This window comes from Amycolatopsis sp. NPDC049252, assembly GCF_043197175.1.
In the GTDB taxonomy this organism is placed as follows: domain Bacteria; phylum Actinomycetota; class Actinomycetes; order Mycobacteriales; family Pseudonocardiaceae; genus Amycolatopsis.
On the sequence record NZ_JBICSQ010000019.1, the window covers coordinates 1 to 56237 of the forward strand.

Below are 56237 nucleotides of genomic sequence, written 5' to 3' on the forward strand. Positions count from 1 at the left end.
AGGTGACCGCTCCGCCCAGCAGGGTGCCGCACGCCGACGCCGTCGCGCTCGCGGCGGCGATGATCCCCAGCGCGCGGGTCCGTTCCCGCCCGGGAACGGCGGTGACCGCGGCGAAGACGGCGATCACGGTCGCCCCCGCCCCGGCGCCGCCGATCAGCCGGCCGACGATCACGACGGGCAGCGTCGGGCCGAAACCGGCGAGGGCCGAGCCAGCGGCAAGGGCCACGACCCCGGCGACGAGGACCCGGAAGGGGCTCCACCGGGCCAGCAGCCGGCCCGCGACCGGCATCGCGAGCGCGGAGGTCAGCGACCACGCGGCGAGGATCCACGCCGTGGCCCCGAACGGCACCGCGAGCCCGCGGCCGATGGCCGGCAGCGCGACCGACGGTGCGCCCAGTGCCACGTACTGGGGCAGCACGAGCAACCCCAGGACCAGCCCCAGCCGGCGCCCGCCCGGGGCCTGGTCCGATCCGCCGCCGAGAGCTCCTCCGGCTGGGATCGTCTGCGGCACCGTCGTCTCCTTCCTCCACAGCGTGACACGTGACAGCTACTATGGATGTCACCCTACGAACGGTCAGGAGACACGTCAAATGCTCGATGCGTGTTACACCGCCTCGGCGGTCCAGACGGCCGTCGATCTCGCCAACACCTTGCGGCCGATCAAGGGAGAGGACGCGCTCGAGACCGTGGAGCAGCTCCAGGCCTTCCTCGACGACCATTCCGTGGCCGAAGGGACCGGTCCACGGCGGCGTCTGACCAGCGCCGACCTGGCGGAGGCCCGCGAAGTGCGCGAGACGGTGCGCGCTGTGCTCGAACGAGCGAGCACCGACGCGGCCGGAGCCGCGGCCCTGATCAACGACGGCCTGCTGCACAACCGTGCCACCCCGGTGCTGCGCCACGATCACGACCGCTGGTCGACTGAGGTGACTTCCGACACCGACCGCTGCTCGGCGCACCTGGCCGCGACGACGCTCAGCGCGCTGGCCTCGGTGATCACCACACTCGGCCCCGCGCGTCTCGGCGTCTGTGCCGGGCCGACCTGCCGGGCCACTTTCGCGGACCTCTCGCGCAACGGCTCGAAGCAGTACTGCACCCGAACCTGCGCCCACCGGGCCAGCGTCGCGGCGTACCGGAGCCGGAACAGCCCGCGCTGAGTGCCGGCAGGGCAACGCGGCGAGCGATCCGGTGCGTCGTCAGTCGGATTCGAGGATCTCGGCCAGCCGGAGGGTGTCTTCGAGGTAGCGCTCGTAGGGGAACCCGGCGGCGACGAGCCCGGCGCGAAACTCGTCGTAGAGCGGCTTCCCGTTGACATGGAAGGCTTTCCGGCCGGTTTCGGTGAGCGTGACCAGGCGCCGCCGCGCGTGGGCGGGGTCGACGACGACCTGCACCAGGCCGTCCGCCTCGAGGGACCGCAGAGCGCGGCTGATCGCCGGGTCCGACACCGACATCGCCTGCGCCAGCCGATGCTGCGTCGCCGGCTCGATGTCCTCCAGGGTGCCGAGCAGCCGTATCTGACTGTAGGTCAGGCCGTCCTGGCCATCGGTGCGCCGCCGGGCCGCATCGCCCAGGAGCATGACCACGCGGTGCAGCAAGTCTGCGAGTCCTTCGTCCACGTCGTCAGACTAACAGAGTGTTGACCAGTTAATGTTAACCATGCAAGACTCAGGGCATGGACAACTTCGGTTACTTCGCCCAGTCAGCCTTTCCCCTGGTCTGGATCCTGGTCCCGGCCATCGGCGCCTACGTACGAGCCCGCCACGCCACCTCGGCCCGGGAGCGGCTGGAGATCTGGCAGCGCTGGTGGGCCATCGGCGCCTTCGGCATCGGCAGCCTGTGGATGACGGTGGCGTTCTTCGCCTTCCCGGACGTGATGGCCACCGCGATCGGCTTTCCCCGCACGCCTTTCCTGTTCGAGATCGCCTTCGCCAACCTCGGGCTGGCCATCATGGGCTTCCGCGCCGCTTCGGCGTCGGCACGTGAGCGCATCACCATCGGACTCGGCGGCGGCATGTTCCTGTGGGGTGCCCTGGCCGGCCACGTCTACCAGTGGTTCGCAAACGGTGACCACGCGCCCGGCAACACCGGCGGCGTTCTCGTCAACGACCTGCTGATCCCGGCGGTCATGATCGTCCTCGCCGTGCGGTCCCGGCGCCTGGCCGCCGCCACACCTCCGCCGGCCGTCGCCGTCTGAACCCGCGGGAACCGACCACCATGGGACCCCAGCACAGCCGCCACCGCGACAACGAGACCGGCGAAGCGCGCACGGCCGCCGCCGACCGGCTCACCATGTTCGCCGACGCGGTGATCGCGATCGCCCTCACCCTGCTCGCCCTCGAACTTCCCGTCCCCACCGGCGACACCACCGACGCCATGCTGAGCTCGGCTTTGGCCCACGGCAAGGAGTACCTGGCCTTCGCGCTCAGCTTCACGGTGATCGCCGCCCACTGGCGCGCCCACCACGAGATCTTCCGTTACGTCGGCTCGCTGAGCAGCCGCCTGACCAGCCTCACCCTGGCCTGGCTGTTCATGCAGGTCCTGATGCCGTTCGCCACCCGGGTCCTCACCGCCGACGGCGCCTTCCCACCCCGGTTCAGCTTCTACGCGCTCGTCCAGGTGCTGGCGTCCGCGACGTTCGCGCTCATCATCCGGGAGATCCGGCGTGAGCAGCTGTACCGCACGGACGTGACACCCCCGGAATTCGCCCAGAGCCTGGTGCGCAGCATCTGCCTGGCCGCCGTGTTCGGGGTGTCCGTTCCCCTCTCGTTCGTGATCACCGGCACCGGCGCGTACCTGTGCTGGCTCGCAGCGCCGATCGTGCTCGCCGCCGCCCGTCGCATCCAGCGCCGCGCGGTCCGATGACCGGGCACTATCCCGCTGTTTCGCCGAGGCAATTCGGAACCTGGCCCGAACCCATGGCAGGCTGGCCGGCCTGTTGGGATGGACCGGAATTCGCCGACGGCATCCGCATGATCTCCCCGGTACAGGACACCGAAACCTTCGACCTCTTCCGGACGAACGCCGAGAACTGGTACACCTACCTCACCTCCGCCCGGGACGTCGCCCCCGAAACGTTCCCGCACAGGTTCCACCCCGAGTTCGACGGCCTCATCCTCTGGGCCGTCGACGACGACCACTGCTACTTCTGGGATCCCTCCGGCGACGGCGACCCGGACACCTGGCCCGTCGTCTTCCTGGAGAACACCGGGCCAGGCTGGGGAACCCACAAGGGTTCGGTGGCGGACTTCCTCTTCGACGTCATCACGGGGAACCTCCGGCACGACGCCTTGTACTCGGACTGGGAAGAGGCCCCGAAAACGTTCCGTCCGGCCAGGTTCACGAGTAACTAGCCGGCTTGTGGGCGGCGATAAAGTGGAGTCGTGATGCTGTCCGGGGAACAGTGGCTGGCGCAGGTCTTTCGACCGGCCGTCGCCGGGGTGAGCCGTGCTCGGTCTGCCGGTGAGGTTTCCGTGGATTCGTTGCGGCTGCTGGGAAGCCGGCTCGCGGCGCAGGTCGAGGCCCTCGGCGATACCGGCGTGCTCACCGACGAGCAGGAAAGCGCCGCGCTCGACGCCCTCGAGGAAGCCGGGATCAGGCCGGAAATCCGGTCGGTGTCGTCCTCGGTGTCGTCCTCGACGGCCGCGGGGACCTTTGCTCCCGTTGCTGTGCCGGTGGGTTCGGCGCCCGTCGTGGCCCGCGAGCCGCTCGATCCGCCGGCGTTGCGCGGTGTGCTGGCAGGGCCGCGGCAACTCGGGGACCTCGGCGGCCGGCCGGTGACGCTGATCTCGGCGGAGCTGTGGAGCGACCGCTTTCTGGCCGACCTCTACACCCACCCCGGCCCGGAGCACCGCGGCAGGCGGGCGCGGGCCTCGCGTGAGCACCTGGAGTGGATGAAACGCCTACGCCGCGGGGAGGCCACCGAGCGACCGGGCCGGGCGGTCGCCGGCTCGCCACTGGCCGACCTCACCTGGGAACTCCGCGACGAGCAGGGCACCGCTTACCGCCGGACCGGCGGCTCGGCCGAATCGGGAGACCACCTCGACCGGCAGCGAATGCAGTGGACTCCGGCACCCCCGGCGCAGTCCGGACGCGTGACGCTGGTCGCCACCGACACCGCCGGCGCGGTCGTGCTCGACGCCGAAATTCCCATCCCCCGACCAGCCACGTAACGCCGGCCTGCGGGAGCTACGTCGCCTCGATCGAGACTCGGGGTAGCAGGATGACCGGATGTGCTGGTCGAACATCGCCAGGACTGTGGATGGCGCGCCGGCTCGTGGTGGTCGCCCCCTGGTCCGCACCGATCTCGTCGGCGAACATTCCGTAGCCGGCGAACGGACTGTGAGCCGGCTGAGGTCCCGATCCCACGTGGGGTCCTGGCCCGGTGCCGGGAAGCCCCTCACCCGTCGCCCTCCGCCCACCTTCGAACCGAAGACGCCAGCGTACGGGTGAGACGGTCACACCGACGTCACAGTGGCAAGCCCGCCACGAACCGCGGATCGTGTTCGGCGCCTTCGCGTTTAGAGTCGAGCTATGGACGAGGCTTCGGTGCGAACGGCGCTCTCGGTGGCGAGGTCGGCCGAACTCCGCGGTTGCCTCGCGCCGGGTGACTGGCCGGACGTCGCGGTCGGCATGCTGCTGGAAGGCAACGACGACCCGGAGATCGCCGAACTGGCCGGCTTGAGCCGCCAGGCGACCGGGTGGGACACCGAACCGCTGGTCGCGGCGGTGTACGAGCGGCACGAGATCCCCGCGGCCGGCACGGACGAGTCGACGGAACTCGTGGCCCGGTTGCCGGCGGACGACCTGCGCGCCCGGCCGGCCGCGGTCACCGCGCCGATGATCCGTCTGCTGGCCCGGCTCGCGCCCCCGGATTTCGCCTCGGACCTGGCCTACCGGTGCTTCAGAGTCGAAGAGTACCTGGACTGCGGGTGTGCCCAGGTCGATCCTGCCTTCGAGGCGGAACTGCGGCAGCTGCCGACGCTGCGGCTGGCCCCTTCCGTCGTCGAGGCGCTCGCGAGGCCGTTGCGCTCGACTCTCCCCGCTGCTCAGCCCCCTCCCGGGCACCACGACCACTGACCTTCCTCAGGCCCCCTCCGGCCAGTCGGCGGCGGTCATGCCGTCGGGGTGGCCCGCGGGCCACTGGACGAGTTCGATCCGGCGACCGTCCGGGTCGGCGATGAACGCCGTTTTCAGGCCGTCAGCGCGTTCCTGCCCTGGATCACCCGGTTCGATCCCGTGGCCGGCCAGCGCGTCGAGCGTGTCGGCCATCGACTCGACCTGCACGACGAGGTGACTCACACCGGTGCCGCTGTCCACGGGGTTGCCGTCGTGCACCAGCTCGACGGCGACGAACTCGTCGCCGGGGAGCTTGAGCATGGTCAGCTGCCCGATCGGCGTCTCGGGCACCGTGCCGACGATCTCGTAGCCGACGGCGGTGTAGAACGCCAGCGACCGATCGAGATCGGTCACCCGCAGTCCGATGTGCAGGGTCCTCACGCGTACCTCTTCCTGTTCGGACGGCCTGTGCGCAAGCCGCTCTCCGGTCAGCCCAGGTGTGCCAGGCCGGGCCAGAGCTGCGCCCAGCTGCCGTGCGGCTGACGGCACGAATAGATCGCCGCGTGCTTCTCGGTCTCCTCGTTCGACAGGCCGTCGGGCAGGGTGAGCGGGGCGATCTCGGTGACCTGCGACCAGAACTGCCGCAGGTAGCCGGAGGTGAACTCGCCGACGCACAACACCGTGGCGTCGCCGCCCGGTGGCGGGCCCCAGAACCCGTAGGCGTTGTGGCCGCTGCTCACCGGGTTGTGCAGGCCCTCGGCCGGGCCGAGGGTGGTCAGCGCGCCGGCTTCGCCGTAGTTGCTGGTGAAGATCACCGTGCCGGCCGGGTACCGGTCGGCGACCGAGACGATCTGGCGCACGTACTCGGGCCAGCCGTAGGTCTCCATCACGGTGCTGCTCAAGCCGATGCTGTTCGTGATCTTCGGCGGGAACACGGGAAGCCCGATCACGATCGCGAACACGGCGGTGGCGGCGATGGCGATCGGCCACGACCGCCGGCCGTCGCGGGTGTTCGCGGCCTCCACCCGCACCGCGCCGGCGGCGAACAGGCCGGGCAGCATCGGGGCGGCGTAGTAGGACTTGCCCGAGGTGACGGCGATGAACACCACCGCGGTGAGCGCGACCACCAGCAGCCACCGGTGCGGCCGGCCCGCGCCGGAGCACAGCCGTCGCACGCCGATCACCGCCAGGACGAGCAGCGGCGGGCCGGTCAGCAGCAGCAGGAGTTCGGGCACCTGGGTGAGCGCGCTGCCCGAGCGGCCGGACAGCACCCCGGCCATCCGCACGTCCGGCCACGGCCAGCTGTAGGAGGCGTTCCACAGCACGTTCGGCAGGGCGATCAGCAACGCCAGCGCCGCGGCCAGCCACGGCCCCGGTGTCCGGAGCATCGAGCGCCGGGTGATAAGCAGGCCGAGACCGATGCCGACGAGCAGCGCGGCGATGGTGTCCTTGTTCTCCAGGCCCACGCCCGCGAGCAGGCCCGCGAGCAGCCACGCCGGGATCGTGCCCAGCCGCAGCGCCCGTGCCGTCGCGACCGTCACCGCGAGCCAGCACAGCTGGTCGACGACCGTGGTGCCGAACAGCGCCGAAGCCGCGACGAACGCCGGGCAGGCCGCGACCGCGGCGGCCGTGACGAGCTGGGCCCGGCGCCGCCCGCCGAGTTCGGCGGCGAGTTTCGCGCCCAGCAGCACACAGCCGGCCTCGGCCGCGACGGCCAGCACCCGCAGCGGCAGCACGCCGCCGGGCAGCGCGGCGGCCAGTCGCGCCAGCACCGGCGTCAGCGGCGGCTGGTCGACGTAACCCCAGGCCGGGTGGCGGCCGGTGATCACGTAGTAGAACTCGTCGCGGTGCCAGCCGTAGCGGGCGGCCACGGCCAGGTGGAGCACCGCGACCACGCCGGTGACCAGCAGGACCGGCCGCCACGCCACGCGGGTGTCGGCTTCCCGGCTGTCCTCAACCGTCTCTGTCATCGTCATTTCCCCCGGGAGATGGTGGTAGGAACGCGGCCAGCAGCAGGTGGCGCACGGTGCGCCGGCAGTCGTCGTCGTGGAGCATCAGCGAGTCCGGGTCGCCGTGCCGGTGCCAGGCGAACCAGGCGATGCTCTCGACGAGGAACCGGGCCGAGGTCGGCACGTCCGGAACCGGGCGCAGGTGCCCGGACCGGATGCGCCGCCGCAGGTAGTCGCCCAGCTGGTCCAGCAGGACCCGCCGTCCGCGCACGAAGTGCAGCTCGGCGAGTTCCGGGATGTCGCGCGCGCAGCTCTCGACCAGCGCGAGCAGGCCCTGGTGCCCCTCGACGTAGCGGTAGAGCTCGTCGACGATCCCGCCGAGCTCCTCGGCCACCGGCCGGGTGCGCCGCCGCTCGAGCGCGGTGGCCAGCGCGGGGAACCCGGCCGACGCCACCGACCGCGCGTCGATCTCGACGATCCCCGCCAGGCCGGGCGAGACGACCGGAATGGCCATCCCGTCCAGGGACGCCGGCTCGGTCAGGTGCAGGAAAGCCAGGTACAGCAACGCCTCCTTGCTGTCCACATAGGTGTAGAGGGCACCGTGGCTCAGGCCGAGCACGGCGGCCACGTCGGAGATCCCGGCCGCCTTGAAGCCCTTGCCGGTGAAGACCCGGGCCGCGGCGGACGCGATCTCGCCCAGCGGCCGTGGCTGCACCCGTCCACGCATGGGGCGAGTATTGACTGATCCGGTCAGTCAGTCAAGCGACCTACACGGAGAAAAAGATGGTTCACGTGGCCCGGGCCGCCCCCTTTGCGCCGGGAACGGCCCTTCGCCTTCAGCTCAGCCAGTGGTCTGTCAGGCCGGTCAGCTTCTCGACGACGGTGAGCGCCAGCAGGAAAGCTCGATCCGGCCAGCCGAGACTTGTACCCTTCTGGCCCACCTCGACCACTCTTTCAGCGGCACCAGACGTCCGAGGCGGTTCGGCGCCGATGCGGCGTCCCCCTTTCGACGGCCGAAAGAGTGAAGACCAGGACCATCCCGAACGCCAAACGCCCGCGATCCGGCTAAACCGCTCACCGAGTGACGCGTGTGGAAGGTGAGGGTTCGTCCTGCCCCGGCAGGCGGATCCGGTGGACACCGAAACTCCAGAGAGGCGTACGAGATGAAACCATGGAGAACCATTGCCGGCGCGGCGGTAGCGGTGGCTGCCGTCCTCGTCCCGCCGACCGCGGCCGAGGCGAGTGCGGCCACCGGCGCGTACTGCGTACAAGACCTCGCCGGTGGCCCGAAGGCGTGCTTCACGACCGAGGCGGCGCTTGCGACCTACCAGTCGAAACTGGCGTTGAGCCCGTTGCTCACCGTGTTCGACCAGACCGGCCGGCTGGGCGCGGGTGGGTACCTGAACTTCGTCAGCGCTTACGGCCGTGACTACTGCGGCGCCCCCACTGGCAAGCACGAGGCGTCGGAGGGGAATCTCGGCGTGCGGCGGTTCTCCACCGGGATGGTCGTGGCCGGCAGCATCAGTTCTTTCGTCGTCAAAGGCGGGTGTCTCGTCACGTTCTGGGACCAGACCGGCTTCACCGGCATCAGTGTCACCTCGGGTCAGAGCTGCGACGACATGGCCCGGTGCCTCGGCCGCTACTTCGACAACAGGGCACGCTCGCTCGCCGTCACCACGCGTCTCACCGTTACGCGGTGAGGGTGGCCGGGCCGTAGGGTGCGTGCGCCGTCTCCGTCACCAGCGCCCAGTACCGGTCGCCGTAGGACCAGTGCCACCACTCGCTCGGGTAGTTCACGAAGCCGCTCGCCGACATCGCCTCGATCAGGGTCTTCCGGTTCGCCCGGGCCTCCTCGCTGATGGCCGGGGACGCCGTGAAGCACTCCGGGCCGTACTCCGGCGGGGTTTCGTTGACCTCCGTGCCCATCGGGAGCTCCTGACCGTCCACAGTGCACAGAGTGAGGTCCACCGCGCCGCCGGAGACGTGGGGGGCCACCTCCGGGGGCGAGACGAAGGTCGCCGCCTCCGTCCAGACCCGGGAGGACGGCCAGTCCGGGTGAGCGCGCGCTGTCCGGGCGCGGCTGCTCGCGAAGTCGCGCTCCTGGATCGCCTGGAGGCGGAATCCCTCGATCACGAGCAGGCGCAGCTCGCGCGGGAGACGGCACTGCGCCGCCACCAAGCGGTCGGCGACGCTGACCCGGACGTGCGCGTACGCCCTCCGCTCGTCGGCCATCCGGTCGTCCAGCCGGATGGCGCCGGTGTCCTTCAGGTCCACCAGGCGTTCACCGGTCTCCCGGATCGGCACGGCGGCGACGCGGGGGTCCGACAGCAACACGAACGGCGGCATGGGTGTTCGTTCCTCCGGAACTAGGTGAAGCGATCCCCGCCCACCCTTCCCCGCCGCGCTGCAGGAACGCTGTAGCCCGGGTTACAGCGGAGTTCCGGCCAGCTCGGCGTAGTCGCGGGCACCGCAGGCGCGGAACGTCGCCAGCGCCTCGGTGGTCATCCGGCCCGCGGCGTCCGCGTTCCCCAGCGCCGAATTCACCTCCGCCAGCGTGCACAGGGTCCGGGCCCGGAGCAGCTCGACGCGCAGGTCGCTCCACCGGCCCAGCGCGTCCTCGAGACACTGCTCGGCCTGGTAGAGCCGGCCGTCGGCGAGGTGGATCTCCCCCAGCACGCGCAGGGTGCACGCCTGGCCGAAGCGGTCGGCGAGCGCCTGGCTGACGGCCAGCGCGCCCTCCGCGAGCTGCCGCGCCGTGGCGGAGTCCCCGCGCCGCAGCAGCGTCTTCGCCAGCGCGCGCTCGCAGTAGGCCACCAGCATCCGGTCCTCGGTCCGCTCGAAGATCGCCAGCGCCTCCCGCGCGGACGCCTCCGCCTCGGCCCAGTCGCCGCGCGCCCGGTGGTACAGCGAGAGGCTGCGCAACGTCAGTCCTTCGCCGCGCAGGGAGCTGGCCTCGCTGAACAGCTCCCGCGCCTCGGTCAGCGCGGCGTACGCCTCCGGGTACTCGCCCATCTCGACGTACACCGAGCCCGCCAGGCGGCGGACGTTGCCCATCCCACCGGCCTCCGGCAGCCCTTCCCAGATCTTGCGGGCCTGGTCGACGAAGTGCAGCGCCTCAGGCAGGTACCCCTGGTCCCGGCAGGCCGCGCCGAGCGCGGCGAGGGTGGTGGCCTCGCCGCGGACGTCGCCGGCCGCCCGGAACATCGGCAGCGCCTGGCTCAGGTGGGCCCGGGACCGCGGGAAGTCGTCGAGCTCGTAGTGCAGCTGCCCGAGCCCGGCCAGCAGGGTCGCCTCGCCCAGGACGTTGTCGTTGCGGCGGGCCGCGGCGAGCGCGACGTCGTGGGTGCGCTGCCAGGCCCCGAACGGGTCGTCGAAAACGCGGTGGTGCCCGCCGAACGCGGTGCCGGACAGGGCGGTGGCCAGCTCGATCGCGATGGCGTCGAGGTCCATCGCGGCGGCCAGCTCGACCGCGGCCGTCAGCGTCGGCTCTTCGGCGCGGAAGAAGTCGTACGGCCGGGCGACCACCCGCCCGGTGATCTCCGGGTCGACGGGGCGCCCCTTGCGGAACCCGGCCGGGACCGAGGGCAGGAACGGCGGCGCGGTCTCGTCGATCCGCTCGACCAGCCAGATCCAGCTGCCCAGCACGCGTTCGACGACGGCCGCGCGCGCCTCGGCGGTTTCCTCCGCCGACGCGCGTTCCAGCGCGAACAGGCGCACCAGGTCGTGCAGCCGGTACCGCATCAGCCCGAGCGGGTCCGCACCGTCGGGTTCCACCAGGGACACGTCGACCAGCGCTTCGAGGATGACTTCGGCGTCGTCGGGCTCGGTTTCCAGGGCCGCGGCGGCGATCCAGGCCGGGAAGTGCGGGAGGCCGAGCAGCCCGAGTCTGCGCAGGGCCTTCTTGGCGAGCTCCGGGAGGAGTTCATAGCTGAGGTTGATGCTGGCCCGCACCTGCTGGTCGCCGACCGCCAGCTCGTCGAGCCGGTGCTGCTCGCGCGCCAGCCGGTCGGCCAGCCGCGACAGCGTCCACTGCCGTCGCGAGACGAGCCGGGCCCCGGCGACGCGGATGGCCAGCGGCAGCTGCCCGCACAGCCGGGCGATCTCGGTGACGGCCGCCGGTTCGGACCCGCCCCGCTCGGCCCCGACGATCCGGGTGAGCAGCAGCTCCGCGGCGGCCGGGGGCAGCACGCCGAGCTCGACGAACGCCGCGCCGGCGAGCGCGGGCAGCCGGTTGCGCGAGGTCACGAGCACCGCGCACCCGGAGCTGCCGGGCAGCAGCGGGCGGACCTGGGCCTCGTTCGCCGCGTCGTCCAGCACGATGAGCGTGCGGGTGCCGGCGAGCGCCGTCCGGTACCGCGCGACCCGCTCCTCCAGCGAGCCCGGGACGGCCGCGGTGGCGTCGAAGTCGCGCAGGACGCGGCCCAGCACCTCCTCGGGCGTCGCCGGGTTCGCCGTCGAGCCGTGCAGTTCCAGGTGGTACTGCCCGCCGGGGAAGTGCGCCGCGACGTCGTGCGCGACCCGTTGGGCCAGGGTGGACTTGCCGGTGCCGCCCGCGCCGGAGACCACGCCGACCGGCATCGCCTCGGGCCACGTCAGCACGGTGGCCAGCGCGGCCAGCTCGGTCTCGCGGCCGGTGAAGTCCGACGGCGGTGACGGGAGCTGCCGCGGGGTCCGGGACGTGCTCGCCGGGAGCAGTTTCGGGTCGCAGCGCAGGATCGCTGCCTGCACCCGGCGCAGTTCCGGGCCCGGGTCGATGCCCAGTTCGTCGAGCAGCACCAGCCGCCCGCGCTCGTACGCCTCCAGCGCATCGGCCTGCCGTCCCGCGCGATACAACGCCACCATCAGGCCCGCGCGCAGCCGCTCCCGGGTGGGGTGCTCGGTGACCAGCCCGGTGAGCTCGGCGAGCAGCTGCGCGCCCTGGCCCGCCGCGAGGTCGGCGTCGATCCGTTCTTCCAGGACGGTCAGCCGCAGCTCGTCGAGCCGGACGGCTTCGGCCCGCAGGAACGACTCCCCGATCCCACCGAAGGCCGGACCGCGCCAGAGGGCCAGCGCGGCCCGGAGGATCCGGCCCGCCCCGGGGTGGTCCCCGGCGCGCGCGGCCTGCCGGCCCTGGTCCACCAGGTCTTCGAATGCGCGCACGTCCAGCGCGTCCGCCGGGACGTCGGCGCGGTAGCCGTGGCGATCGGACGTGATGACCGCCGGCAGGCCCGCGGCGTCGAACGCGCGGCGCAGCGTCGCGACGTAGGTCTGGACCACCGCGCGAGCGGTGTGCGGCGGATCCTCCCCCCAGACCACGGCGATCAGCCGTTCGGCGGGCACCGTCCGGCCGTGCTCCAGCAGCAGCGCGGCCAGCAACGCCCGTGGCTTCACGCCCGGAAGCACCACCGCGCCGGACGGACCGGTGGTTTCCATCGGCCCGAGCAGGAAAAACCTCATCCGTCCTCCACCCAGACACGGAAAGTTCCGTGGACCGCGCCGATGCGCTGTAACCGGCGCTGAACCGTGGCTACAGCCGTCCCCAGGAGTCTCGGTGTGGTCAACGGACATCATCCTCAGGAAAGGCCATCATGAACAGATCCGGTTCCGCGCTCCCGAAGTCGCGGACGCATCGGCTGGTCTCCGCGTTCGCGGCCCTCGTCGCCCTCACCACCGGCATGGTCGCGCTGCAGACCACGGTGGCGCGGCAGCCGGAGGCCGCCGCGGCGTCCGCGGTGGGCGGGTCGATCTCCCGCGCCGAGGTCATCGCCCGCGCCAAGTACTGGTACAACCGCGGCGACACCTGGTACAGCCAGGACCAGAGCGACGCCATCTCCGACGGCGACGGCCACACGTACCGCCCGGACTGCTCGGGCCTGGTCGCGATGGCCTGGCACCTGCCGAAGAAGTCGGACGGCTGGGACCTCAACACCGACGACTTCTCGAGCTACTCCGGCAAGTCCTCGGTGAGCCTGGACGACCTGCAGCCGGGCGACGCGCTGCTGCGCAGCGGCCACATCGAGCTCTTCGAAAAGTGGGTCGACGCCAGCGACCACCACGCGGGCGCCTGGGTCTACTCGGAGAACACCTACGGCCAGAAGACCAACCACAACATAGACTACTGGTCCGAGCTGAGCAGCTACCGCGGAATCCGCTACAACAAGATCACCGGCGGCGCCTCGAACGCCGGGGACGGCGCGGACTTCAACGGTGACGGCGACGGCGACATCTTCTCCACCGCCACCGGCGTCATCACCATCTGGAACGGCAAGGGCAGCAACAACTTCGACAGCGCCCTGACCTACGGCCGCGGCTGGGACGCCTACAGCCGCCCCATCGCCGGCGACTTCAACGACGACGGCATCAGCGACCTGGCCGCCACCAGCAACGGCGAGCTGCACATCTGGAACGGCCGCGGCCACAACGACTTCACCGCCGACACGGTCACCGGACCCGGCTGGTCCCCCTACGCCGCAACGCTGTTCACGGTCGGCGACATCAACGGTGACGGGCACACCGACATCGGCGCCATCAGCGGCGGCACGCTGTACACCTGGAACGGCCTGGGCAACAACAAGTTCGGCGCGGCCGTCGTCCACGGTGCGGGCTGGAGCCCCTACAGCCGGCCGATCGGCGGCGACTTCAACGCCGACGGCATCGGCGACATCGCCGCCGTCAGCAGCGGTCAGCTCCACATCTGGAACGGCAAGGGCGGCAACAACTTCAACGCCGACATCGTCACCGGTCCCGGCTGGAGCCCGTACGCCACCACCCTGATGGACCTGGGCGACATCAACGGTGACGGCCACAGCGACATCGGTGCCACCAGCAGCGGTGTCCTCTACACCTGGAACGGCCAAGGCGCCAACAAGTTCTCCGCGGCCGTCGTGCACGGCGCCGGCTGGTCCCCCTACTTCTGAGCCGCCCCCGCCGGGGCGCCGTCCGGCGCCCCGGCCCCTTCTCCCCGGGAGTGTTTCCCTCGTGTCCACCACCTTCGTCCGTCGCACCGCGACGGCAGCCGTGACGTTCGCGGCGATCCTCACCGTGGCTTCGCCCGCCTACGCGTCGATCCCGGACGTCTACTCCGGACCGCGGTTCGTCGCGGCCACCAGCACCGCCGCGTGCGACAGCGCGGGCACCACCGGCCGGGACGCCACCCTGGCCACCCAGCTCAACAGCAGCCTGTCCGCGAAGATGAAGGGCTCGATGTCGGCGTACCGCGTCTCGTGCGCCCGTGAGGTCGTCGACGCCGTCCGCGATCGGGGCCTGGCTTCCCGGGCCGCGGTCATCGCGATCACCACCGTGATCGTGGAGACGGGCCTGCAGAACATCGACGAGGAGGTCGACCACGACAGCCTCGGCCTGTTCCAGCAGCGGGCCGGCTGGGGCACGGTCGCGGAGCGCCTCAACCCCAGAACGGCGACGAACGCGTTCCTCGACAAGATGCTCCAGAAGTACCCGAACGACGGCTGGAAGACCGCGGTGATCGGCGACGTCTGCCAGGCCGTCCAGGTTTCGGCGTTCCCCGACCGCTACCAGCCGCAGGCCGGGGACGCGCAGAAGATCGTCAACGCCCTGTGGACCGCGAGAGCCGCCGACGGCGCGGACTTCAACGACGACGGCATCGGCGACATCTTCTCCACCGCCACCGGGGTCATCACCATCTGGAACGGCAAGGGCGGCAACAACTTCAACGCCGCGGTGACCTACGGCCGCGGCTGGGACGCCTACAGCCGGCCGATCGCCGGCGACTTCAACGACGACGGCGTCAGCGACCTCGCCGCCACCAGCAACGGCCAGCTCCACATCTGGAACGGGCGTGGGGACAACGACTTCACGGCCGACGTCGTGACCGGCCCCGGCTGGAGCCCGTACGCCGCCACGCTGTTCACCGTCGGCGACATCAACGGGGACGGCCACACCGACATCGGCGCGATCAGCGACGGCACCCTGTACACGTGGAACGGCCTCGGCAACAACAAGTTCGGCGCGGCGGTCGTCCACGGCGCCGGCTGGAGCCCGTACACCCGGCCGATCGGCGGCGACTTCAACGGCGACGGCATCGGCGACATCGCGGCCGTCGCGAGCGGCCAGCTCCACATCTGGAACGGCAAAGGCAGCAACAACTTCAACGCCGACATCGTCACCGGGCCGGGCTGGAGCCCGTACGCCACCAGCCTGATGGACCTCGGCGACATCAACGGTGACGGCCACACCGACATCGGCGGCATCGGCGAGAGCACCCTCTACACCTGGAACGGCCTCGGCGCGAACAAGTTCGGCGCGGCGGTCGTCCACGGGGCCGGCTGGAGCCCGTACTTCTGAGCGTGAAAGCCGTGAAGGCCTCCTTACCGGTGCTTATGGCCGGGAAGGAGGCCTTCACGGCTTCGGGGGTCAGCTCAGCAGGAGGAGGGCGTAGTAGGCCAGCCAGTGTTCGACGGCGTAGGAGCCGCCGGTGACTTCGGGCAGCGAGGCGTGGGTGTGCGCGCGGGTGGCGTCGAGCATGACGGGGATCCGGTCGTCGCCGGCCGGGAGGGCGCGGGCGAGGCGCTGCCAGCACCAGGCGCGGTGCAGGTTGAGCCCGTGCAGGTGGGCGATCAGCCCGTCGGAGGTGTCGGTGACGGTCGCCGGGGTGAACAAGGCCGCCGGTGTCCGGTCGGCGATGCCGGGCAGGAACCGGTCCAGCCAGCCGGCGAACCCGGCCGCGGGCAGCAGGCGGGACATGAGTTCGGCCTCGGCCAGTGCCGGGGACAGGAAATCGGCCCCGGACGGCTCCCAGGAACCGGGATAGTCGCGGTCGGTCCCGAACCACCGCCAGGCGGTCTCGGTGACGACCTGCCGCAGCCGCGGATCGGCGTACGGCAGCGCGCGCGAAAGCCCGAACGCGCCGTTGTCGTGCACCCCGCTGCGGATCGGGTACGTGGCCCGCGGCAGCCAGTCGAGATAGCGGGCCACGAAGACCGCGCTCAGCTCGCCCAGGGCCGCCGACCAGCGCGCGGCGTCCGGATCGTCCCAGGTGGCGAGCTCGACGGTGAGTTCCAGGAGAGCCGACCAGCCGTAGGGACGTTGCGTGGTGCGGTGGTCGTCGCGGGCGAAGTGGGCGGCTTCGGCGGCCAGTGCCTCGGTGGTCAGGCGCTCGTCGAGGGTGCGGCGGATCTCCGCTCGGCGTGGCGATGGGCACACCCTCGACGTGCCAATGGCCTTCGTAGTGCGGGTACTCGCGCACGACGTTCGCCAGCGCGATCCCGGCCAGCTCACCGGCGCCCGCCGTCAGCAGCCGGATTCGTTCGCCGTCCCATTCGGTCATCCGCGCTCCCCCGTCATTCCAGCGGCACGTAGTCGCCGCCGCGCCGGGCCGCGGCGAGATCGGCGTGCGTGGACGCCCTGGTCAGGAAGCGGCCCTGGACTACGCGGACGTGGGAACCGTTCAGGGGAAAGACGAGCACGAACTTCGCCCCGTCGTTCCCCCGCAGCACGACACCCCTCCTCAGGTTGTCGAGGAATTCGACGATGTCGTGCTCGATCTCTTCCGCGAATTCGCGCTGGTCGTCCCGGGCGATGTCGTACAGGTCGGTGTCGATGTCGTAGCCGGCCCGTTTGCCGGTCACCGGATCCCGCGCTTCGAACTCCAGTCCGAGCCAGCGCCGCGGCTCCACGGTCACGACGGCCTCCCATGTCGATCCGCTCAGCCGCCACCGCGACAGGGCGCCGATCTCGTCGGTGACCGCCACCGTCCACCGGGTGGTCGCCCGCAGCTCGCCGAGGAACTCGAGGAGCCGGTGGCCCGCTCCGGATGTCATGCACTCACCACTTCTTGTGCCGGTCCCGCGTCCACCACGATAAGGCCCCACGCGGCGGAGCGGGCCGATCTGTAGTGCCATGGGAGCGTGACGATATTCGGTACCTTCCTGGACAAGGCGGACGAGCGGCTGGGTGACGGGCTCGAGCACCTCCTGTGCGCCCACCACCGGCGGCGGCTGCGCGGGCTCGGCTGGGGTGAGGTCCTCGGCCGCGGTGGCACGGCCGATCGGTTCGGCGGGCGGGCCGCGGTGCGGGAGGGCAACCGCGTCGAGGTGCTGATCGACGGCGAGGAGTCGCTGCCGGCCATCGCGGAGGCCATCCGGGGGGCGAAATCACACGTCCACATCGCGAACTGGCACGCGAGCGCCGACTTCCGGCTGACCCGCGAGCCCGGCGCGCCCACGCTGCGGGAGCTGCTCGCCGAGACCGCCGGACGCGGGGTCGGCGTGCGGGTCCTGATGTGGGCGGGGCCGCCCGTGCCGGCGTTCCAGCCGACGCGGGGCCTGGCGAAGGAGCAGCAGCGCAAGCTCACCGAGGGCACCGGCGTGCGCTGCGTCCTGGACTCCCGCGAGCGGACCATGCACTGCCACCACGAGAAGATCGTCGTGGTCGACGACGAGATCGCGTTCGTCGGCGGGGTGGACTTCACCGCGCTGCAGGGCGACCGGCACGACAGCCCCGACCACCCGCCGCGCGACATCGGCTGGCACGACCTGGCGACGCGGCTCGAAGGGCCGGTGGTCGCCGACGTCGCCGAGCACTTCCGGCACCGGTGGACCGAGGTCGCCGGCGAGGAACTGCCGGAGCCGAAGCGGCCCGGCCCGGCCGGCGAGACCCGGGTGCAGCTGCTGCGGACCGTGCCGAACAGCACGTACGACTTCGCGCCGAAGGGCGAGTTCACCATCCTCGACGGCTACCTGCGGGCCCTGCGGTCGGCCCGGCGGCTGATCTACCTGGAGAACCAGTTCCTGTGGTCCCCCGAGATCGCCGAGGTGCTGATCGACAAGCTGAAGAACCCACCGGACGACCGCTTCCGGATCGTCCTGCTGCTGCCCCGCAAGCCCAGCAACGGCGCCGACACCACCCGCGGCCAGCTCGGCCGGCTGGTGGACGCCGACGGTGGGGCCGGCCGGCTGCTCGCGGCGACCGTCAGCGCGCACGAAGGGGAGACCGCCTCCCCCGTCTACGTGCACGCGAAAGTCGGCATCGTGGACGACGAGTGGCTGACCATCGGGTCCGCGAACCTCAACGAACACTCGCTGTTCAACGACACCGAGGTCAACATCGCGACCGACGACCGCGAGCTGGTCCGTTCCACCCGCCTGCGCCTGTGGGCCGAGCACCTGGGCCGCCCGATGACCGAAGTGGACGCCGATCCCGCGGACGTCGTCGACGGGCTCTGGCGGCCCCTCGCGCAGGAACAGCGCGACCGGGAAACCCGCGGTGAGCGCCGGACCCACCGGCTGGTGCTGCTCCCGGGCGTCTCCCGCCGGGCCGGGCGGCTCCAGGGGCCGCTGCGGGGTCTCCTGGTCGATGGCTAACCCCGCGCGAACCGGGTAACCCACGATCATGAGCGAAACCGACGAAGGCCCCCTGACCCCCGACGTGCCCCGCACTCCCGGCACCCCCGACGTCGACCTGGACATCGAGGTACCGGCGGCCGAGCGCGAGGAACCCGACACGCAGGACGTCGAACAGGACGCCGGGACCACGGAGCCACCCAGCTGAGCCTCACCGCGTGAGGTCGGCGGCCGCAGCGTGGGCAGCGCGTAGGTGGCCGGCAGGTCCCCATCGCGGGTGTCGGTGGCGTAGACCCCGGTCGGGCACCGGACGCCGAGATCAGCGCCGACCCGCTCGGCGCGACTTCGCTGAGCACGGCCGTGGTGAGCAGCAGCTCGTCGAGACCGTCGACCAGCAGCGTCGGCGACCGCAGCGCGGCAGTGGAAGGTGGTCACCGCATGCCAGGCGGGCGTCTCGACGCCGAGCCGAAGCTCGCGGTGCCGGGGTTCCCGGCCCGCGCTCAGGCGCCGCCTTCGTGGATCGTCGTCAGGTCGCCGAGGCCGGACACCCTCAGGACCGGGATCAGCAACGGTGTGGCCACCAGTTCGAGGTGGTCGGCGTGGTCGAACAGCACCGCGATGCCCGCGCTGTCCAGGTATTCGACCGCCGTCAGGTCGAGCGTGATCCCGTCGGTGTCCCCTGCGAGGGCCCCCTCGAGCGCCTTCGCGAGGTCGGCCGCGTTGCTGATGTCGATCTCGCCGCTCGCCGCCAGCAGCCTCGTGCCGTCGGGACGTTCCTGGAGGACAAGGGAAAGCGCAGTGGTCATCACACGATCCTGGTCTGCATGTCGACGGTGGTCCCGGCGGCGCCGGTGTTGATGGTGACCTCCTGCATCATCGCCCGCATGAACGTGATGCCGTGGCCGCGGTGGGATCCCGGGACCGCGTCGGCGTTCTTCCACCGGCCGGTGTCCGCGACCGTGAGGCGCAGGCTGTCGGCGAAGGCTTCGGCGCGGAGGCGGACGAGGTCGCCCGGGGTGTCGCGGTGGCCGTGTTCGACGGCGTTGGCGCAGGCCTCGCCCGCCGCGACCAGGATGTTCTGAGCCTGCTGGGCGTCCAGCTGGCACTGGCCGAGCCAGGTGCGCAGGGTCCGCCGGACGTGGCCGAGCTCGCCCGCCTCGGCCGGGAAGCTCACCTCCAGCGGCCCGGGGTGGCGGTAGAGCAGCAGGGCGACGTCGTCGTCGTACCCCGCGGCCGGGCTCAGGCTGCTCATCAGCTGGCCCGCCAGGACTTCGACCGGGTTGACCCGGCCGTCGTGCAGCACGCGGCCGGCGTGTTCGATGCCCTCGTCCAGCGGGCGTCTCCGGCGTTCGACCAGGCCGTCGGTGTACAGCAGCAGGGTCGCGCGGGCGGGGATGGTGTGCTCCGCTTCGGGGCGCGGGCGCCCGGGGCGGACGCCGAGTGGCACCGACCGGCCGCCTTCGAGCAGGAGCGTCGTTCCGTCCGAGAGGGCCAGGATCCCCGGCGGGTGCCCGGCGGTGCTGTAGGTCAGCTGCCCGGTCCCCGGGTCGAGCACCCCGCAGAAGACGGTGGTGCAGAGCGCGCCGTCGAGCTTGGCCGCGAACCGGTCCAGGGCCATCAGGGTCTGGGCCGGGCGCGGTTCCTGCAGCAGGAGCGCGCGGCACGCGCTGCGCAGCTGCCCCATCACGGCGGCGGCGTTCAGGCCACGGCCCACGCAGTCGCCGACCACGATGCCGATGCGGCCGTCGGCCAGGGTGACGGTGTCGTACCAGTCGCCGCCGACCTCGAGGGGCCGGGTGGCCGGCTCGTAGCGGACGGCGAACCCGGTGGGCAGGTCGGCGGGGCCGAGGATGGCCCGCTGCAGGGCGACGGCGGTCTCGCGCTGCTGGTCGATCTGGTGGGCGCGGCTCAGGCTCGGCCCGATGTGGCCGGCGAGCAGCGACAGCAGCAGCCCGTCCTCGTCGGTGAACGGGCGCCGGTCGCCGAGGGTGAGCAGCAGCGCCAGCCGCCCGTGGGGGTGTTCGAGCACGGTCCCGGACCACGTGTGCCCGGAGGTGTGGCCGGAAACCGGGGCCAGCAGCGGTCCCTGCCGCAGCTCGCCGAGGACCCGGCGCTGCTCGTCGGAGACGGGCGGGTCGCCGAAGGTCTGCGTGGGCTCGTCGCCGGTGCCGAACACGGCGGCGGTGACGGCTTCGGCCCGCCAGAGGTCCTTCAGCTCGCTCAGCGCGCTGGTCATCGCGTCCGTCAGCGTGGTCGCCTGGGCCAGCCGGGTGCTCATCGACGCCAGGGCGGCGTCCCGCTGGATCGCGTAGTGCTCGGCGGTGACGTCGCGGAAGGTGCCGACGATCACGGCCTTGCCGGTGTCCGGGTCCTGGGCCTGGCTGAAGGCGGCCCGGACCCACAGCCGGTGACCGTCGAGGTGGGTGACGGGGATCGTGTAGGTGCCGTTGCTGCGCCCGAGCAGGGTGGCGAACGCCTCGTCGACCGCCCGGTAGCCCTCGGGATCGGCGGCGGGGTCCGGCCACCAGGGGTGGACCGGGCGGTACGGCAGCCCGTCGGTGCGGTAACCCAGGATGTCGGTGAAGGCGGCGTTGATCTCGATGACCGCGCCGTCGGCGTCGCAGACGAAGAACGCCTCCTGCAGCGAGTCGACCAGCGCGCTGCGCCAGCGGGCCTGGTGCGTGCGCAGCCGCGCCAGCTCGACGTTCGCCCGGACCCGCGCGAGGAGCTCGGCCGCGGCGAACGGCTTGATCAGGTAGTCGTCGGCGCCGGCCCGCAGGCCCTCGATCGAGGCCTCCTCCCCGGCGCGCGCGGACAGCAGCAGGGCGGGCACCGACGCCGTGCGCGGGTCGTCGCGCAGCGCCGCGACCAGCTCGAGCCCGCCCAGCCGGGGCATCATGACGTCGCTGACGACGAGGTCGAACGCCGTCGTCCGCGCGGCTTCCAGTGCCTCCTGGCCGTCGGTCACCGCGTCGACCTGGTAACCGGCGTCGCTCAGCAGCCGGGTGAGGTACTCGCGCATGTCGGCGTTGTCGTCGGCGACGAGCACCCGCGTCGGCGCCGAAGGGGCCGGCTCGGGACCGGCTCCGGGGTTTCCGGGGGTGCTGGGCAGCCAGCGCAGGGCTTCCTGCACGTAGGCGGCGGCGTCCGGGGCGGTGGCGTGGCCGCCGGCCGGGACCAGTGACTCCGCGGGCAGGTGGGCGGAGCCGAAGGGCAACCGGATGGTGAAGGTGGTGCCCGCGCCCTCGACGCTGCGCGCGCTGATCGTGCCGCCGTGCAGGTCGACGATCTCCTGGGCCAGCGCCAGCCCGATGCCGCTGCCTTCGGTGGAGCGGGCGCGGGCGTTCTCGATGCGGTGGAACCGCTGGAACAGCCGGGGCAATTCCCCTTCGGGCACGCCGATCCCGGTGTCGGCGACGGTGACGGCCGCCTGGTCGCCGTCCGCCCGCGTCGTGACGGTGATGGCGCCCTCGAAGGTGAACTTCAGCGCGTTGGACAGCAGGTTGAAGATCACCTTCTCCCACAGGCCGCGGTCGAGGTGCACGGGCCCGCCCAGCGGCGGGCAGTCGACCTCCAGCCGCAGCCCGGCCTTGTCGATGGCGGAGCGGAACACGCCGGCGAGCTCGGCGGTGACCTCGGCCAGGTCCACCGGCTCGAACCGGGCCTGCATGCGGCCGGCCTCGAGACGGGAGACGTCGAGCAGCGTGTTGACGAGCTTGCCCAGCCGCAACCCGTTGCGGTGGATGACGTCCAGCTCCCGGCCGGTGCGCTCGTCGGTGGTCCCGACGCGGGAGCGCAGCTCGTCCAGCGGCCCCATGATCAGGGTGAGCGGGGTGCGGAACTCGTGGCTGATGTTGGAGAAGAACGCCGTCTTGGCGCGGTCGAGCTCGGCCAGCTCCTCCGCGCGCCGCTGCTGGGCGTGGAAGCTGCGGGCCCCGCCGATCCCGGCCGCGAGGTGCCCGGCGACCAGGTCCACGAACCCGCGGTAGGCCTCGTCCAGGGTGCGGTAGCGGTTCAGCCCGGCCACCAGGAACCCGTAGGGCGCGCCGCCCTGCTGCACCAGCGGCACCAGCAGCGCCTGGGTAGGCGGCTCCGGCCAGTCCCCGGCCGGCAGGTCGGCGAACGCCGCGCCCCCGAGGTCGACGAGCACGGACTCGCCGGCGGCCGGTCCCGCCGCCGGCCACACCGCGTTCTCGTCGCCGGCGGCGAGCGTGGCCGGGGCGGCCGGGTGACCGGCGGCGATCCCGGTGGACCCCGCCCGCCGCGCGAGCCCGTCTTCGCCGAAGAGGTAGGTGACCGTGAAGGGCAGGTCCCGCAGGTTGCGGGCGAGCTGGCGGCCGGCGAAGGCCAGCATTTGCCCCTCGGTGCGCACGACCGTCGGGTCCGATCCCAGGTCGCGCAGGGTGGTCATCCGGCGGTCCGCGATGACCCGGTCGGTGTCCTCGCGGACCACGCACAGCATCCCGACCACGACGCCGTCGTCGTCGCGCAGCGGGCTGTAGGAGAACGTGTGGTACGACTCCTCCGGGTAGCCGGAGCGCTCCAGGTAGAGCAGCAGGCCCTCGTCCCAGGTCGCCCGCGCGGTGGAGAGCACGGTGGCGATCCGCGGGCCGATGTCGTCCCAGATCTCGGCCCACACCTCGCTCGCCGGCCGCCCGAGGGCCCACGGGTACTTGCGGCCCAGGGTGTCGCGGCGGTAGGCGGCGTTGCAGAAGAACGTCAGCTCCGGGCCCCAGGCCATCCACATCGAGAACCGGGACGACACGAGGATGTCCACCGCGGTCTGGAGGCTCTGCGGCCACCCGGACGGCGGCCCGAGCGGCGTCGCCGCCCAGTCGACCGCGGCCAGGTCCTCGCCGATGTCGCCGTCGGCGAAGAACGCGTCGTCGTCGGAACCGGCCACGAACCCTCCGTCACCCTGCACCGTGGGCCGGTTCCCGGCCGTCTCCCGGAACTCTACGTCGCGGCCGCGCCGGGCACGAACCGGTCCCGCGCACCGCACTCTGGCCATTTCCGGCAATGACCGGCAATACTGTTTTCCTCCCCACCGAAGAAGGTGATTCCCGTGACACCAAAAAAGACGTTGCTGGCCGCCGCGACAATCATTCTGCTGATTTCGGGCAGCACGAACACCGCGGTCGCCGAACCGGATTCCTCGTCGGTTCAGCGGGTTTCCGTGTGGTCGCCGAGCATGACGACCGGCGGCCCGAACTTCACCGACCAGACGCTGCGGATGGTCGCCCACCCCAGCGTCGGCGGTGACGGGTTACGCGTGCACCTGTCCAACCTGCGTGGCACCACTCCCCTCGCCGTCGGCGCGGTGAGCGTCGCGCTGCAGGCCGACCGGGCGACCGCCGTCGACGACTCTCAGCGGACGGTGACGTTCTCGCACCAGAAAGCGCTTACGATCCCGGCGGGCCAGGAGGTCGTCAGCGATCCGGTGCCGCTGTCGTTGCGCGCCGAGCAGAACCTGCTCGTGAGCCTGTACCTGCCCCGGGCGACCAGCTCGGCGACCTGGCACTCCGACGCGTTCGACGTCTCCTACCTCTCGAAGCCGGGCGACCACACCGCCGACGCCGAAGACGGGAACTACGTCGCCGCCACGACTTCCTGGTACTATCTGTCCGGTTTGGACGTCGTCTCCCCCGCCGCCCGCGGCACCGTCGTCGCGTTCGGCGACTCCATCACCGACGGCTACAACACCCCGGCGAGCGTGTACCGCCGCTGGCCGGACGACCTCGCCCGCCGGCTCGCCGGGCCGCACCCGGGCGCCGTGGTCGACGCCGGGATCGGCGGCAACCGGGTGCTGACCGACGTGCCGAACGTCTGGCAGGGGGTCAGCGCCCTCAAGCGGTTCGCCCACGACGCGCTCGCGCAGCCCGGCGTGCGGACGGTGATCCTCATGGAGGGCATCAACGACATCGGCAACAACGCCGGCCCCGGCGGCGGCCCGCTCACCGCGCAGCAGCTGATCGACGGCTACCGCGAGCTGATCCGCCAGGCGCACGCCGCCGGAGTGCGGATCCTCGGCGGAACCCTGTTGCCGGACAAGGGCGCCGGCTACTACAGCGAACCCGCCGAAGCGATCCGCCAGGCGGCGAACGCCTGGATCCGCACCGGCGGGCAGTTCGACGGCGTCGTCGACTTCGACCAGGCGCTGCACGACCCCTCCGATCCGGCGGCCCTGCGCGCCGGCTTCGACTCGGGGGATCACCTCCACCCGAACGAAGCCGGCATGCAGGCCATGGCCGACGCGGTCGACCTGCGGCTGCTGAACCGCTGAGCCGCTATTCGACGCGGAAGCCGTCCACCAGGAAATAGGTTCCGCTCTTCTTGGAAACGGTCAGCGTGTGCCGCCCGGCGGCAAGCCCGGTCACCGAATAAACGGGAAACCGGGCCTGCCGCTGGGCGGTGTTCGCGCTGACGATTCCCTTGTCGGCGCCGTCGAGCGTGACGCCGATGTCCCCCTCGTCGGAATTCGTCTCGGTGAGGAGGCCGATCCCGGTCCCGGTGAAGGTGATCGACGCGGAAGCGCCGTCCTGCTGGGTGTAGTGCACCCCGTTTTCGAGGTCGCCGTAGGGGCGCGAGCCGCTCGAGGACCAGCTCCCGGTGTAGGCGATCCGCAGGTCGTCGTCGTCGAGCACCGTGGTGGGCGGGAGGTGCGGCCCGGCCGCGTCGATGATCGCCCGGGCCGCGGGCGGCCAGCGGCCGTCGGTGACCACAGTGGACGGCGTGAGGTCGATGTCCGTGCCGCTGTTGTGGTACCGGTCGGTGTCGGTGAAGTTGCCGTGGATGGTGTCGTCGTGGATGGTCGGCGTCCACAGGTTCAGCCACAGCGAGCCGTTGCTGAACTCCACCACGTTGTCGTGGGTGTTCCACAGCGAGCTGCCCTCGTCGTGGTAGATCATGTTGCAGCCGTTGACGCACTCCCCGAGCACGTTGCCAGCGAATTCGGACGGCGACGCCTGCCCGCCGAGGGTGTAGACCGGGCCGCCGTCGAAGAGCACGCCCATCACGCTGTGCACGTGGTTGCCGACGACGTGGTTGTCACCGGCGTAGGTCGTGCCGTGCAGGCAGGGGTCGGCCAGGCCCTGCTTGGCCTGCAGCGCGCAGCTCGACGCCCAGCCCCAGCCCCACCCGATCGACACACCCGAGTACGGCGTGTAGCCGATGTCGTTGTGGGACAACGTGGTCCCACGGCTGTGACCCACCCAGACGCCGACCGCGTCCTGGTACTCCTGCCCCGGCCGCTGCACGACGTTGCCGGAGACGGTGTTGCCGCTGGTCATCAGCGCGGGCTGGGTCTGGTAGTAGTCGTCGACCTCGCCCACGGCGACCCCGCTGCCGCCGAGGTCGGTGATCGAGCTGCCGGAGACGGTGGCGTCGTGGGTCTGGTCGGCCAGGTCGATGCCGCTGGTCCCGGTGTGCTGCACGGTGACGCCGGTGAAGGCGATCCGCGCGCCGCGGTGCACCTGCACGGCGGCCGGGATCCGGGTCGGGGTGCGGGTGGCCGGGTCCCAGAGGATCCCGGCCTGGTTGTCGACGTAGCCGGCGGTGCTCGGCGCGGTCCACGTCGTGTAGGCGAAGGTGATGCCTTCGAAGGCGATGTCGTGCACCGGCGCGACGACGTCGGGAATGACGGTGAAAGCGTCGATCAGCAGGTAGTCGCCGCCGGCCTTGACCACCCGGACCGTGTGCTTCCCCTGGGCCAGCCCGGTGACCGAGACGACGGCCTGCTGCGCGAGCCGTTCGGTGCTTTTCGCCGAAACCGTCTGCTTTTTGACGCCGTCGACGTAGACGTCCATGTCGCCTTCGTCCGCGTTCGTTTCGGTCAGCACCTGGATTCCGGTGCCGGTGAAGGTGTAGCCGAACGCGTCCCCGTCGTTCTGGGTGTAGTGCACGTCGGCGCCGAGGTCACCGAGGTGCCGTCCGCTCGAGTAGTTCCAGCTGCCGGTGTAGGTCGCGCGCCAGTCGGTGTCGTTGAGCGGCGCGAGGTGCCCGGGGGTGCCGGCGAGGTCGAGCAGCTCCGGGGCGACGGGCAGTTCGACGTCGGCCTTGGCCAGGTCCTCACCGGGCCGGGGCACGTAGTAGAGGTAGCCGGCGTCGCCGTCGAGGTAGAACTGGCCGGGGGTGCCGAGCAGCTGGTAGGCGTTCTCGAGCCAGGTCACGCGGTCGAGCGACGGCAGGCCGGCGCCGTTGAACGGAAAGCTCGGGTCGGGGACCGAGGTGTGGTTGTTGGTCCAGCACCCGGGGTCGACGGTCAGCGCCGACCCGCCCGCGGCGCCGGGCGTGATCGAGGCCAGCGGGCAGCGCAGCTGCTTCCAGCCGTTGTCGGCGACGACCTCGACGCCGGGCGCGTTCGTCCAGGACGTGTAGGACGCGTCGGCGGTGGTGAACCCCGTGGCGGACACCGAGAACCCGCCCGGGTCCTGGACGGTGCGGGCCCGCTGCGCGCGGACGCCGTCGACGAACAGCTCGCGGCTCGCCGTCCCCTTCGGCACCGGGGCGCGGTAGACGTTCTTGGCGTCGTCCGCCTTCCGGAAACCGGTGATCTTCCGTGCGCCGCTGAAGACCGGGGTCTGCCCGGAGGCCGCGCGGTAGACGACGCGGTGGCCCGGCGAGCCGGAGTCCGGCACGCCCAGCCGCAACGGCGTGGTCAGCGCGTAGGTGCCGCCGCGCAGCTCGACCACGACGTCGCCGCGGGCGTGCGCGACGAGCCCGCGGACCCGGTCACGGGCCGTGGACAGGTCGCAGGGGGCGTGGGAGCTGCAGGCGGAGCCGTGCCCGGAAGGGTCGGCGTACAGGACGTCCGGAGGTCTTCCGGGAGTGGCGCCGACCGCCGCGACGACGGCGGTGGCGGTGACCAGGTGCGCGACGACGGTGGCGATTCGCATCGGGGTTCTCCGGCAGGGTCAGCGGGCAGACATCTGATGAATATAGCCCGGCCCACCTTGCAGCGGGCAACCCGAAGACCAGCCAGTTCAGGCTCTTGAACGGGGTGGACACCCCAAACAGGACCATCGTGAGACAGGATCCGCCGTCACTCTTGACAGCGTAGAGTTCCTACCTTTAGGTCACTGGCTCGCGACGGGGATCTCGGCCCACACCGTCCGGCCGCCGTCCCCGCGGTGGAAGTGGCCGCGACGGCGGGAGCACGCCGCGACCAGGGTCAGCCCGGTGCCCAGCGGAGCGGAGACGGGAGCGGCCGGGTCGAACCAGGCGGCCCCGCCCGCGTCTTCGACGCCGACCCAGATCGTGGCGTCGGACCGCACCAGGCGGGCCCGCACCGGCCCCGCGGCGTGCCGGACGGCGTTGGTGGCCAGTTCGTTCACGATCAGCACGATGTCCGTGATGGCTTCGTCCGGCAAATCGCCCGCAGCCGCCAGTTGCTCGCGCGCCCACGACCGCACCTCTCTGATCCGGAGCGGGCTCGCGTCGAATTCGAAGCTCTCGAGTATCACGTTCTCAACCCCCAGGTTCGAGCGGACCTCATCGGTTTCCCGGCCCCGTCGCCCTTCACACCCGCCCCGGTCTGATATCGCACGAACAGAGCAAGAGCGCAAGGAGGCAAATCACGCGTAACCGCGGGAAAACCGGGTAACCGAGAAGCCATCGTCGAAACCAGGCAGGTGAACCGTGGACACCGACCCGTCGAACGAAAAGAACCTCATCCCGTATCTGCGCGCCGTCGCAACCGAACTCGGGCTGCTCGTCGAAGACGCCGCCGTCGAGCCGGCCGACCCGGTGTACGGCCAGATCCGCTTCGCCGGCCGCCCGGCCGACGGGCCCGCGCGACACCTGCTCCTGACCTGGAACCGCCGTGACGGCTGGCAGCTGAACGCCGCCGGCGGCAGATCCGGGTCGATGCACGTGGTGGCGACCTACCCCGGCGAGATCCGGCCCGCCCCGCGCGCGGTGGCGGACTTCACCCTCGACGCCCTGGCGGCCCGCGGTGAACGGCTCATCCGGCGCCAGAGCGACGGCGACCGGCTCAGTGTCCTGCTGGACCGCTACGCCGAGCCGGCGGCGAAGCGGCGGCCGCGCCGGAGTGCGGCCGCGCCGTCACGGTGGTCCCGTCCCCCGAACACCGCGTGGTCGCGTCCCTGAGCCCGGCCCGCTTCGGCGTCCGGGCGACGAGCCAGGTGGCGGCGAGGGCCAGCGCGAGCCCGGTGATCGTCCAGGGACCGAACGGTTCCCCGAACATCAGCGCACCCCAGACCGTGGTGGCCGACGGGACCAGGAACATCAGCGTGTTCACGCGGGTGACGCCGGCGCGGTCCAGGAGGAGCCAGTACAGCCCGTACCCGCCGAGGGTGGCGAAGACGATCAGCCACGCCATCGCGAGCCAGAACCGGCCGGACACCGGCGGGAGCGCGGTGCCGGTCGCCACCGCCAGGACCGTGAAGACGACGGCCGAGGTGGCGCAGTGGATCGCGACGGCCTGCCACGGCGACCCCCGGTCACGGGTGCGCCGGTCGAGGAAGGTCGCCGCGACCAGGCAGCACATCCCGGCGAACGGCACCAGGTAGGCCCACAGCGGGGTGTCGCGGCCGGACGTCGCGTCCGACCAGGTCACCAGCACGACGCCGGACAGGCCGAGGCCCAGCCCGAGCCACTGGCGTCCGCTGACGGCGACCCCCAGCAGCGGCCCGGCGAGCGCCGCGACGACCAGCGGCTGGATGCCGTCGACCAGCGCCGTCGTCCCGGTGCTGACCCCCAGGCCGATGGCCCGGTAGACGGTCAGCAGGTACCCCGACTGCGACAGCAGCCCGACGACGACCTGCCGTCCGAGCCCGGTGGGGCCCGCCCGGCGCAGGGCCGGCAGGAGCAGCAGCGCCAGCGGCACGAACCGCCACATCAGGACGGTCGCGACCGGCGCGTCCGCGGCTCCGAGCTTCGCCCCGATGAAGCCGGACGACCAGCACACGACGAACAAGGCACTCAGCACGAACGTCGCCGAAGGTATACCGATCTGTTTAGTCATTGGCCCGAGAGTACACCGATCGGTATAGTCGGCCGCATGGACGAGGTGATCGAGTGGACCCCGAAGGCACGCGCGGTACTGGCGGCGGCGGAGGAGCTCTTCTACGCGCGCGGCATCCACGCGGTCGGCGTCGACCTGATCGCCGAGCGCGCCGGGGTCACGAAGAAGACGCTCTACGACCGGTTCGGCTCGAAGGAACGGCTCGTCGTCGAGTACCTCCGCGGGCGGGACGCCCGGTGGCGCGCGTTCCTCGCCCCGCTGCTGGACGCGGCGGGTGACGACCCGGCCGCCCGGCTCCGCGCGGTGTTCGACGCCTCCGCCCGGTGGTCCGCCGCGAACAGCGGGAAGGGCTGCAGCATGATCAACGCCCACGCCGAGATCAGCGACCCGGCGCACCCCGCCTACCGGGTGATCGTGGCGCAGAAGGCGTGGATGCTCGACCTGTTCACGACGATCGCCGCCGGGGACGCTCCGACCGCCCGTGCCCTCATGCTGCTGCACGAAGGCGCGCTCGTCAGCGACGGGATGCACGTCTTCGAGAACCCCTACGCCCGGGCACGGGACGTCGCGGTGGAGCTGCTCGAGACCGGCTGAGCCCCGGTTCACCTACCCGAACGGGCGGTTTGCCTTGCTCGCGGCGCGGGGTAGCCGACCTGCGAGCCGAGGAGGCCGGTCATGCCCAGCGAAGTCGTGGTCGTCGGACAGGTCGCACGCGACCTGGTGGTCGAAGTCCCGGACGCGCCCGCCGCAGGGGCGTCGGCCGAAGTGCAGCAGCGGCAGGAGGTGCTCGGCGGGAAGGGCGCCAACCAGGCGGTGGCCCTGAGCCAGCTGGGCACGTCGGTGTCGCTGGTCGGCGTGGTCGGCGAGGATCTCGTCGGCGACGCCCTGCGAGCGCGGGCGCGGGCCGACCGCATCGGCACCACGCACGTGGTCCGCCGCCGCGGCGCCGAGACGGCGCTGCTCGTCGACCTCGTCGACGAGCAAGGCCGCCGCCGCTCCTTCGAACACATCCCGGCGGCCACCCTGGTGACCGAGACCGACGTCTTCGCCGCCGCAGCGCCGATCTCGGCCGCCTGCTCGCTGATCGTCCAGCTGCAGCAGCCCGCGCCGGCGGCGTTGCTGGCCGCGCGGCTGGCGCACACCGCGGGCACCCGCGTCGTGCTGGACGGCGCCCCGGAGGACCCGGAACTGCTGGCGCTCGCCGACGTCGTCCGCGCCGACCTGCTGGCCGGGCAGCCGGTGGCGGACGTCGAAACGGCCGCCGACGCGGCGGCCGACCTGCGGCGGCGCGGGCCGTCCCTGGTCGTGCTCGAGGTCTCCGGCCGCGGCAACCTGTTCGCCGGGCCGGACGGCACCTGGTTCGTCCCGAACGTGGCGACCGAAGTGGTCGACACCACCGGCGCGGGGGATGCCCTGGTCGCCACCCTCACCGCGGCCCTGACCCGCAGGCGCCCCTTCGAGACGGCGGCGCGCCTGGCGGTGGCGGCAGCGGCGGCGACCACCGAGCACGCGGGCGCCCGCCCGCACCTGACCCGCCCGGACCTCGACCGGCTGCAGCCGGAGCACCTCGAAGAGGTGCACGCCTGAGGGTCACGGCACCGGATCGACCCGGCGGCGCAGCAGGCAGAACTCGTTGCCCTCCGGGTCCTGCAGCACGTACCAGCTCTCCTCGCCGGTCTGCCCGATGTCGGCGTGCCGCGCGCCCAGTTCCAGCAGGCGCCGCAGCTCCGCCTCCTGGTCGCGGTCGGTGGCGCTGACGTCCAGGTGCAGCGGCAGCTTCACGCGCGTCTCGGGCGCCGCCCGCTCGCCGATGTCGAAGACGAGGGTCGGCTGCGGCCCGCCGAAGCCGGTGCCGGGCGGGCCGATCTCGATACCGTCCGGTTCGCGGCCGATCTCGACGTAGCCCAGGACGTCCGCCCAGAACTTCGCGAGCCGCTCGGGGTCGCGGGCGTCGATGACGATTTCGCTGATGCGGCAGGCCATCGCGTCACCGTAGCGCCGCCTCAGCCGTGGTACCAGGGCTGGGCCCGGCGCCAGGTCAGGTACTCGTCGAAGATCGCCGCCGTGCCGCCGGGCGCCGAGCGCTTCTCGAGGAATTCGTCCAGCAGCGCGAAGAGCAGGTCGACGGCCGCCTGGCGGCCCTCGCCCGCCGCTTCGCCACGCCAGCCCGCGGTGCGGCCCGGGAAGGCCAGGTACAGCACCAGTGACGTCCAGGTCAGGTTGGCCCCGGTGCCCACCCGCGGTACGAGCGACTCGGTGAAACCCGTGAGCAGCCCGCCCTCGTTGCCCGCGTCCACACCGAGCAGGAACACGCAGTAGTCGTGGTAGCTGCCGTCCAGCCCGTACAGCTGCGGACGCCGACGCAGCTCGGTGCACAGCTTCCGGTAGTCCACAGTGCTCAGCTTAGTCCTTGACGAACCGCGCACCCGCTCCCTAGGTTGTCGGACATAGGACGTCGGACATCCCATGTCCTACCATCCCATCCCCTCAGCGAGGAGGCGGAACCGGTGTCACGGAAACGCAGGTTCGGCACGATTCTGCTGGCCGCGGCCATGGTCTGGCTGCCCTTCACCCCGGCGGCTTCGGCCGCCTCGGGGTGCTCGTCCTCGGTGCCGTTCACCTCCGGCACCGAGGGTTACGACACCTTCCGCATCCCCGCGGTCGTGCGCGCCGCGAACGGCTCACTGGTGGCGTTCGCCGAAGGCCGGCGCGATTCGGCCGGCGACTCCGGCGCGATCCAGACGGTGTCGCGCAGCTCCCGGGACGGCGGGTGCACCTGGGGCGCGCTCTCCGTGGTGACGACCAACGGCGACGCCACCGCGGGCAACCCGACGCCGGTGCTCGCGCGCAACGGCGACCTCGTGCTCCTGACCGTCCACAACGGACTTGTTTCGGAGAAGCAGATCATGTCCGGCCAGGCGTCCGACCAGGACACCCGCCGCGTGTTCGTCCAGCGCAGCACCGACGACGGCCGCACCTGGAGCGCCGCGCGCGACATCACCGCGGACACGAAACGGCCCGGCTGGCGGTGGTACGCCACCGGTCCCGGGCACGCCACGCTGCTGCGGCACGGCCCCCACGCGGGCCGGATCGTGGTGCCCGCCAACCACTCCGGCTCGCCGCCGGCCGGTTCCACCGACGTCGGCACCGAGGCGAAGTACTACGGCGGCCACGACCTCTACAGCGACGACAACGGCCGCACCTGGCACATCGGCTTCACCGACGACCGCACCGACGGCGTCATCGCCGCGAACGAGACCTCGATGACCGAGCTGCCCGACGGCACGCTCTACTTCTCCAGCCGCAACCAGGGTTCCGCGGCCGAACACCGCGTCGACGGCTACAGCGTGGACGGCGGGAAGACGCTCGTGCGGCCGTACCGGGTGCAGCCGTCGGTGTCGGGGACGAAGGTCGAGGGCAGCGTGCTGCAGACGACGATCCCGTGGCTGATGCTGTACTCCGGCCCGTCCGACCCCGCCACGCGCGCGGTGATGCAGCTGAGGCTGAGCACCGACCGCGGGCACACCTGGACCCCGGGCCGGACGCTGACCACCGGGCCGGCGGCGTACTCCGACCTCGTGCAGGCCGACCCGCGCACCGTGGGGCTGCTGTACGAGACGGGCACCGCCGGGCCGTACGAAACCGTGGTGTTCCAGCGCATCCCGCTGACGCAGGTGCGCTGAGCGGCAGCTGCCGTTGGCCGCGTGTCGACAGGCCCTTCTTCCAGCCGTTGCCGGACTCGCCGTCGGCCAGGCGCGCGGGCGCTGGGGCGGTCAGGGTGCCGGACGGCTCCCCGCGCCCGCCGCCGTGACGCGGCCGCCACCCGGGAAGCACTGCTGACCGCGGCCCGGACACTGCTGGCGAACACGACATCGAGGGCACGAGCACCCGCGACGTCGCGGCCCTGGCCGGGGTGAACCAGGCGCCGGTCTACCGCCACTTCGGCTCGAAGGAGAAGCTGTTCGCCGAGGCGGCGGACCAGGGCTGGGACTCCGCCGACACCATGACGGCGGACCTCCCGCTGAAGGACCTCCCCCGCGCACTGCGGGCGGAATTGCTGGCCGCGCTGATCACCGGGGTCGCGGTGCTGCGCGGCGAGGTGGGCGCGAAAGCCCTGACCGCCGCGGACCGCGAGGCGATCGGCGAGTACGTCGACCGCATGGCCGCACCCCACTCGACCTCACCTGAACCACTCTCCCGCAGGCCCCGAAGCAGCCAACACCGCCGAGTGGCACGGGACAAACTTCGTCGTAGATATTGTCAACAATTTCATCGACGATTAGGGTGCAGGCATGCTCATCGACTGCCACGGGCACTACACCACCGCACCCCCCGCACTGGCCGCGTGGCGTGACCGGCAGGTCGCGGCGCTGGCCGGCGGCCCCGCCCCGGCGCGCGCCGACCTGCGGATCAGCGACGACGAGCTGCGCGAGACGATCGAGCCGAACCAGCTGCGGCTGATGGACGAACGCGGCATCGACCTGACGATCTTCTCGCCCCGCGCGTCGTTCATGGCCCACCACGTCGGGGACTTCACGACGTCGTCGGCGTGGGCCGCGATCTGCAACGAGCTCTGCTACCGCGTCAGCGCGCTCTACCCCGAACGGTTCGCGCCGGCCGCGATGCTCCCGCAGTCCCCCGGCGTCGACCCGGCGACCTGCGTCCCGGAGCTCACGCGGTGCGTCGAGGAGTACGGCGCCGTCGCGCTCAACCTCAACCCCGACCCCTCCGGCGGGCACTGGACGGCGCCGCCGCTCACCGACCGGTCGTGGTACCCCGTCTACGAAAAGATGGTGGAGTACGACATCCCGGCGATGGTCCACGTCAGCACGAGCGTGAACCCGGCGTTCCACACCACCGGCGCGCACTACCTCAACGCCGACACCACGGCGTTCATGCAGCTGCTGCAGGGTGACCTGTTCGCGGACTTCCCGACGCTGCGCCTGGTCATCCCGCACGGCGGCGGCGCGGTGCCCTACCACTGGGGCCGGTTCCGCGGCCTGGCGATGGCCCTGGGCCGGCCGGAGCTCGAAGAACACCTGCTGGGCAACGTCTTCTTCGACACCTGCGTCTACCACCAGCCCGGTTCGGACCTGCTGTTCGACGTCATCCCGGCGAAGAACATCCTGTTCGCCTCGGAGATGATCGGCGCGGTCCGCGACGTCGACCCGCGCACCGGCCACCACTTCGACGACACCCGCCGCTACGTCGAGGCCGCGAAACTGTCCGAAGTGGACCTGGCCGCGATCCAGGAGCACAACGCCCGCGCCGTCTACCCCCGCCTCGACGCCCTGCTGAAGCGCCAGGGGCGGTGAGGAACCCCGTGACCGAACCGAAAACCCCCGGCTGGCTCGACTGGTACGCCCACCCGTCGACGCCGAAGTTCCGGCTCCCGCCCGGAACCGTCGACGCGCACTGCCACGTCTTCGGCCCGCAGGCCGAGTTCCCCTTCGCCCCCGAGCGCAAGTACACCCCGTGCGACGGCGGCAAGGACGACCTGTTCGCCCTGCGCGACCACCTGGGCGTCACGCGCAACGTCATCGTCCAGGCCACCTGCCACGGCACGGACAACTCCGCGATGCTCGACGCCGTCCGCGCGGCGGACGGCCGGGCCCGGGGCATCGCCACCGTGCGGCCCGACGTCAGCCGGCGCGAGCTGCGCGAACTCGACGAGGCCGGCGTGCGCGGGGTGCGGTTCAACTTCGTGCGCCGCCTGGTCGACGCCGCCCCGCACGAAGACCTGAGCACCATCGCGAAGAAGATCGCCCCGCTCGGCTGGCACGTCGTGCTGTACTTCGAAAGCGCCGACCTGCCCGAGCTGGAAGGGTTCTTCGGCTCGCTGCCGACACCGCTGGTGATCGACCACCTGGGCCGGCCGGACGTCACGCAGCCGGTGACCGGGCCGCAGTTCAGCCGCTTCCTGCGGTTCGCCGACCGCAACGACGTCTGGGTGAAGGTCAGCTGCCCCGAGCGCCTGACCGTGACCGGGCCACCCGCCCTCGGCGGCGAACAGCACGCCTACCGCGACGTCGTCCCGTTCGGCCGCCTGGCCGTCGCGGAGTTCCCCGACCGCGTGCTGTGGGGCAGCGACTGGCCGCACCCCAACCTCCTCGGCCACATGCCGGACGACGGCCTGCTGGTCGACTACGTGCCGCAGGTGGCGGTCACCGACGAACAGCGGCAGAAGCTCCTCGTGACGAACCCGACGCGCCTGTACTGGCCCGGCAATGACGCCTGAGCGACAGGAAATCCCATGCAGCAAGCCAACTCCCTGAACCGGCTGAACCGCCTGCCGATCTCCCGGTTCCACAAGATCACCCTGCTCGCCGTCTCGTTCGCCTACTTCTTCGAGTTCGCGGACATCAACAGCTTCGCCACCACCGCGCCCAAGCTGATCAAGCTCTGGGGCGTCACGGTCGACCAGGTCGCCTACGTCACTTCGCTGTCGTTCGTCGGGATGTTCTTCGGGGCGATCGTCGCCAGTGGCCTCGCCGACCGGTGGGGCCGCAAACGGGCGCTGCTGTGGACGACCCTGTGGTTCGGCGTGTTCTCGTTCGCGGCGGTGTTCTCGTGGGACGTCGGTTCGCTCGGGGTGTTCCGCGTCCTGACCTCGGCGGGGCTGTCGGCGATGACCGTCGTCGCGGTGATCTACGTCAACGAGCTGTACCCGGCCACCAGCCGCGGCAAGTACCAGGCCTACGCGATCGTGATCGGCATCTGCGGCACGCCGGTGACCAACCTGATCGCCAGCGCCGTGGTGCCGATCAACGACTGGTCGTGGCGGCTGGTCTACCTCTGGGGTGCGCTCGGCGTGCTGCTCGTGTTCTTCACCCGGCACCTGAAGGAGTCACCCCGCTGGCACGAAAGCCGCGGCGACCACGCCAAGGCGGACGAGATCCTGCGGGAGATCGAGGAGCGCGTCGCGGCGGAGAAGGGCCCGCTGCCCGAGCCCGAGCCGCCCGTCGAAGAGGCGCCGGTGACCAAGGCGCCGCTGCGGTTGCTGTTGCAGAAGAAATACCTGATGCCCACGTTGCTGCTGACGGTCGTGTGGGTGACGCAGACGATCGGCTTCTTCGGCTACTCGAGCTGGGCGCCCACGCTGCTCTCCAAGGAGGGCTTCAGCGTCGAAAAGTCGGTCTTCTACGTGGCGCTGACCACCGTCGGCGCGCCGCTCGGGTCGTACCTGGCCGCCGTCGTCACCGACCGCTTCGAGCGCAAGTGGTGCCTGGTCGCGTTCGGCTCGGTGATCGCGCTGTGCGGCCTGCTCTACGGGCTGACGTTCAACCCGGTCCTGATCGTGGTCTTCGGGTTCCTGGTGAACCTGTTCGAGCGCGGCTACACCGCACTCGGCTACGCCTATTCGCCCGAGCTCTTCGACACCCGCGCCCGTTCACTGGGCACCGGCGTCTCCTACGGGCTCGGACGGCTGTCGAACGCGGCCGGCCCGCTGATCGTCGCCGCCCTGTACAACGGCAGCGGGTACCAGAGCGTCTTCCTCTTCATCGCCGGCACCTGGCTGGTCGGTGCGGTCGTGCTGGCCCTGTTCGGTCCGCGCACCCGTCCGGGGCGGGTGCGGGCCGGAACGGCCGAACCGAAAACCGGCACGCCGATTCGCGGGTAACGGCCGCCGTCACGGGTAACCGAACCTCGTAAGAGGACGTCGCCCCCTGGGTGCGCGCCCTCGGGAGGAGTCGTATCGTGCCGGTGAACTGGACCTTGGCGGACCAGCCAGGCTGGCAGACCCTGGACGTGGCCGGCGCCGACCCGTCCGGCCTGGCCGAAGCCCGGATGTGGGCCGAGTCGCAGCTGACCGCACTCGGCGAACTGCATCGCCTGGACGCGCTGCTGATCGCCGGAGAGCTGCTGGACAACGCCTACCTGCACGCCGGCGGCCCGGTGGAGCTGCGGCTGCGCCGGACGTCGTGGCCGTGCGAGGTGACCGTCGCCGTCGCGGACGTCGGCACCGGCGAGCCGCGGCTGCGGGTCCCGACGCGGGACGGCGGCCGCGGCCTGCGGGTGGTCGACCGGCTGTGCCTGGTGTGGGGCGTGAGCCACCACGACGACGGCAAGCTCGTCTGGGGCCGCCTGCAGTGCGCGGCCTCGGACGAGCCGTGCCCGCGGGCCTGGGCGAGCCGGAACTAGCGGGACGTCAGTCCCGGCAGGAGCGCCAGCCAATCGAGCGCCGCGGCGAGGTCGCCGTGCACCGGCAGGACCCGCTCGAGACCGAGGACCGTCAGCGGGCGCAGCACCGCGCGGCTGCGGGTGACCACCGCGAACGGCACCCCGGCCGCGTGCGCGTCGGAGGCGGCGTTGATCAGCACGGTCAGCGCGCGGGCGGCGCAGAACGTCACGGCCGAGGCGTCGACCACGAGGACGCGCGGCCGGAGGCCGAGCTCCCGCTCGATGATTTCGGCGAGGTGACCGATGACACTGACGTCGAGCTCACCGGTGGCCGACACCACAGCCGATTCGGCGGTCGTGGTCACGGCGAAGGTCGCGATGGGTGCCTGAACTGCGGGATCTCTGAGCCGGGGCAGCGGAACAGCGGACATGGCAAAAGCCTCCTGGGTAAACCGTGAGGCCAAACCGCTCGTGCACCAGTCCAGTCCCACACCGGCCCCGAATTCGGGGCCGTGGGTCTCGGGGTGCGACGGCTGCCAGGTTGAACCGCTGCCTACCGACCGTACCGCACACCTGTGCGAACCACCGTGTGACCTGTTCGTCGCAACAGCTCACGACGGCGTGTCGGCGGCTTCAGCGTGACGTCGCCGCGCTGAGGCCGGCTCCTTCGTGGTGCGGCCAGCGCGGCTGCTCGCCCGTCGGCTTGTCACCCAGGATCGTCACGCGGCGGCCCACCCGGCGGCCGGTGTAGTCGTTGACCGCGTAGTGCTGGGTGGCCCGGTTGTCCCAGACCGCGATCGCCCCGGGCCGCCAGTGGTACCGGCAGACGCGCTGCGGGCTTTCGGACACCTCGTACAGCTGGGCCAGCAGGGCCGCGCTCTCCCCCGGCGTCAGCTGCGGGATCCGGCGGGTGAACATGCGGTTCACGTACAGGGACCTGCGGCCCGTCTCGGGGTGCGTGCGCACCACCGGGTGTTCGGCCTCACTGCGGAACGATCCGTTGGGGTGCTCGAAGACGTGGATCGCCGTCAGGCCGTCCACCAGGTCCCGCACCGGCGCGGAAAGCGCTTCGTACGCGAGGTACTGGTTGCTCCACATCGTGTCCCCGCCCGCCGGCGGGCATTCGACGAGCTGCAGCACGGACGCGATCGGCGGTGACGGGCTGAACGTGACGTCGGTGTGCCAGACGTCGGCGCGGGCGCCCTGGTCGGAGTCGAGCACCACGAGTTCGTCGTGGCCCGGCAGCTTCGGCAGGAACGGGTGCACCTCCAGCTCCCCGAACCGGCGGCCGAACGCCTTGTGCGCCTCGGGATCGAGCCCGGCGGCGTCGGGGAAGAACAGCACGAGGTGGGTCAGCAGGAGGTCCCGCACCGCGGCGAAGGCGGCGTCGGAAAGCTGCGCCAACGGGACCCCGCGCACCTCCGCGCCGAGCGCTCCCGAAATCGGCCGGACGTCGAACTCCATGATTGTTCCTTTCGTTTTCCGGGCAGGACTGAATAGCGTTTCGCCGCACAAAAGAATGGTTGACCGCAGTGGATTCCGGTGCCATCGTGGTGGGGCCCGGTCACCCCCGCCGAAAGGACGCCGATGCCGAACGACGCCGCCGCCGAGCTCGCCCGCCTGGTCGACCTGGCGACCCCGTTCGCGATCCGCGCCGCCGTCGCGCTGCGGCTGCCCGAACTGGTCGCCGGCGGCACCACGACGACCGCGGACCTGGCCGCGACCAGCGGATCCGACGCCGATTCGCTGGACCGCCTGTTGCGGCACCTGGTGAACGTCGGCCTCTTCGCGGTCGAGGATGGCGAGTACGCCCTCACCGATCTTTCGCGGGAGCTGCTGAGTGAGCAGCAGCGCTGGCAGCGCGGCTGGCTCGCCCTCGACGGCCCGGGCGCGAAAATGGACCTCGCCTACAGCGGAATGCTGCATTCGGTCCGCACCGGCGAATCCGCGTACGGTCACGCGCACGGCGTCGATTTCTGGACCGACTACCAGCGCGACGAAAAACTGCGGTTGTTCTTCGGCGCGATCATGGCCGCACACGCCTGGCAGACCGGCCCGGCGGTGGCCGCCGACTACGACTGGACCGCGGTGAACCGGGTCCTCGACGTCGGCGGCGGCATCGGTGCGCTGCTGAGCGAGGTCCTGCTGAAGCACCCGCACCTGCACGGCGCGGTGCTGGACCTGCCGCCGGTGCGCCCGGAAGCCGAGCAAGCCCTGGCCGACGCGGGCCTGGCCGGCCGCGCGGAGTTCGTCGGCGGCAGCTTCTTCGACCCGCTGCCCACGGGGTACGACGTCCTGCTGGTCTCGCGGGTGCTGACGGATTGGAACGACGAGGACGCCGCGAAGATCCTCCGTCGCTGCGCCGAAACCGGCGCGCGCGTGGTCGTCGTCGAGGTACTGGCCGGAACCGAGCACGCGAAGAACAACTCGTCGTTCGACCTGCAGTCCCTGACCTTGCTGGGCGGCCGGGAGCGCACCATCGACGACTTTCACGCGCTGGCCGCGTCGGCCGGGCTCGCGGTCCGCGGCACGCACGAGGGTCAGGGCGGGTTGGTCGTCGTGGAGTGCGTCGCCGTTTGAGGGAAATGCGGCCCGGCCGGGAAGTCCTCGGCCGGGCCCACGGCCCACGCCACACACCACGGCCACCAGACCGCTGCAGCCTGGCTGAACCGCGCCCCCATGCACGAACGCCACGGCAGCTTGATTGCCGTGGAAAGCGCTGCCGCCTGAGGAAAGCGCAGCCCGGCCGGGAAGTCCTCGGCCGGGCCCACGGCCCACGCCACACACCACGGCCACCAGACCGCTGCAGCCTGGCTGAACCGCGCCCTCATACACGAACGCCACGGCGGCTTGGATGTCGTGGAGTGCGCTGCCGCCTAAGGAAAGCGCGACCCGGCCGGGAAGTCCTCGGCCGGGCCCGCGGTCCGCGGCACACACCAACTCCGCCCGACCGCCGCAGCCTGGCTGAACCGCGCCCCCATGCACGAACGCCACGGCGGCTTGGATGTCGTGGAGTGCGCTGCCGCCTAAGGAAAGCGCAGCCCGGCCGGGAAGTCCTCGGCCGGGCCCGCGGTCCACGGCACACACCACGGCCACCAGGCCGCTGCATGGCTGAAGCGCGAGCCGGCCGACCAATCCACACACGAAGGCCAAAGAGGCCAGGTTGTCGTGGAGTGCGACCCGGCCGAGAAAACCCCACCCCGGCCCGCGGTCCGCGGCACACACCCCGGCCACCAGGCCGCTGCGGAAGACATCGCCGCCCGCCTGAAACGCGAGCCAGCCGGGCTCACGGCCCGCGGCACACGTCAACTCCGCCCGACCCCCGCCGCGGAAAACACCACCGACCGGCCGAACCGCGAGCCAGCTGCCTGTGGAGGTCACGCCCAGGCCGGGAGGCGGCGGGCCCGCGGGTCCGGCAGCACGCCCAGCTGGTGCAGCCGGTCCACCGGAGTCAGCGGGTGCACACCCAGGCCGGACATCGTGTGCATCACCGTGTAGCGGATTCTGTGGTTGCCGCCCGTGCCGCGTAGCGCCCGGCGGCCCGCCACCCGCCCGACCCACGACAGGTCCGTGATCATCCGGGCCGCGTTGTGGCTCGTGCGGCCGATCTGCGTCAGGTTCTCGCGGCGGGCCACGTCGTAGCGGGCCAGCGCGTGGTCGACGACCGCCGGGGCCAGCGAACCGCCCTGGCGCAGCATCGACGCCAGCGCGTGCGCGTCCGCGACGGCGCTGTTCATGCCCTGCGCGGCCATCGGGTGCACGGCGTGGCCGCTCTCCCCGACCAGCGCCAGCCCGGGCACGGCCAGCGCGCCGGCCAGGAACCGTGACACCGGCAGCAGCTGGCGGCCGCCGAGGTTCGCGTGGATCGCGTCCGCCAGCGGCGCGAGGGCGGGCGTCCCGCTCACCAAGCCGTCCGCCCACGACGCCAACCCGGCAGCGTCCAGACCGCGCAGCTCGTCCGCGCCCACCTGGGCGTAGAGCCGCACCCGGCCGCCAGGCAGCGGGTAGCGCAGCCGCAGGCCGCGTTCGGTCACGTACGCCGAGAAGTCCGCCTCCACCGAGGGCGCGCCGTGCAGCTCGAACGCCGCCAGCCGGTGCGGGTAGTCCTGCCGGCTCGCCTCGATCCCCGCCTCACGCCGGAGCCGCGACGAGATCCCGTCGGCCGCCACCACCAACGCCGCGTCGACGACCTCGTCGGCCAGCCGCACGCCGGTCACCCGTCCGCCCGACCGCACCAGGCCGCCGACGAGCACCCCGCGCCGGAAGTCCACTGTGGACGGGAGTGCCGCGGTCAGCGCGGCGAGGATCGCCGGGTAGTCGTGGGCCAGCAGCCAGGGCCGCTCGACCGGCAGCCGCCCGTACTCCAGGGCCATCTGCGGCGCGCCCCCGGCGTCCCGCGCGACCAAGGTGCCCAGCTTCAACGCCCCGTCCGGTGCCGCACCCCACTCGTCGAGGATCGCCAGCGACCCGGGTTGCAGCACCTCGCCCTTCGCGACCGGCTTCACGGCGTCCTGCTTCTCGGCCAGCAGCACGCGGTGCCCGAGCCGGCCCAGCGCGCACGCGGCGGCCAGCCCGGCGACCCCGGCGCCGCAGACGACGACGTCGTACCTCATCAGCCGGCCACCTTCCGGTAGCGGGCCAGGGCTTTCAGCGCGAGGCCGTGGGCGAGTGCCGGGTTCGGGTAGCGGCAGACGTGCCGCACGTACTCGTTGACGCTCGCCGCGGCCCACCCACCGCCGGGTTCCCGCTGTGCCAGCAGCCATTCGACGCCGGGCCGGACGACCTCGGGACCGGCCCCCGCGGCCAGCAGCGCCGAGACCGCCCAGCCGGTCTCCTCGACCGTGCCGGGGTCACCCGCGCCGGTGCCCCACGAGCCGTCGGCGAGCCGCGTCCGTTCGAGCCACTCACGCGCGCGCCGCGCGGGGAGCGCGTCCGCCTGCCCCGCCTTCGCGAACGTCTGCAGCACGGCGGACGTCCCGGCGGTGTGCATCCGGTACCAGACGGACTCGAAACTGCCGTCGGGCCGCTGCGCCTTGGCGAACCAGCTCAGCGCCCGGCGCACCCGGCGGTCGTCGGCCGGGACGCCGGAGTCGAGCAGCCCGTCGACGGCCTGCGCGGTCATGTGCGGGCACGGGCCGCTGTTGGCCACCTTGGTGTTGCGCACGCACAGCCCCCACGAGCCGCGGGTGTCCTGCTGCAGCGTCAGCCAGGTGACGCCGCGGCGGATCGCGCCGGCCTGGTCGTCGCCGGGCAGGTGGCACAGCGCCGAGACGATCTCGCCGGTCTCCAGCGTCGCCGGCCAGCCGCGGGTGCCCGACCAGCCCCAGAACCCGGGCGGGCAGCCGAACGCCGTGAACGGGCGATCCTGTTGCAGGCGAAGGAAAAGCTCCTTGACGGACGTCAGTCGGGGATCACCCGCGTAACCGGCTTCGAGCAGGCCCGCCGTGGCGTACATCGACCACGTCAGGTCCAGCGGCCCGCTCGCCCACGAGCCGTCGGGCGCCATCATCCGCCGGAACCAGCCGACGGCGGCGGTGACCATGTCGTCGCCGAGCCCGGCCCGGGCCAGCCCGGCGCAGACCAGGCCGGTCACCCAGGCGTCCTCGCACCACGCGCCGGTGCTGCCTTCGTGCTCGTAGACCTGGCGGATCGCGGCCAGCGCGTTCGGCTCGGCCTTCCGGGACAGCGTTTTCTGCAGGCGGGTCAACGGCTTGTGCCGCGTCTGGGCGAGGCCGAGCGCGTACACCATCGGCACGCGCAGGTCGAACAGCTTGCGGGACAGGCCGGGCAGCAGCGCGAGTTCCAGCGGGAACCGGCGCATGTCCTCGGGCGCGAGCCAGCCCGCGAAACCGTAGAACTGGCGGCACCACGCGACGACCTCCGCGTGCGGGATCGCCTCCAGGCCGCCGGACTCGCGCATCCAGCGCTGCCCCGCGTCGACCTCCGCGGCGTTGCTTTCGGGACCGGTCAGGTGCAGCACCGCCGAGGCCACCGCGGTCGGCCCGGCTTCGGACGCCTCGCCGGGCACCATCGCCCAGCCGCCGTCTTCGGCCTGGGTGCGCTTGAGCCAGCCGACCCCCGCCTCGATCAGGTCGGCCGCGCCGCCGGGGTCGGCGAAGTGCAGCGCGCACACCGCGCCGACCGTGCCGAGCGTCGAGGTGAGGCTGCTGCCGCCGTAGTCGAACACACCGTCCGCGCGCTGGGCCGCGAACAGCGCTTCGGCGCCTTCGGCGATCGCCTCGGTGAGCTGGTCGGCGCGCACGGACGTCATGCGGTGTCCTCTCTCCCGGCCGGGGCCGGGAATTCGTGGCGGGAGCGCATCAAAGCCTGGGTGACGAGCGAGAAGGCCAGCACCGGCGCGGCCAGCGCGAGCGCGAAGCGCGCACCGGCCGCTCCGGCGACGACGGCGGCGGCGAGCACCAGCCGTTCGGCGACGAGCAGTTCGTGGGCCCGCAACGCGGTCCGCGCGGGAACGGAATCCCGGCGCGGCAACGGAAGGAACGCGGCCGCGCCGATGGCCGCCGCCACCGCGGTCAGCACGACCTGGGCGAGCCAATCGTCCGCGATGACCGAACCCAGCGCGATCAGGACAACCCCGGCGGCGTACAGCCCGAGCGCGAGCCGGACCGCGTGCCGGAACCCGCGCTCGACCGGCACCGAGCGATAGCCACCCGCGCGGTCGCCGTCGACGTCGCGCAGCGTGCCGACGAGGTTGGACGCCGTGTCGTGCAGCAGGAACCCGGCCGCGACCGGCAGCAACGCCCACGGCGGCCAGGGCGCGGCGACCATCGCGCCGATCGTCAGGGCCAGGGCGGTCAGGAAGCCGCGGGAGGCGTTGCCGGCCAGGCCGCGTTTCTTGAACACCTTGCTGTAGCCGACGATCCCGGCCATGGCCACGGCGAACAGCGGGACGATCCGCCAGTTCGCCGTCACGAGCAGGACGGCCGACGCCGCCGCGCACGCGAGCCCGCCGCCGAGCGCCGCTTCGGCCGACAGCCGGCCCGACGGGATCGGCCGGTGCGGCTTGCCGATCGCGTCGAGCCCGCGGTCGAAGTAGTCGCCGAGGTAGTGCCCCGACAGCCAGCCGAGCGCGGGTGCGACGGCGGCGACGAGCAGCACCGCGGCGCCGGTGCCGCCCGCGACCACGGCCCCGGCGAGGCCGAGGAGTGCCGGGTAGCACGTGGTGTAGGGCCGCCACGTCTGCACGTGGGCGACGGTGGCGCGCCCGGCCCGGCGCAGGAGGACGGCCGTCGCCGGCGCACCCGAGGCGGTGGTCACGTCAGTGGTCCCGGTTCACGGCGAGGTCGGCGATCGCGGCCAGCAGCCCGGCGGCGCCGGTGACCGGCAGGACACCGAGATCCGCCGTGGCCCGCGCGGCTTCCTCGCGAGCACCCGCCACGGCCAGCTCGAGGGCACCGCCGGAAACGAGCACCTCCCGCAGCGTCTCGTACGCCGCCTCGGCACGCAGCTCGCCGGACAACGCGCGCTCGACGCCGCGGCGCTCGGCCGCCGTGCCTTCGCGGTGCGCGAGCAGCACGGGGTAGGTCGGGCGGAGGTTGGCGGCGTCACTCGTCCCGGGTTTGCCGGTGACGGCCGGATCGGCGAGGAACGGCAGCAGGTCGTCGTACATCTGGAAGGCCAGGCCCGCGTGCTCGGCGAACGCCGTGACGACGTCGGCCTGCGCGGCCGAGCCGCCGCCCAGCAGGGCCCCGGCCCGGCAGGCGCCGCGGAAGAGCGCGCCGGTCTTGAGCGAGGCCATCTCGAGGTAGGCGTCGAGGCCGCTGCCCGGCACCCCCGGGCCCGGCGGCACGAGCAGCGCCTCCTGGACCTGGCCGCGGCACAGGTCTTCGCCCGCCTGGGCCAGCACGCGCACCGCGGCGACGACGGCGGCGTCCGGCGCCGCGCAGTCGGCGACCGCGCCGAACAGGCCGAGGATCAGCGCGTCCCCGGTGACGATGGCGTCGGCCACGCCGTAGCGCGCGTGCACCGACGCACGGCCGCGGCGCAGGTCGTCACCGTCGATGATGTCGTCGTGCACCAGGGAGGCGACGTGCAGGTATTCGACGGCGAGCGCGGCGGGCAGCACGTCCTCCCGCGCCCCGCCGACGGCCTCGGCCGAGGCCACGAGCAGCAGGGGCCGCAGCAGCTTGCCCGGCGAGAGCAGGGCGTAGCGGGCGATCTCGTCGAGGCGGTCGCCGGTGGCGGGCCGCTGTTCGAGGGCCCGGCGCACGTCGGCGGCGACCGAGGCGGATTTCGGGTCGCTGATCAGCGCGGTCATCCGGCGAACTCCTTGGCCAGCATCAGGACGGCGTCGTTGGCTTCGGGCGTGCCGGTGCTCACCCGCACCCCGGCCCCGCCGATCTCCCGGACCGCGACGCCGTGCGCGGCCAGGTGGTCCACAAAGGACTTGTTGCGCTCGCCGAGCCGCAGCCACAGGAAGTTCCCGCCGCTGGCCGGCACGTCCCAGCCCAGCTCCAGCAGGCCCGCGCGCACGCGGTCGCGTTCGGCGGCGACTTCGGCACAGCGCTCCCGCATGACGTCGTCCGCCTGCAGCGCCGCGAGCGCGGCCGCCTGTCCGATGGTCGGGACGCGGTAGAACGGCAACGTCGGCCGCAGCGCGGCGGCCACCGGTTCGGCCGCGACGAGGTACCCGACCCGCAGGCCGAGCAGGCCGTGGGACTTCGAGAACGTCCGGACGACGGCGACCCGCTCGTCGGCCAGCTCGAGACCGTCGGCGACCTCGGCCGGGTCGGCGAACTCGCGGTAGGCCTCGTCGACCAGCACGAGCACGTGCGGCGGCAGCGCGTCGAGGAACGCCCGGAGTGCGTTCGCCCCCAGCACTTCCCCGGTCGGGTTGTTCGGGTTGCACAGCAGCACGACCCGCGTCTCCGGGGTGACGGCCGCGGCGAGCGCGGCCAGGTCCTGGCGGTCGCCTGGCGAGGGCACCGCGACCGGCTCGGCGAACGCGTTGCGGATCAGCAGCGGGTACAGCTCGAACGACGGCCAGGCGTGCACCACCCGCCCGGTCCCGGCGTGCGCCGTCAGGAACTGCTGGAGCAACGCCCCGGATCCGGCGCCGGCCACCACCCGGGCCGGGTCGAGCCCATGCCGCCGGGCGATTTCCGTGGTCAGCCCGGTGGCCAGCGCGTCGAGCGTGCGGTGGATGTCGCCGAGGCTTTCTTCGATCGCGCGACGCACTCCCGGCAGGGGTGCGGAATGGTTTTCGTTCAACGAGAGCTGATGTTCGATCTCGGGCACGTGGTCAGCCTTTCCCGCACCGTGCGCGGGCCATTTCCGCCCGGCGCCGAATTTCGGATTGCCGCCACTTCGAGTGTGCTGCTCACCGGAACACGGTGTCAAGACGTCGTCCGCCTTCTGTCCACCAGCAGGGGAAACCGGTCAGAAGCGGCTCATTCCCTAGGGAAACGACCAGACTTTCCGTGCTCCGCGAAGAATCGATCAGCACAATTGCGTAGAATCGCGCGCGACACGGAAACAATCGTGCAACACCCGGGAAACGCCGCATTTCCCGATGCACTCGGCGCAACGCGGCGAGGACGTCAAAGCCGGACAGCCCCCCGCGAACCCTCCGCTGCGCTCAGCGCAACGCGGCCAGATCCCCGGCGAGAACGTCGAACCCGGGCAGCTCCCGCACCACACCCGCGAACTCCGCCGCCCGGCCACGAAACTCCGGCGCAAGCACCCGCAGACACGCCGAACCCAGCACCTCGGGCGACGCCTCGGCCGGGTCCACGGCCACCCCGAGCCCCAGCTCGGCGATCCGGCGGGCGTTGGCCGGCTGGTCGGCGAACAGCGGCAGCACCACCATCGGCGTCCCCGCGCGCAGCGCCTCCTGGACGCCGCCGAACCCGCCGTGGGACAGGAAGAGCGACGCGCGGCCGAGCAGCCTCGACTGCGGTGCGAACGGCACGATCCGGACGTTCGACGGCCGTGGCCCGGTCCACTCGCCGGGGCCGGTGGACAGCACCGCCGGCCCCGGCAGCTCGCCGAGGGCCAGCGCCATCGCCGCCAGCAACCGGGACGCTTCGGGCACCACGGTGTGTGCGACCGTGCCCAACCCGGCGACGGCCAGCGGGGCGAAGTCGTCGTGGCCGGGATCGTCGGGGCGGTAACACCGCAGCGACGGCACGGGCTCCGGGTACCACCGGGCCGGGACGACCGAGGCGAGCAGACCGTCGTTCGGCCGTGCGGGGTCATCGGCCACGGGAGCGCCCAGGGCGGCCAGCTCGGCGTTGAGCGTGTCGTGCAGGAACGGCAGGTGCGCGGCGGTGCCCGGCGCGATGTCGAGCACCGCGCGTGGCAGCCCGAGCTTGACCGCGGCCAGGTAACCGCCGAACTCGTTGCACTCCCGCACGAGCACGTCCGGCCGCCACCGCCGCGCCGCCGTGATCAGGTCACGCGCGAAGATCCCCGCCAGCGGCCCGGCGAACGCCTTGGTCAGCGCGCCCGGTTCCTCGCGGGCGCGGGCGGTGTCGGCCGCTTCCTCGTCCTCGGCGCCCGGCATGCCGGGGCTCGACAGCACGGCGGGGTCGGCCAGGAGCTGCTCCAGCGTGCGCACGTGCGGCAGCGGCAGGTGCTCGATGCCGTGGCGCGCCAGGTCGTCCGCCATCGCCGGGGCGGTGGCGACGGCGACGGCGTGCCCGGCCCTTTGCAGCGCCTTCGCCACCGGCACGAGCACCGGCACCAGGTGCGAGTAATAGGGCAAGCAGGTCAGCAGGATCCGCGCGCTCACCGCCACGCCCGCACGGTTTCGGTGTCCAGCCCGGCGAGCACGCCCTCGGGGCGCGCGGCGGTGACGGTGAAGCCGCGCTCGCCCAGCAGCGCGCGAAGGCGCGGCCCGTCGTGCTGCGTCTCCAGCACGACCTGCCGGATCCGTGGCCAGTCGGTTTCCGCGATTCCGGCGAGCACGTCCGCCTCCGCGCCTTCGACGTCGATCTTCAGCAGGTCGACAGGTCCGGTGAAGCCCGTCCGCGAGAGCACGTCCGAAAGGGGTTCGACCGGCATCCGCACTTCACGGACCGTCGCGAAAAGGCGCTCGCGGTATTCCCGTTCGGCCGCCGTTCCCGGCAGCCGGCCGACCTCGGCCTTGAGGTCCGGGTAGCGCGTCGAATTGCCCGGCAGGTCTTCGAAATAGGTGAAGACGACCTCGGGCTCGGCCCGCGCGCCGAGCGCCGCCCGCAGCGGGGTGACGCCGAGGCAGCCGTGCCGGCCGAGATTCGCTTCCAGGGCGGCGTAGGTCGCGGGCATCGGCTCGATCGCGAGGACACGGGCGTTCGGGTACCGCGTTTTGACGTAGAGGCTGAACAGCCCGACGTTGGCCCCGGCGTCGACCACCACGGCGTCCTCGCCGAGGGTGATCCCGCCTTGCAGGTAGCAGTTGCCGTGGAAGATCTCGTCGTGGATGAAGCCGATCTCCGCCGTGTCCCCTGACGTGCTCTGCGGCACGTAGCAGCCGAAACCGGTTTCGAGTTCGACGTACCGAAGCGGTGTCATCGGGTCATCCTCGCCGTTCGCCCGGCTCCGGACCACCCGCTACCCGCCGAAGTGTGGGTGGATCCGGAGACAAACGGCGAATTCCACCGGCACTTGATCGGCTCGAGCCGGTCGAATACATACGCGCCGGTATGTCGGCTGCTACGATCCACAGTGGATCGGGCATTTATCGTGCGTTCGGTCACAGTCGCACTACGGACATCAACGTCAAGGAGTAGCCCCATGGCCCAGAAGGTCCTCGTCGAAATGCTGGACGACATCGACGGCAGCCCGGCCAGCCACACCGTTCCGTTCGGCCTCGACGGCGTCAGCTACGAGATCGACCTTTCGGACGACAACGCCGCCGCGCTGCGCGAGGAGCTCTCCCGGTTCATCGCGGCGGGCCGCAAGACCGGTGGCCGCAAGGTGCGCGTGGCGACCGGCCAGTCGACGGCCGCGAGCTCGGCCGACCGCGAGCGTTCCCGCGCGATCCGCGCCTGGGCCAACGAGAACGGCTACGACGTCTCCGAGCGGGGCCGCCTGTCCTCGGAGATCGTCAACGCCTACGACGAGGCTCAGCTGCAGGCCGCCGCCCCGGCTCCGGCCCGCAAGCGGGCGCCGCGCAAGAAGGTCGCCGCCGCGAAGAAGTAATGGCGTGCGCGCCGATCAGTGGGGAGAGATCGGGAAGGCCGGCCCACCGGCGGCGGGGACACCCCACTCGCCGCCGGTGGATTCCCCGGGCCGTTTTCCTTAAAGCGTGAACCGGACAGCCGTTGTCATTTCGCTGGTCACCGCGGCGGAAATACCCGCCGGGGATTCAGCGGCGGGGTCCGTCGCCGGGCGCGGCCATTCCCCGCCACAGCAGATCCGCCAGGTCCGCCGCGTGCCGCCGCCACTCCCCGTTCGGGTCGAGGTAGAGCAGGCCGCCGAGGCCGCGCAGCACCGTCACCGGGTCCAGGTCCGCGCGGACCGCGCCCGCCTCGACGTTCGCCTTCAGCAACGTCGTGACCGCGCCGACCATCGACTCGTACGCGCTCGCCGGCAGCTCGCCGCGGGACGCCGTCGCCGTGCGCAGGGCGTCCGCCAAGCCGCGCTTGGTCATCATGTAGTGCGCCAGGTGGTCGGTCGCCCAGACGCGGAACGCCTCGTGCGGCGCGTACTTGCCCAGCAGCACCGGCACGACGTCGACGAGGTGCCGCACCTCGCGTTCGTAGACCGCCAGGATCAGCGCCTCCGGGGTCGGGAAGTGCCGGTACACCGTGCCGACCCCGACTTCGGCGCGCTTCGCGATCGCGTTGAACGAGACGTCACCCGTGGCGGCGAGGGACTCGGCGGCCGCGACGAGGATGCGTTCGTGGTTGCGCCGGGTGTCCGCGCGCCGGGGGCTGACCGATCCCGTCATCGTCCCTCCCGGTGGTAGTCCGTCCAGGCTGAATGTAGTGCAGCAGAGCGCTGACCTGGAGCAACTCCAGCTTTCCGGCTCGTTGCGAAGCGGATTGTAATCCGCTAACCTCGCGAAGAGGTGAAGCGGATGAGTATCCGGTACACCTGGCTCCCACCACGACGCCGTTCAGGCTCCCACCCGGACGATCTGCGGAAAGAGACCAGTGGACATCTCCCTCCAAGTCAATGGCAGTACCGAGCACCTGGACGTCGATCCCGGCGTCACCCTGCTCGACGCGCTGCGCGAACGCCTCGAGGTCACCGGCCCGAAGAAGGGCTGCGACCGGGGCCAGTGCGGCGCCTGCACGGTGCACGTCGGCGGTAAGCCCGTGCTGTCGTGCCTCACCCTCGCGGCCGCCGTCAAGGAACCCGTGACCACCGTCGAAGGACTGTCCACAGGGGACGACCTGCACCCGGTGCAGCGGGCGTTCGTGGACCAGGACGCGCTGCAGTGCGGCTTCTGCACCTCGGGCCAGATCATGTCGGCGGTCGCGGCCGTCGAGCAGGACGTCACCGACGTGCGCGAGTTCATGTCCGGCAACATCTGCCGGTGCGCGGCCTACCCGAACATCGTCGCGGCCGTCGAACAGGCCAGGAGGGCCGATGCGTCCCTTTGAGCTGACCGCGCCCACCACCCTCGACGACGCGCTCGCCACGCCCGGCACGTTCCTGGCCGGCGGCACGACCCTCGTCGACCTGATGAAGCTGAACGTCCTCACCCCGCGGCACGTGCTGGACATCAACAACGTCCCGCTGCGCGGCATCGACACGGCCGACGGCCTACGGTTCGGCGCGCTGGAGCGGATGAGCGACATCGCCGCCCACCCCGGTGTGTACCCGGCGATCTCGCGCGCGCTGCTGCTGAGCGCGTCCCAGCAGATCCGGAACATGGCCAGCATCGGCGGGAACCTGCTGCAGCGCACCCGCTGCTCGTACTTCCGCGACGTCGCCACGCCGTGCAACAAGCGCGTGCCCGGCAGCGGCTGCCCGGCGCTCGAAGGCGCCAACCGGATGCACGCCATCCTCGGCACCAGTGACTCCTGCGCGGCGACGCACGCGAGTGACGTCGCCGTCGCCCTGGTCGCGCTCGACGCGGAACTGCGCCTGGCCGGCCCGGACGGCACCCGCACGGTGAAGCTCGGCGACTTCTACCGGCTGCCGGGTGACACGCCCGACGTCGAGAACGACCTGCGCACCGGTGAGCTGATCACCGAGGTCGTCGTCCCGAAGCTCGACTGGGCCGCGAACTCGACCTACGTCAAGGTGCGCGACCGGCAGTCCTACGAGTTCGCGCTGTGCTCGGCCGCGGTCGCGCTGGACGTCCGGGACGGCGTGGTCGCCGACGCCCGGATCGCCGTGGGCGGGGTCGGGACGGTGCCATGGCGGCTGCCCGCCGTCGAGGACGCCCTGCGCGGCAAGCCCGCGACGCAGGAGTCCTTCGAGGAGGCCGTGTCCGCGGCCGCCGAGGGCGCCCGGCCGCTGTCCGAAAACGCTTTCAAGGTGCCGCTGCTGAAGCGGACCCTCGTCCGCGCGTTGCTCGAACTGACCGAGGAGAGCACCCGATGACCGCCGCCCGTCTTGAAGCGCCGGTGAAGGTCACCGGCCGGGCCAAGTACGGCGCCGACCACCACTTCCCCGGCATGGTCTACGGCTACGTCGTGCTCAGCACGGTCGCCAACGCCGAGCTCGAAGCCATGGACGTCACCGCGGCGAAGAGCGCGCCGGGCGTGCTCGGCGTGTACTCGCCGTTCGACCCGCTGGAGCTGCGCACCCCGGTCTCGCCGCTGTTCGGCGAGACGTGGGTGCCCATGCAGACCAAGGAGGTCGCCTACTACGGCCAGGCGATCGGCTTCGTCGTGGCGGAGACGTTCGAGCAGGCCCGCGACGCGGCGATGCTCGTCGAGGTCACCTACCGCACCCGGCCGGCGCTGACCTCGCTCGAGGACGGCCTCGCCACCGCGGAGGACGCCCCGCCGGGGCGGGACGGCACGCCGTCCACGTTCGAGATCCTCGAAGACGGCGTCGAATCCTTCGACGACGCGCTGGCTTCGAGCCAGGTCGTGGTCGAGGCGACCTACCACACGGCGACGCAGAACCACGCCGCGATGGAGCCGCACTCGGCCGTCGCGGTCTGGGACGACGGCGAGCTGACCGTCTACAGCGGGAACCAGGGCGCGCACCTGCAGGCCCAGGAACTGGCGAGCGCGCTGCAGCTGGACGCCGAAGCCGTGCACACGCTGAACCCGTACGTCGGCGGCGCGTTCGGCGGCAAGGGCCGGACGTCCGCGCCGGCGTTCCTGGCCGCCGCCGCGGCCCGCGCCCTCGACCGGCCGGTGAAGGCCGCGCTCACCCGCGAGCAGGTGTTCACCGCCACCGCGGGCCGCGCGGCGACGGTCCAGAAGATGACGCTGGGCGCCGAACGCGACGGCACGCTCGTCGCCCTGCGCCACGACTCCTGGTGCAGCACCGACGTCCACCGCGCGTTCGTCGAGCCGACGTCGCACGGCACGTCCCGTGAGTGGTACGCCACCCGCAACCTGCACATCAGCCAGAAGGTGGTGCCGCTCAACATCCCGCCGACGACGTTCATGCGGGCCCCCGGCGAGGCACCCGGGTCGTTCGCGCTGGAGAGCGCGATCGACGAGCTGGCCGTCGCGCTCGACATGGACCCGATCGAGCTGCGCCAGAAGAACAACTCGACCGCCCCGCCGGGACACGACCTGCAGTGGTCGAGCAAGCACCTCGACGAGTGCTTCCAGATCGGCGCGCAGCGGTTCGGCTGGCAGCACCGGAAGCCGCACGGGCACACCGACGGCGACTGGCAGGTCGGCCTCGGCACGGCCACGGCGATGTTCCCCGCCCTGCGGTTCCCGGCGACCGTCGGCATCACGCTGCAGGACGACGACACGGCCGTCGTCGGCACGAGCGGCGCGGACCCGGGCACCGGCCTGCTGACCGTGCTTTCGCTGGTGGGCGGGGAATCGCTGGACATCGCGCCGGAGAAGATCGTGCCCAAGCTCGGCGACTCGGCGCTCCCGCCGGGCGGGCTGTCCGGCGGCTCGACCGCGACGGCGAGCGTCGGCACGGCCATCATGATCGCCGCGACGAAGGCCATCGACGAGCTGGTCGCGCTGGCGGCCGACCCGGGCGCGCCGTTCGAGGGCGCCGAGGTCACCTACGCCGACGGCCGGGTACTGGCCGACGGCAGGTCGATGACGTTCGGCGAGCTGCTGCGGGCCGTCGGCCGGAAGTCGCTGGAGGTCACCGGCTCGTCGGCCCCCGGCGAGGAGCTGACCAAGCACTCCTTCAGCTCGTTCGGCGCGCAGTTCTGCGAGGTCCGCGTGCACAAGTGGACGCGCGAGGTGCGGGTGTCCCGGATGCTCGGCGTCTTCGACACCGGCCGGATCATCAACGCGCGGGCGGCCCGCAGCCAGCTGATGGGCGGGATGATCTGGGGCGTGTCGGCCGCGCTGCACGAGGGCCTGGAGATCGAGGCCAGCGGCCGGCTCGCCAACGGCGACTTCGCGAGCTACCTGCTCCCGGTGAACGCGGACATCCCGGAGGTCGACGTCCACTTCGTCGAGTACCCGGACACGCTGCACAACGCCGTGGGCGCCAAGGGGCTCGGCGAGATCGGCACGGTCGGCATGGCCGCGGCCGTGGCCAACGCCGTCTACAACGCCACCGGCGTCCGGGTCCGCCACATCCCGATCACCATCGAGGACCTGCTGGCGGATCAGCCGGTGTAGAGCTCCTTGCGCCCGGCGACGAACCGTTCCACCGTCTGCGGCCGCTCCCCGGTGACACGCTCGACGTCATCGGTGGAGCGGTCGTAGCGGTTTTCGCGGTGCAGCTTCGCCATCGTCGCGATGTGCTGCTCGGTGTGCGGCGGCAAGCCCGCCTTCGCGAGCACCTCGGCGCGCCAGACGTCCAGCGGGACGTCCACATAGGACACCTCACGGCCGAGCGCCGCCGAGAACTCCGCCGCGACGCCGGTCAGGTCGAGCGTCCGCGGGCCGGTCAGCTCGTACACCCTCCCGACGTGCTCGCCCGGGTCACGCAGGATCGTCGCGACCACGCGGGCGACGTCGACCGCCGCGACCGGCGACGTCCGGCCCGTCCCGAACGGCAGTTCCAGCGTCCCGCGCTCACGGATCGACCGCGCGGCCAGCGTCGTGAACAGCGGGTTGTCCAGGAACGACGTCGGGCGCACATGCACCACGGGCAGCCCCGACCAGTCCAGCACCCGCTCCGAGAGCCAGTGCAGCCGCTGCTGGCGCGACTCCGCGGTACTGGTCGTGGTCATCTGGGACACCGTCATCTGCGACATGTCCACCAGCACGTCGAGGGAGCCGAGATCCTTCGCGACGGTGGCCAGCACGGTCGCGGCCAGCAGCTGGTCCGGTGAGACGCTGAGCCCGAAGTAGGCGCGGCCGGCGCCGTCGAGCGCGGCCGCCACGGTCTCGGGCCGGGTCAGGTCGCCGGTGACGACTTCCGCGCCCAGCGCCCGGACCTCGGCCGCCCGCTCGTCGTCGCGGCGGACCAGGACGCGCACCGGCCGGTCGTGCGCGCGCAGCCGCTCGGTGACGAGCCGGCCCACGCCGCCGGCGCCGGTGACGAGAACGAGATCGGCCATGGGTGCCTCCTAGCTCGCATGTTGTCACCTCATAGTGCCAGAAAGTCACGTCCATCTGCTGAGTTGCGTAATGAAACTAACTCCTCGCGGACACGCCGCCCGGCCGTTACCCATCCGCGACGATCACGGGCCGATTCGCCCATGACGCAGCCGGTCCGCAGTCCTAGGCTTGCGGGCGACAACGAGGAGTCCCCCGAGAATGCTGATCGACGACCTGGCCGCCGCCCTGCCGGCCGACCGGCTGGTCCGCGACCCGGACGTGCTGCGGAGCTTCGCCCACGACGAGGCCGAATGGGCACCGCACGCGCTGCCCGCCGTCGTGGTCCGGCCGCACACCGCCGAAGAGGTCCAGACCGTGGTGCGGCAGTGCCTGCGCCATGGCACGCCGCTCGTCACCCGCGGCGCCGGCACCGGCCTGTCCGGCGGCGCGAACGCCGTCGAGGACTGCGTGGTGCTGGTGACCGACCGGCTGCGGGCCATCAAGGAGATCAACGAGCAGGAACGGCTCGCGGTCGTCGAACCCGGTGTGGTCAACGACGATCTGCGCGCGGCCTGCGCCGCACGCGGGCTCTGGTACCCGCCGGACCCGGCGAGCTCGCCGTGGTCGACGATCGGCGGCAACGTGGCGACCAACGCCGGCGGCGTCTGCTGCGTGAAGTACGGCGTCACCCGCGACTACGTCCTGGGCATGCAGGTCGTCACCGGCACCGGCGAGCTCGTCCGGCTCGGCCGCCGCACCGCGAAGGGCGTGGCGGGCTACGACCTGGCCGGGCTGATGGTCGGCTCCGAAGGCACGCTGGGCGTGATCACCGAGGTCACCCTGCGGCTGCGCCCGGCACGGGCCGCCGAGCGGACGGTGGCCGGCTACTTCGACACGACGGTCGCCGCCGGGGAGGCCGCGGCGGCCGTCGCGGCGCGGGGCGTGCTGCCGTCGGCGCTCGAACTCGTCGACCGGCACTGCCTCGCCGCGGTCGACGCGTGGAAGAACATGGGCCTGAGCACCGATGCGAACGTCGTGCTGCTCGGCCGCACGGACGCACCCGGTGCCCAGGGCGAGCACGAAGCCTCGGTGCTGCTCGAATGCTTCGAAAAGGCCGGGGCGACCTGGGCCGCCCAGTCGTCCGACCAGGCCGAGGCCGACGCGCTGTTCGCCGCCCGCCGCCTCGCCTACCCGGCCCTGGAACGGCTCGGGCCGGTGCTCACCGAGGACGTCTGCGTGCCGACGCAGGCCGTGCCCGAGATGCTCGCGCGGATCGACCGGG

Annotated in this window: 54 protein-coding genes (1 of these 54 running past the window's edge); 27 read left to right on the plus strand and 27 right to left on the minus strand. The window is 72.1% G+C overall.

The window, feature by feature from the left end; all coding sequences use genetic code 11:
• Window positions 1–511, minus strand: a 511-nt coding sequence (locus ACGFMK_RS21665) for an MFS transporter (protein WP_392765854.1), incomplete at its 3' end; no start/stop codon positions are given.
• 79 nt (window positions 512–590) lie between these two features.
• On the opposite strand from ACGFMK_RS21665, the gene ACGFMK_RS21670 reads away from it, so the two are divergent.
• The gene (locus ACGFMK_RS21670) at window positions 591–1154 is read left to right on the plus strand and encodes a CGNR zinc finger domain-containing protein (protein WP_392765857.1); all 564 of its coding nucleotides are present in this window, start codon (window positions 591–593) and stop codon (window positions 1152–1154) included.
• Window positions 1155–1193: 39 nt separating this feature from the next.
• On the opposite strand, the gene ACGFMK_RS21675 is transcribed toward ACGFMK_RS21670, so the two are convergent.
• Window positions 1194–1613, minus strand: coding sequence for a MarR family winged helix-turn-helix transcriptional regulator (locus tag ACGFMK_RS21675; protein ID WP_392765860.1), 420 nt, complete (start codon window positions 1611–1613; stop codon window positions 1194–1196).
• Window positions 1614–1669: 56 nt separating this feature from the next.
• Here ACGFMK_RS21675 and ACGFMK_RS21680 point away from each other — a divergent pair, with 56 nt between their 5' ends.
• The 5 genes from ACGFMK_RS21680 to ACGFMK_RS21700 all read left to right on the plus strand — a co-directional run bounded on the left by ACGFMK_RS21680 (window position 1670) and on the right by ACGFMK_RS21700 (window position 5073).
• On the plus strand, window positions 1670–2191 hold the full coding sequence (locus tag ACGFMK_RS21680) for a DUF6790 family protein (RefSeq protein WP_392765863.1): 522 nt from the start codon (window positions 1670–1672) through the stop codon (window positions 2189–2191).
• A 20-nt stretch (window positions 2192–2211) separates the two neighbouring features.
• Window positions 2212–2859: a TMEM175 family protein gene (locus ACGFMK_RS21685; RefSeq protein ID WP_392765866.1), complete on the plus strand. Its 648-nt coding sequence runs from the start codon at window positions 2212–2214 to the stop codon at window positions 2857–2859.
• A gap of 107 nt (window positions 2860–2966) precedes the next feature.
• Window positions 2967–3347 carry a hypothetical protein gene (locus ACGFMK_RS21690; RefSeq protein WP_392765868.1) on the plus strand — a complete coding sequence of 127 codons (381 nt, stop codon included), beginning with the start codon at window positions 2967–2969 and terminating at the stop codon, window positions 3345–3347.
• 120 nt (window positions 3348–3467) lie between these two features.
• Window positions 3468–4166 carry a hypothetical protein gene (locus tag ACGFMK_RS21695; RefSeq protein WP_392765871.1) on the plus strand — a complete coding sequence of 233 codons (699 nt, stop codon included), beginning with the start codon at window positions 3468–3470 and terminating at the stop codon, window positions 4164–4166.
• A 361-nt stretch (window positions 4167–4527) separates the two neighbouring features.
• Window positions 4528–5073: a hypothetical protein gene (locus tag ACGFMK_RS21700; RefSeq protein ID WP_392765873.1), complete on the plus strand. Its 546-nt coding sequence runs from the start codon at window positions 4528–4530 to the stop codon at window positions 5071–5073.
• A gap of 6 nt (window positions 5074–5079) precedes the next feature.
• Here ACGFMK_RS21700 and ACGFMK_RS21705 read toward each other — a convergent pair whose 3' ends face one another.
• Genes ACGFMK_RS21705 through ACGFMK_RS21715 form a run of 3 tightly spaced genes read right to left on the minus strand, consistent with a single transcriptional unit; the run spans window position 5080 to window position 7728 of the window.
• Complete coding sequence (locus ACGFMK_RS21705; RefSeq protein ID WP_392765876.1) at window positions 5080–5493, minus strand: VOC family protein; 414 nt, start codon at window positions 5491–5493, stop codon at window positions 5080–5082.
• Between the two features lie 47 nt (window positions 5494–5540).
• Entirely contained in the window at window positions 5541–7022 is a 1482-nt protein-coding gene (locus tag ACGFMK_RS21710) for a glycosyltransferase family 39 protein (protein WP_392765879.1), read from the minus strand.
• A complete protein-coding gene (locus ACGFMK_RS21715) occupies window positions 7006–7728 on the minus strand; it encodes a TetR/AcrR family transcriptional regulator (protein ID WP_392765882.1) in 723 nt (240 codons plus the stop codon). Before ACGFMK_RS21715 ends, ACGFMK_RS21710 begins: the two co-directional genes overlap by 17 nt.
• 475 nt (window positions 7729–8203) lie before the next feature.
• Between ACGFMK_RS21715 and ACGFMK_RS21720 the strand changes: the two genes are divergently transcribed.
• A complete protein-coding gene (locus tag ACGFMK_RS21720) occupies window positions 8204–8701 on the plus strand; it encodes a hypothetical protein (RefSeq protein ID WP_392765885.1) in 498 nt (165 codons plus the stop codon).
• On the opposite strand, the gene ACGFMK_RS21725 is transcribed toward ACGFMK_RS21720, so the two are convergent.
• Together ACGFMK_RS21725 and ACGFMK_RS21730 are read right to left on the minus strand one after the other, a co-directional pair.
• Complete coding sequence (locus ACGFMK_RS21725; protein ID WP_392765888.1) at window positions 8691–9347, minus strand: M15 family metallopeptidase; 657 nt, start codon at window positions 9345–9347, stop codon at window positions 8691–8693. The genes ACGFMK_RS21720 and ACGFMK_RS21725 overlap by 11 nt on opposite strands.
• Before the next feature lie 81 nt (window positions 9348–9428).
• The gene (locus ACGFMK_RS21730) at window positions 9429–12437 is read right to left on the minus strand and encodes a BTAD domain-containing putative transcriptional regulator (protein ID WP_392765890.1); all 3009 of its coding nucleotides are present in this window, start codon (window positions 12435–12437) and stop codon (window positions 9429–9431) included.
• A gap of 131 nt (window positions 12438–12568) precedes the next feature.
• Here ACGFMK_RS21730 and ACGFMK_RS21735 point away from each other — a divergent pair, with 131 nt between their 5' ends.
• Window positions 12569–13897 carry an FG-GAP repeat domain-containing protein gene (locus ACGFMK_RS21735; RefSeq protein WP_392765893.1) on the plus strand — a complete coding sequence of 443 codons (1329 nt, stop codon included), beginning with the start codon at window positions 12569–12571 and terminating at the stop codon, window positions 13895–13897.
• Window positions 13898–13958: 61 nt separating this feature from the next.
• Window positions 13959–15302, plus strand: a complete 1344-nt coding sequence (locus tag ACGFMK_RS21740) for an FG-GAP repeat domain-containing protein (protein WP_392765896.1) — start codon at window positions 13959–13961, stop codon at window positions 15300–15302.
• Window positions 15303–15371: 69 nt separating this feature from the next.
• Here ACGFMK_RS21740 and ACGFMK_RS21745 read toward each other — a convergent pair whose 3' ends face one another.
• Window positions 15372–16160, minus strand: a complete 789-nt coding sequence (locus tag ACGFMK_RS21745) for a DUF2891 family protein (RefSeq protein WP_392765899.1) — start codon at window positions 16158–16160, stop codon at window positions 15372–15374.
• A 137-nt stretch (window positions 16161–16297) separates the two neighbouring features.
• Window positions 16298–16777 carry a hypothetical protein gene (locus ACGFMK_RS21750; RefSeq protein WP_392765902.1) on the minus strand — a complete coding sequence of 160 codons (480 nt, stop codon included), beginning with the start codon at window positions 16775–16777 and terminating at the stop codon, window positions 16298–16300.
• Between the two features lie 87 nt (window positions 16778–16864).
• Here ACGFMK_RS21750 and ACGFMK_RS21755 point away from each other — a divergent pair, with 87 nt between their 5' ends.
• Both ACGFMK_RS21755 and ACGFMK_RS21760 read left to right on the plus strand, forming a co-directional pair.
• Window positions 16865–18319: a phosphatidylserine/phosphatidylglycerophosphate/cardiolipin synthase family protein gene (locus tag ACGFMK_RS21755; protein WP_392765905.1), complete on the plus strand. Its 1455-nt coding sequence runs from the start codon at window positions 16865–16867 to the stop codon at window positions 18317–18319.
• Window positions 18320–18347: 28 nt separating this feature from the next.
• Window positions 18348–18506: a hypothetical protein gene (locus ACGFMK_RS21760; RefSeq protein ID WP_392765908.1), complete on the plus strand. Its 159-nt coding sequence runs from the start codon at window positions 18348–18350 to the stop codon at window positions 18504–18506.
• A 292-nt stretch (window positions 18507–18798) separates the two neighbouring features.
• Here ACGFMK_RS21760 and ACGFMK_RS21765 read toward each other — a convergent pair whose 3' ends face one another.
• Window positions 18799–19104 carry an STAS domain-containing protein gene (locus ACGFMK_RS21765; protein ID WP_392765910.1) on the minus strand — a complete coding sequence of 102 codons (306 nt, stop codon included), beginning with the start codon at window positions 19102–19104 and terminating at the stop codon, window positions 18799–18801.
• On the minus strand, window positions 19104–23201 hold the full coding sequence (locus ACGFMK_RS21770; protein WP_392765912.1) for a SpoIIE family protein phosphatase: 4098 nt from the start codon (window positions 23199–23201) through the stop codon (window positions 19104–19106). The genes ACGFMK_RS21765 and ACGFMK_RS21770 overlap by 1 nt, the downstream gene beginning before the upstream one ends.
• Before the next feature lie 162 nt (window positions 23202–23363).
• Here ACGFMK_RS21770 and ACGFMK_RS21775 point away from each other — a divergent pair, with 162 nt between their 5' ends.
• Window positions 23364–24581, plus strand: a complete 1218-nt coding sequence (locus ACGFMK_RS21775; protein ID WP_392765915.1) for an SGNH/GDSL hydrolase family protein — start codon at window positions 23364–23366, stop codon at window positions 24579–24581.
• 4 nt (window positions 24582–24585) lie between these two features.
• On the opposite strand, the gene ACGFMK_RS21780 is transcribed toward ACGFMK_RS21775, so the two are convergent.
• On the minus strand, window positions 24586–27192 hold the full coding sequence (locus ACGFMK_RS21780) for a hypothetical protein (protein ID WP_392765918.1): 2607 nt from the start codon (window positions 27190–27192) through the stop codon (window positions 24586–24588).
• Between the two features lie 180 nt (window positions 27193–27372).
• Window positions 27373–27759, minus strand: a complete 387-nt coding sequence (locus ACGFMK_RS21785; protein WP_392765921.1) for an ATP-binding protein — start codon at window positions 27757–27759, stop codon at window positions 27373–27375.
• A gap of 175 nt (window positions 27760–27934) precedes the next feature.
• Between ACGFMK_RS21785 and ACGFMK_RS21790 the strand changes: the two genes are divergently transcribed.
• Entirely contained in the window at window positions 27935–28405 is a 471-nt protein-coding gene (locus tag ACGFMK_RS21790) for a DUF6292 family protein (protein WP_392765924.1), read from the plus strand.
• Here the strand turns inward: ACGFMK_RS21790 and ACGFMK_RS21795 are convergent.
• The gene (locus ACGFMK_RS21795) at window positions 28290–29282 is read right to left on the minus strand and encodes a DMT family transporter (RefSeq protein ID WP_392765927.1); all 993 of its coding nucleotides are present in this window, start codon (window positions 29280–29282) and stop codon (window positions 28290–28292) included. The genes ACGFMK_RS21790 and ACGFMK_RS21795 overlap by 116 nt on opposite strands.
• 36 nt (window positions 29283–29318) lie before the next feature.
• Here ACGFMK_RS21795 and ACGFMK_RS21800 point away from each other — a divergent pair, with 36 nt between their 5' ends.
• Window positions 29319–29876 carry a TetR/AcrR family transcriptional regulator gene (locus tag ACGFMK_RS21800; RefSeq protein ID WP_392765929.1) on the plus strand — a complete coding sequence of 186 codons (558 nt, stop codon included), beginning with the start codon at window positions 29319–29321 and terminating at the stop codon, window positions 29874–29876.
• A gap of 81 nt (window positions 29877–29957) precedes the next feature.
• The gene (locus tag ACGFMK_RS21805; protein WP_392765931.1) at window positions 29958–30869 is read left to right on the plus strand and encodes a PfkB family carbohydrate kinase; all 912 of its coding nucleotides are present in this window, start codon (window positions 29958–29960) and stop codon (window positions 30867–30869) included.
• 3 nt (window positions 30870–30872) lie between these two features.
• Here ACGFMK_RS21805 and ACGFMK_RS21810 read toward each other — a convergent pair whose 3' ends face one another.
• Together ACGFMK_RS21810 and ACGFMK_RS21815 are read right to left on the minus strand one after the other, a co-directional pair.
• The gene (locus ACGFMK_RS21810; protein WP_392765933.1) at window positions 30873–31265 is read right to left on the minus strand and encodes a VOC family protein; all 393 of its coding nucleotides are present in this window, start codon (window positions 31263–31265) and stop codon (window positions 30873–30875) included.
• Window positions 31266–31285: 20 nt separating this feature from the next.
• Complete coding sequence (locus ACGFMK_RS21815; protein WP_392765935.1) at window positions 31286–31675, minus strand: hypothetical protein; 390 nt, start codon at window positions 31673–31675, stop codon at window positions 31286–31288.
• A gap of 114 nt (window positions 31676–31789) precedes the next feature.
• Between ACGFMK_RS21815 and ACGFMK_RS21820 the strand changes: the two genes are divergently transcribed.
• The 6 genes from ACGFMK_RS21820 to ACGFMK_RS21845 all read left to right on the plus strand — a co-directional run bounded on the left by ACGFMK_RS21820 (window position 31790) and on the right by ACGFMK_RS21845 (window position 37424).
• A complete protein-coding gene (locus ACGFMK_RS21820) occupies window positions 31790–32965 on the plus strand; it encodes an exo-alpha-sialidase (RefSeq protein ID WP_392765936.1) in 1176 nt (391 codons plus the stop codon).
• 188 nt (window positions 32966–33153) lie between these two features.
• Window positions 33154–33636, plus strand: a complete 483-nt coding sequence (locus tag ACGFMK_RS21825; RefSeq protein WP_392766187.1) for a helix-turn-helix domain-containing protein — start codon at window positions 33154–33156, stop codon at window positions 33634–33636.
• A complete protein-coding gene (locus ACGFMK_RS21830) occupies window positions 33575–34597 on the plus strand; it encodes an amidohydrolase family protein (protein ID WP_392765938.1) in 1023 nt (340 codons plus the stop codon). Before ACGFMK_RS21825 ends, ACGFMK_RS21830 begins: the two co-directional genes overlap by 62 nt.
• A gap of 8 nt (window positions 34598–34605) precedes the next feature.
• Window positions 34606–35520: an amidohydrolase family protein gene (locus ACGFMK_RS21835; RefSeq protein WP_392765940.1), complete on the plus strand. Its 915-nt coding sequence runs from the start codon at window positions 34606–34608 to the stop codon at window positions 35518–35520.
• 15 nt (window positions 35521–35535) lie between these two features.
• Entirely contained in the window at window positions 35536–36903 is a 1368-nt protein-coding gene (locus ACGFMK_RS21840) for an MFS transporter (protein ID WP_392765942.1), read from the plus strand.
• 77 nt (window positions 36904–36980) lie between these two features.
• Entirely contained in the window at window positions 36981–37424 is a 444-nt protein-coding gene (locus ACGFMK_RS21845; RefSeq protein WP_392765945.1) for an ATP-binding protein, read from the plus strand.
• On the opposite strand, the gene ACGFMK_RS21850 is transcribed toward ACGFMK_RS21845, so the two are convergent.
• On the minus strand, window positions 37421–37834 hold the full coding sequence (locus ACGFMK_RS21850; RefSeq protein WP_392765948.1) for an STAS domain-containing protein: 414 nt from the start codon (window positions 37832–37834) through the stop codon (window positions 37421–37423). The two genes, ACGFMK_RS21845 and ACGFMK_RS21850, sit on opposite strands and share 4 nt — an antisense overlap.
• Before the next feature lie 202 nt (window positions 37835–38036).
• Complete coding sequence (locus ACGFMK_RS21855) at window positions 38037–38867, minus strand: TauD/TfdA dioxygenase family protein (protein WP_392765951.1); 831 nt, start codon at window positions 38865–38867, stop codon at window positions 38037–38039.
• A 123-nt stretch (window positions 38868–38990) separates the two neighbouring features.
• Here ACGFMK_RS21855 and ACGFMK_RS21860 point away from each other — a divergent pair, with 123 nt between their 5' ends.
• The gene (locus tag ACGFMK_RS21860) at window positions 38991–39983 is read left to right on the plus strand and encodes a methyltransferase (RefSeq protein ID WP_392765953.1); all 993 of its coding nucleotides are present in this window, start codon (window positions 38991–38993) and stop codon (window positions 39981–39983) included.
• A gap of 797 nt (window positions 39984–40780) precedes the next feature.
• Here ACGFMK_RS21860 and ACGFMK_RS21865 read toward each other — a convergent pair.
• The 7 genes from ACGFMK_RS21865 to ACGFMK_RS21895 all read right to left on the minus strand — a co-directional run bounded on the left by ACGFMK_RS21865 (window position 40781) and on the right by ACGFMK_RS21895 (window position 48917).
• Window positions 40781–42016, minus strand: a complete 1236-nt coding sequence (locus tag ACGFMK_RS21865; RefSeq protein ID WP_392765956.1) for an FAD-dependent oxidoreductase — start codon at window positions 42014–42016, stop codon at window positions 40781–40783.
• Window positions 42016–43674, minus strand: coding sequence for a prenyltransferase/squalene oxidase repeat-containing protein (locus ACGFMK_RS21870; RefSeq protein WP_392765958.1), 1659 nt, complete (start codon window positions 43672–43674; stop codon window positions 42016–42018). The genes ACGFMK_RS21865 and ACGFMK_RS21870 overlap by 1 nt, the downstream gene beginning before the upstream one ends.
• Complete coding sequence (locus ACGFMK_RS21875; protein WP_392765961.1) at window positions 43671–44681, minus strand: UbiA family prenyltransferase; 1011 nt, start codon at window positions 44679–44681, stop codon at window positions 43671–43673. The genes ACGFMK_RS21870 and ACGFMK_RS21875 overlap by 4 nt, the downstream gene beginning before the upstream one ends.
• A 1-nt stretch (window position 44682) precedes the next feature.
• A complete protein-coding gene (locus ACGFMK_RS21880; protein ID WP_392765963.1) occupies window positions 44683–45681 on the minus strand; it encodes a polyprenyl synthetase family protein in 999 nt (332 codons plus the stop codon).
• Window positions 45678–46661: an aminotransferase class I/II-fold pyridoxal phosphate-dependent enzyme gene (locus ACGFMK_RS21885; RefSeq protein ID WP_392765966.1), complete on the minus strand. Its 984-nt coding sequence runs from the start codon at window positions 46659–46661 to the stop codon at window positions 45678–45680. The genes ACGFMK_RS21880 and ACGFMK_RS21885 overlap by 4 nt, the downstream gene beginning before the upstream one ends.
• A gap of 340 nt (window positions 46662–47001) precedes the next feature.
• On the minus strand, window positions 47002–48162 hold the full coding sequence (locus ACGFMK_RS21890; protein WP_392765969.1) for a glycosyltransferase: 1161 nt from the start codon (window positions 48160–48162) through the stop codon (window positions 47002–47004).
• Entirely contained in the window at window positions 48153–48917 is a 765-nt protein-coding gene (locus tag ACGFMK_RS21895; RefSeq protein WP_392765972.1) for an FkbM family methyltransferase, read from the minus strand. Before ACGFMK_RS21895 ends, ACGFMK_RS21890 begins: the two co-directional genes overlap by 10 nt.
• A 222-nt stretch (window positions 48918–49139) precedes the next feature.
• On the opposite strand from ACGFMK_RS21895, the gene ACGFMK_RS21900 reads away from it, so the two are divergent.
• Window positions 49140–49547, plus strand: a complete 408-nt coding sequence (locus tag ACGFMK_RS21900; protein WP_323331290.1) for an Lsr2 family protein — start codon at window positions 49140–49142, stop codon at window positions 49545–49547.
• A 166-nt stretch (window positions 49548–49713) separates the two neighbouring features.
• On the opposite strand, the gene ACGFMK_RS21905 is transcribed toward ACGFMK_RS21900, so the two are convergent.
• Window positions 49714–50298 carry a TetR/AcrR family transcriptional regulator gene (locus ACGFMK_RS21905; RefSeq protein WP_392765975.1) on the minus strand — a complete coding sequence of 195 codons (585 nt, stop codon included), beginning with the start codon at window positions 50296–50298 and terminating at the stop codon, window positions 49714–49716.
• A gap of 205 nt (window positions 50299–50503) precedes the next feature.
• On the opposite strand from ACGFMK_RS21905, the gene ACGFMK_RS21910 reads away from it, so the two are divergent.
• The 3 genes from ACGFMK_RS21910 to ACGFMK_RS21920 are packed head-to-tail and all read left to right on the plus strand — an operon-like array spanning window position 50504 to window position 54088.
• Window positions 50504–50956 (plus strand): (2Fe-2S)-binding protein, encoded by a 453-nt coding sequence (locus ACGFMK_RS21910; RefSeq protein WP_392765977.1) that lies wholly within the window; start codon window positions 50504–50506, stop codon window positions 50954–50956.
• Window positions 50943–51905, plus strand: coding sequence for an FAD binding domain-containing protein (locus ACGFMK_RS21915; RefSeq protein WP_392765980.1), 963 nt, complete (start codon window positions 50943–50945; stop codon window positions 51903–51905). The genes ACGFMK_RS21910 and ACGFMK_RS21915 overlap by 14 nt, the downstream gene beginning before the upstream one ends.
• The gene (locus ACGFMK_RS21920) at window positions 51902–54088 is read left to right on the plus strand and encodes a xanthine dehydrogenase family protein molybdopterin-binding subunit (RefSeq protein WP_392765982.1); all 2187 of its coding nucleotides are present in this window, start codon (window positions 51902–51904) and stop codon (window positions 54086–54088) included. The genes ACGFMK_RS21915 and ACGFMK_RS21920 overlap by 4 nt, the downstream gene beginning before the upstream one ends.
• Here the strand turns inward: ACGFMK_RS21920 and ACGFMK_RS21925 are convergent.
• Window positions 54076–54975: an NAD(P)H-binding protein gene (locus ACGFMK_RS21925; RefSeq protein ID WP_392765985.1), complete on the minus strand. Its 900-nt coding sequence runs from the start codon at window positions 54973–54975 to the stop codon at window positions 54076–54078. The genes ACGFMK_RS21920 and ACGFMK_RS21925 overlap by 13 nt on opposite strands.
• A 199-nt stretch (window positions 54976–55174) precedes the next feature.
• Between ACGFMK_RS21925 and ACGFMK_RS21930 the strand changes: the two genes are divergently transcribed.
• Window positions 55175–56237: the 5' portion of an FAD-binding oxidoreductase gene (locus tag ACGFMK_RS21930; protein WP_392765988.1), read on the plus strand. The gene runs 320 nt beyond the window's last position; 1063 of the gene's 1383 nt are visible here — the first part of the coding sequence; it begins with the start codon at window positions 55175–55177; the stop codon falls past the right edge of the window.

Bases quoted from the DNA above. Each gene is read 5' to 3' on its own strand.
- ACGFMK_RS21670 (WP_392765857.1), top strand. From the start codon at position 591: ATGCTCGATGCGTGTTACACCGCCTCGGCGGTCCAGACGGCCGTCGAT.
- ACGFMK_RS21680 (WP_392765863.1), top strand. From the start codon at position 1,670: ATGGACAACTTCGGTTACTTCGCCCAGTCAGCCTTTCCCCTGGTCTGG.
- ACGFMK_RS21685 (WP_392765866.1), top strand. From the start codon at position 2,212: ATGGGACCCCAGCACAGCCGCCACCGCGACAACGAGACCGGCGAAGCG.
- ACGFMK_RS21690 (WP_392765868.1), top strand. From the start codon at position 2,967: ATGATCTCCCCGGTACAGGACACCGAAACCTTCGACCTCTTCCGGACG.
- ACGFMK_RS21700 (WP_392765873.1), top strand. From the start codon at position 4,528: ATGGACGAGGCTTCGGTGCGAACGGCGCTCTCGGTGGCGAGGTCGGCC.
- ACGFMK_RS21710 (WP_392765879.1), bottom strand. From the start codon at position 7,022: ATGACAGAGACGGTTGAGGACAGCCGGGAAGCCGACACCCGCGTGGCG.
- ACGFMK_RS21715 (WP_392765882.1), bottom strand. From the start codon at position 7,728: ATGCGTGGACGGGTGCAGCCACGGCCGCTGGGCGAGATCGCGTCCGCC.
- ACGFMK_RS21725 (WP_392765888.1), bottom strand. From the start codon at position 9,347: ATGCCGCCGTTCGTGTTGCTGTCGGACCCCCGCGTCGCCGCCGTGCCG.
- ACGFMK_RS21730 (WP_392765890.1), bottom strand. From the start codon at position 12,437: ATGAGGTTTTTCCTGCTCGGGCCGATGGAAACCACCGGTCCGTCCGGC.
- ACGFMK_RS21735 (WP_392765893.1), top strand. From the start codon at position 12,569: ATGAACAGATCCGGTTCCGCGCTCCCGAAGTCGCGGACGCATCGGCTG.
- ACGFMK_RS21750 (WP_392765902.1), bottom strand. From the start codon at position 16,777: ATGACATCCGGAGCGGGCCACCGGCTCCTCGAGTTCCTCGGCGAGCTG.
- ACGFMK_RS21760 (WP_392765908.1), top strand. From the start codon at position 18,348: ATGAGCGAAACCGACGAAGGCCCCCTGACCCCCGACGTGCCCCGCACT.
- ACGFMK_RS21765 (WP_392765910.1), bottom strand. From the start codon at position 19,104: ATGACCACTGCGCTTTCCCTTGTCCTCCAGGAACGTCCCGACGGCACG.
- ACGFMK_RS21780 (WP_392765918.1), bottom strand. From the start codon at position 27,192: ATGCGAATCGCCACCGTCGTCGCGCACCTGGTCACCGCCACCGCCGTC.
- ACGFMK_RS21795 (WP_392765927.1), bottom strand. From the start codon at position 29,282: ATGACTAAACAGATCGGTATACCTTCGGCGACGTTCGTGCTGAGTGCC.
- ACGFMK_RS21800 (WP_392765929.1), top strand. From the start codon at position 29,319: ATGGACGAGGTGATCGAGTGGACCCCGAAGGCACGCGCGGTACTGGCG.
- ACGFMK_RS21805 (WP_392765931.1), top strand. From the start codon at position 29,958: ATGCCCAGCGAAGTCGTGGTCGTCGGACAGGTCGCACGCGACCTGGTG.
- ACGFMK_RS21810 (WP_392765933.1), bottom strand. From the start codon at position 31,265: ATGGCCTGCCGCATCAGCGAAATCGTCATCGACGCCCGCGACCCCGAG.
- ACGFMK_RS21830 (WP_392765938.1), top strand. From the start codon at position 33,575: ATGCTCATCGACTGCCACGGGCACTACACCACCGCACCCCCCGCACTG.
- ACGFMK_RS21840 (WP_392765942.1), top strand. From the start codon at position 35,536: ATGCAGCAAGCCAACTCCCTGAACCGGCTGAACCGCCTGCCGATCTCC.
- ACGFMK_RS21850 (WP_392765948.1), bottom strand. From the start codon at position 37,834: ATGTCCGCTGTTCCGCTGCCCCGGCTCAGAGATCCCGCAGTTCAGGCA.
- ACGFMK_RS21855 (WP_392765951.1), bottom strand. From the start codon at position 38,867: ATGGAGTTCGACGTCCGGCCGATTTCGGGAGCGCTCGGCGCGGAGGTG.
- ACGFMK_RS21860 (WP_392765953.1), top strand. From the start codon at position 38,991: ATGCCGAACGACGCCGCCGCCGAGCTCGCCCGCCTGGTCGACCTGGCG.
- ACGFMK_RS21865 (WP_392765956.1), bottom strand. From the start codon at position 42,016: ATGAGGTACGACGTCGTCGTCTGCGGCGCCGGGGTCGCCGGGCTGGCC.
- ACGFMK_RS21870 (WP_392765958.1), bottom strand. From the start codon at position 43,674: ATGACGTCCGTGCGCGCCGACCAGCTCACCGAGGCGATCGCCGAAGGC.
- ACGFMK_RS21880 (WP_392765963.1), bottom strand. From the start codon at position 45,681: ATGACCGCGCTGATCAGCGACCCGAAATCCGCCTCGGTCGCCGCCGAC.
- ACGFMK_RS21895 (WP_392765972.1), bottom strand. From the start codon at position 48,917: ATGACACCGCTTCGGTACGTCGAACTCGAAACCGGTTTCGGCTGCTAC.
- ACGFMK_RS21900 (WP_323331290.1), top strand. From the start codon at position 49,140: ATGGCCCAGAAGGTCCTCGTCGAAATGCTGGACGACATCGACGGCAGC.
- ACGFMK_RS21905 (WP_392765975.1), bottom strand. From the start codon at position 50,298: ATGACGGGATCGGTCAGCCCCCGGCGCGCGGACACCCGGCGCAACCAC.
- ACGFMK_RS21915 (WP_392765980.1), top strand. From the start codon at position 50,943: ATGCGTCCCTTTGAGCTGACCGCGCCCACCACCCTCGACGACGCGCTC.
- ACGFMK_RS21920 (WP_392765982.1), top strand. From the start codon at position 51,902: ATGACCGCCGCCCGTCTTGAAGCGCCGGTGAAGGTCACCGGCCGGGCC.
- ACGFMK_RS21925 (WP_392765985.1), bottom strand. From the start codon at position 54,975: ATGGCCGATCTCGTTCTCGTCACCGGCGCCGGCGGCGTGGGCCGGCTC.